The organism is Xanthomonas sp. WHRI 10204, from assembly GCF_040202875.1.
Taxonomy (GTDB): Bacteria; Pseudomonadota; Gammaproteobacteria; order Xanthomonadales; family Xanthomonadaceae; genus Xanthomonas.
The window spans coordinates 1,940,927-1,996,870 of record NZ_JBEGDW010000001.1; the positions used below are offsets into that span (position 1 = coordinate 1,940,927).

The window sequence follows — 55,944 nt, forward strand, 5'->3', positions numbered from 1 at the left end:
TTGGTGCGTCGCTCACTTGGTGTGATGTCTAGAGCGCAGCTCCAAGAGCGGCTAACAAAACCTAGCGAGCAGTCGTTAGTTGGTTATGGACGGCTCGCAGGTACCGGAATGTAAGAGTGCACATGCTGCACGGAGCAGCGGCCACGCCAGCCTGGCCGCTGCACAGTCCTTTTGTCAGTTGCTCTAAACCCCTGGACTCCACGTTTATCCACATCGCTGCAGATCATTGCGACCTGCAGCGATGCGGTGGCATTACTCAAGGAATGATGCGCAGTGCCCGCAATCGGGTGAATAGCTCGAAGAACGAGGCGCGGCTGTCGTAGAAGTCAACAAAGCCCAGTTCGCGGCTCTTGGTCATGTCGTTGACGCATTCGATCTCGCGGCCCAGGTCGGCATCGGTATGCCACCAAGAGGCCAGACGGTTGACGTCCGACTCGACCAGATTGTGCTGCGCGGCCAACTCGGCCCACAGCGCCGGCGCGGTTTCGGTCAAGCGCGCTTCCAACGGCTGCGGCGTGTCGGGGCAGGGCGCGGCATCGAGGTCGAAGAACGCGGCGATCTCGCCCCACATCCAGCGCCAGCGGAATACATCGCCATTGACGGTATTGAATGCCTGGTTGCGCGCCGCCGGGCTGAGACCTGCCCAGGCCAGCTGACGGCCGAGCAGTCCGGCGTCGGTCAGATCGGTGAGGCTGTTCCACTGCGCCTGCGAACCTGGGAACACGAACGGCTGGCCGGTGTGCTTGCACAGCGATGCGTAGACCGCCAACGTCACGCCCATGTTCATCGCATTGCTGCCATTGGCGATGCCGATCATGGTGTGCGAGCGATGCACGCTCCATCCGAAGCCATGCCGCTCCGCGTGCGCGAACAGCAGGTCTTCGAGCGTGTAGTAGAAGTTTTCGCCTGGCTGGCGCGGCTCGCTTTCGCGAAACGGCGTTTCAGCCTTGCCGCTGCCGTAGTTTTCGAACGCGCCCAGATAGTGCTTGGTACCGGTGACCAGCGCCATGTGCTGCAGTGGCGCGTCGCTCAACGCATCGCACAGGTGCCGCATCATCGCGCCATTGGCCTCGACGTTCTCGCGTTCGGTGTCGCGACGTGTCCAGGTACAAAAAAAGACGTGGGTGATCGGCAGCCCGCGTAGCGCGTTGTTGGTGCTGTCGGCGTCCAGTAGATCGGCGGCGACAGGAATGACGCCGTCATGCGGCAGCGGGCGACGCGCCAGGCCGTAAACGGTCCAACCGTCGGCTACCAGTACGTTGGCGAGGTTATAGCCGGAGATGCCGGTCACGCCGACGATCAATGCAATGCCTTTACGCATGTGGGGAACTCCTCAAAGACAGCGTCGAACATAGCGCCTCGGTCATGAAATCGGGGCGAATGCAGCGCTAGGTGACCGGCTGGTCTCATCGGACGTTGGCTGCGTCAGCTGCACCTGATCGATCTGCCCGGTTCGACGGGTTCGCCTCGACCAACGGATGCCCGGGCCTCGGGGCTTACTCGATCGATTCGATCCATATCCTGCAGCAGTGCCCGGCATTAGCGATACGCGAACGTTACCGGTGGGCATTCGTGCCGAAAAACGGCATGCCGGCAATGCGCTACAGCAGATCCGGTGTCTTCCTACGGTCTTAAGCGCACATCACCGCTGCCGTCAGTCGATGGGGTGGCCTAGCGTTGTTTCCTGGATCAGGACGATCAGGAGCATGGGCGCCACTATGGATGTGGATGTGTCGGCACATGCGGCGCCGCTGCCGCGTCTTGCATCGGCAGTGCCGGTCGCAATCGCGTTGCTGCTGGGTGTGGTCTTTTGTGCATGGTCGCCAGCGCTGCTGCCGCAGGCGCTGTATGCCGCCTGCCTGTTCGCGGGCGTGCTGGGCATCGCGCTGACCCTGTGGCTGCACCCGCAGCGACCTGTGTGGATGCTGGTGCTTGCAACGGCTGCGGTGGGCTTCGGGCTGACCGGCTGGCAAGCCGCCCAGGTAGTGCAGTCGCAACTGCTACCGCGTGACGAAGCGCGCGAGATTACCGTGCGTGGCCGCATTGTCGGGCTGCCGGTGGCCGAACAGCGGCGTACGCGCTTCCAGTTGCGTGTCGAACACCATCGAACGCAGCCGGCGGCCCTGCGCGGCAAACTCTTGCAACTGGCGTGGTACGACCCCTTCGGCGCCGATCAGATCGGGCCGCGTGCTGCCTTGCGTGCCGGGGCGGACTGGCAACTGCAGCTCAAGCTTCGCGCACCGCGCGGTCTGCGTAATCCGGGTGGGTTCGATGCGGAGCGTCAGGCGTTGGCGCAGCGCCTTGCAGCCACCGGGTATGTGCGCGACCTCGGCGCTGCGCGCGAGGTTGCCGCCCCGCGTGGCGTGGATGCCTGGCGCGACCGGATGTCGCTGCGAATTGCCGAACAGGTCTCCGGGCCTTCCGCGCCTTACCTGCGTGCACTTGCGTTGGGCGACACGCGCGGTCTGGACGACGCGGCATGGGCGACTCTGCGCGCGACCGGGCTCAGCCATCTGATCGCCATCTCGGGATTTCATGTCGGCCTGGTTGCCGCGTTCTTTGCATTGGCGGTGGCCGGCGTGTGGCGATGGCGGCCCGGTTTGAGCCTGCTGATGCCGCGCGTCCACGCCGCAGCCATCGCGGCACTGCTCGGCGCGGCTGCGTACGCAGTGTTGGCAGGGCTGGCGCTACCCACGGTCCGCACCGTGCTGATGATCGCCGTCGTCGCACTGGCGCGGGTCGCGCGGCGACGCGCCACAACCGCGCAGATTCTCGCGCTGGCCTTGCTTGCAGTGCTGGTATGGGACCCGCTGAGCGTGCTGGTGGCTGGCTTCTGGCTCAGTTTTGCCGGTGTCGCCTGGCTGGTGTGGTGCCTGCCCGCAGATGACCGGAGCATTCTGCGCGGCTTCCTGTCCGCGCAGACCGTCGCCACCGTCGGCTTGCTGCCGCTGACGGTCAATTTGTTTGGACAAGCATCGCTGGTGGGGCCGTTGGCCAATCTTGTCGCCATTCCCTGGTGGACCTTTGTGGTGGTGCCGCTGTGTCTGCTGGGAACGGCGCTCGAGGCACTGCATGCCGGTGCGGGCGTTTGGGCGTGGCACTTGGCGGGCTGGTGCTTTGAACTCACCTGGCCGGGGTTTGTCTGGCTTGGGCAGACCACGCTGGCGTTGTGGTGGGTGCCCGAATCCGATGCCATTGCGCTGATTGCAGCGTTGCTGGGCGCGTTCTGGCTATTGCTGCCGCGAGGCACGCCGGGCAAGGTCATGGCGGTGCTGCTGTGGCTACCGCTGTTATGGCCGGATCGTGCCTTGCCCGGCGCTGGCGAAGCCGATCTGCAGGTGCTGGACGTGGGGCAGGGTCTTGCAGTGTTGGTGCGCACGCAACGGCACGCGCTGCTGTTCGATACCGGCCCCGCAGTGCGCGATGGTTTCGACGCCGGTGAGCGCGTGGTGCTGCCCGCCCTGCGTGCGCTTGGGGTACGCCAACTGGACGCACTCGTGCTCAGTCATGCCGATGCCGATCATGCCGGTGGCTACGCAGCAGTGCGTGCAGGGCTGCCGGTCGCGATGACGTCTGCGCCCCCGGGGGCACCGCTGGACGTCAGTGCGCGCTGCCAAGCCGGCCAGCAGTGGGAGTGGGATGGCGTGCGCTTTCGCTTTCTGCATCCAGGTGCGGATTTTCCGTACCTGCGCAATCAGTCCAGCTGCGTGCTGCGGGTCGAGACGCAGCATGCCAGTGCGCTGTTGCCGGGCGATATCGACGAACTCATCGAGCATCGCTTGATGCGCGAGCAGGTTGCGGGGCTGCGTGCCGACGTGGTCGTGGTGCCGCACCATGGCAGCGCAGATGGCTCGCATGCCGGCTTCATTGCCGCCACGGGCGCGCGGCTGGCGCTGGTGTCCTCCGGGCATGGCAACCGTTTTGGCCATCCCCGCACGCAGGTGGTTCAGCGCTGGCAGGGCAGTGGCGCGGAATTGCTCGACACTGCCCAGTCCGGTGCGATCAGGGTATGGCTGGGCGCGGACGGCCTGCAGGTGCGCGAGCGACGGCGTTGGCAACCACGTCTGTGGGATGCTGCGGAACGGCGGCGGTCGACTGCTATCCTATTGGCCAGCGAACAGGCGGCCGCGTTGCCGGAGGAATCGAATCGTGTTGGAGCTGGTCAAGGCGGGCGGTTGGCCGATGGTGCCGTTGCTGTTGCTGGGCGTGATCGCCCTGGCGATCGTGCTGGAGCGTCTGTGGACATTGCGCCGCAACGAGGTGACGCCGCCCGGGCTGGGCGAAGAGGTCCGTAACTGGGCTGCGCGCGGCCAGCTGGATCCCACCCATATCGAGTCGCTACGGCGCAATTCGCCACTGGGTGCGCTACTGGCTGCTGCACTGGATGTCCGCGGCCGTTCGCGCGATCTGGTCCGTGAACGCATCGAAGACACCGGTCGCCACGTGGTGCATCGCATGGAGCGCTATCTGAACGCGCTTGGCACCATCGCATCGGCCGGCCCGTTACTGGGTTTGCTCGGCACGGTGGTCGGCATGATCCAGATGTTTCTGGGCATCCTCGATCACGGCGTAGGCGATGTGAACCAGCTGGCCGGTGGTATTGGCAAAGCGCTGGTGTGTACCGCCACCGGCATGATCATCGCGGTGCCTGCGCTGATGGCGCATCGTTTCTTCAAGGGGCGCATTGCCGGCTACATCATCGAGATGGAGCAAGAAGCCACGCTGTTGCTGGACACCATGGAAGGCCGGGGGGTTCCGGCGTCCGCAGCACCGGCAGCGGCGGGCAGCAAGCCTGTCATGGCAAAGGGCTGACGGATGCGCATCGGCAGCGACCGAAGCCAGGACGAGCCGCAGATCGACCTGGTGCCATTGATTGACGTCATTCTCGTCCTCATCATCTTCTTCGTGGTGACCACGACCTTCGACGCACGCTCGACGCTGCAGCTGCGGCTACCGACCGCCAGTGACCAGAACACCAGCGCGCCGCCGCGTTCGCTCAGCGTACTGGTCAATGCCGACGGGCATTACTTCATCAACGACCAGGAAGTGTTGCGCTCGGACGTGGACTCGCTGAAGCAGACCATCGCTCAGATCGCCGGCGACGACCGCGAGCAGACGGTGCTGATGCGCGCCGATGCGCGTACCCCGTATCAGGCCGTGGTCACTGCGCAGGATGCGTTGGGACAACTCGGCTTCCGGCGTATCGCCATTGCGACCGCGCCTCAGACCGGCACTGCCGGCAAAACACGCAATAACGGAACCCGCCAGTGACCACCTCCAACGACCGCCCGGCGCCAGTTTCGTCCTGGCGCACGTACCGTCGCCTGTTGGCCTTCGCCAAGCCGTACCGGCTGTTGCTGATCGCTGCGCTGATTGCCGCGTTGGTCGAAGCCGCTGGCACCACCGGCTTTCTGGCGTTGATGAAGCCGATCACCGACGAAACTTTCATTTACAAGAACGCCGACGTCAGCCGCTGGCTGCCGGTGCAGATCATTCTGCTGTTTGTGGTACGTGGCATTGCCGGCTACATCACCGACATGGCGATGGGTAAATCCGCACGCAGCATTGCGCGCGATCTGCGCATCAAGGTAATGGCCAAGTATCTGCGCCTGCCAGGCTCGCGTTTCGATTCCGAACCGGTCCCGTCGATGCTGATCCGCCTGGGCTCGGACTCGGATCAGGTTGCACAGGCTGCGGTGGATGCGGTCAAGGTGATGATCCAGCAGTCGCTGCAGGTGATCGGCGCATTGGCGCTGATGCTGTGGCACAGCTGGCAGGTCACGCTGACTATCCTGGTGCTCGCACCGGTACTGGCGTGGGTGATGGACAAGGTGGCGCGGCGGTATCGGCGCATCAGCCACAGCATCCAGGAGAGTGGCGCGCATCTGTTGCAGGCCGCCGACCAGACCTTGTCCAGCCACCAGGAGGTCAAGATTTACGGCGCCCAGCAAACCGAGATGGAGCGGTATGGCGCGCTGGCCGATCGCAATTTGCGTCTGGCGATGAAGGTCGAATCCACCCGCGGCATTTCCACTGCCACCGTGCAGATGATCGGCGCGATCGGGTTGTCGGCGCTGTTGTTCGTGGCCGGTGCCCAGGCTTTGGCCGGGCGTCTGACCGCTGGCGACTTCGTGGTGCTGATGACCTCGATGCTGACGATCATCCCGGGCCTCAAGCAGCTCACCAATGTGCAGAACATGGTGCAGCGTGGCCTGGCCTCGGCCGAGCGGCTGTTCTCGGTGCTCGACAGCCCGGACGAGCCCGATCAGGGCGCGGTGCCGCTGACGCGTGCGAAGGGCTTGATCGAGTTTCGCGATGTGACCGCGCGCTATCCGGGGCAGGTGAATCCGGCACTGGCCGAGGTCAGCTTCGTCGCGCAGCCCGGCACGGTGACGGCGATCGTCGGCCGCTCCGGGAGCGGCAAATCCAGCCTGATCAAACTGATCCCGCGTTTTTACGAGGCCGAGGCCGGGCAGATCCTGCTCGACGGGCATCCGGTGCAGGCGTACTCGTTGGCCGATCTGCGTCGCCAGATCGCGCTGGTCGGTCAGCAGGTCATGCTGTTCGACGGCAGCATCGCCGACAACGTGGCCTATGGCGAAATGCGCACGGCAGATGCCGGCCAACTGGAGCGCGCGATCCTTGGCGCCAATGCGATGGAGTTCGTGGCGCAACTGCCCGAGGGCCTGCAGTCGCATGTCGGCACCAAGGGCGGGCGGCTGTCCGGAGGGCAGCGCCAGCGCCTGGCGATCGCACGCGCGATGCTCAAGGATGCGCCGATCCTGATCCTGGACGAAGCCACTGCGGCGCTGGACAACGAGTCCGAGCGACTGGTGCAGGATGCCTTGCACAAACTGATGCCGGACCGTACCACGCTGGTGATCGCGCACCGGCTGTCCACCATCGAGCATGCCGATCAGGTGCTGGTGATGGACCAGGGCCGCATCGTCGAGCGCGGCACGCACAACGAATTGCTGGCGCAGGGCGGGCTGTATTCGCATCTGCACGGCATGCAGTTTCGCGAACGTCAGGCATGAGCAAGCGCGGCACCCGCACGCCGGGGTATTGGTACGACAATGCGCCGATACCGCTACCGGCGCGTCTATTGGCACCCATCTACGGCGCCGCCATCGCGCTGCGGCGCGGCCTGTACCGCCGCGGTTGGCGCAAGCGGCATGGCGTGCCGGTGCCGGTGATCGTGGTCGGCAATGTCACTGCCGGTGGCACCGGCAAGACCCCGCTGACCATCGCGCTGGTGTCCAAGCTGCAAGAAGCCGGCTGGACCCCCGGCGTCGCCAGCCGCGGCTATGGCCGCGATGACTCCGGCACTGCCCGGTGGGTCGATGCGGACACGGCAGTCGCACTTGGCGGCGACGAGCCTGTGTTGATCGCCTGGAAGACAGGCGCACGCGTGCGCGTGGATAGCGACCGTGTCGCCGCCGCGCGCGCACTGGTCGAGGCGGGGTGCGACATCATCGTCTGTGATGACGGGTTACAGCATTACCGGCTGGCACGCGACGTGGAAATCGAAGTGGTCGACGGACAGCGCCGTTATGGCAATGGCCGCCTGCTACCGGCCGGGCCGCTACGCGAACCGGCCGCGCGCGCACACGATTGCGACTTCCGCGTGGTCAATTTGGGCCAGGCCAGCGCCACCACAGCGCCACAGACAATGGACGACACCGGTTTCGGCGAATGGCAGATGCGCCTGAGTATCGACAGCGTGCAGCCAATGGACGGCAAACGGGCGCAACCGCTGAGCATGCTGGCCGGCCAGCGCGTGCACGCCGTGGCCGGTATCGCGCACCCGGAGCGCTTTTTTGCCATGTTGCGCGCCCGCGGTATTGGCGTCGTCCCACATGCCTTTCCCGATCATCATGTGTATCGCGCCGCAGATTTCAGTTTCGGTAGCCGCCTGCCAGTGTTGATGACCGAAAAGGATGCGGTGAAGTGCCGGCCGTTCGCCGACGAGTGGCTGTATAGCGTGCCGCTCAAGGCGGAGTTGCCGGCTGCGTTCTGGGTGAGTCTGCTGGATCGGCTGGACAAGTTGGCCAGCCGGCAGGGCGTTTGATGTTGGCGGTGTGTCGTGCGGCGCTCGCTGCGGATGCAGGAGCGGTTGCGCGTCGCCCTCGGGGTTCGCCCGATCGCCAATGCCGCTTCAGACCGGGCAGCGATTGGCTTGCTGAGACACTACGCAGGCATGCGCCGCGCGTGAAGCGGCTAACAACACGATGCGAGCAGTCGTCAGGTGGGGGCGGGCAGCGCGCTCAGAACCGCAATCTACGCGTGAGACAAACCACAACGGGCACCGGCACGCGCCGGCCTGGCGCTGAGCGCGGGAGTGGTGTTCGCCGCTCCTGTTCCAGCACGAGGGCTGCATCCTTGCGCGGCCGCACCAGCGACAGTGGCTACACGACTGCTGGCGCCATGCTGTACTGCTGCAACCGTAGCTTCCCGTCGCAGCGCGGCAGTTTTCGCCGGCGCTGCTGATGCAAGAGTGCGATACATGCTAGACCGTCCCGCCGTTCCAACACTCCTTGCTGCCGAGAGCGCAACCACATGACCAACACCCTGTCTGCCGATTTCGTCGTCGCCATTCCGGCGCGCTACGCGTCCACACGCCTGCCGGGCAAGCCGCTGCAGTTGATCGGCGATCGTCCAATGATTCAGCACGTGGCCGAGCGGGCATTGTTGGCAGGCGCACGCGAGGTTTGGGTCGCGACCGATGACGTGCGAATTTCAGACGCGATCGAGGGCGTGCCCGGTGTACACGTGGCGATGACCGGCAGCGACCATGTCTCCGGCACCGATCGCCTGGCCGAATGCGCGCGCATCGCCGGCTGGAACACCGACACCTGCGTGGTGAATCTGCAAGGCGACGAACCGTTTGCGCCGGCTGCCGGCATTCGCGCGGTCGCCGAGCTGCTGCTGCGCTCCGGCGCGGAGATGGCTACGCTGGCCGCGCAGGTGGAGAGCGCGCACGATCTGTTCGATCCGAATGTGGTCAAGCTGGTGCGCAGCGCGGGCGGGGATGCACTGTATTTCAGCCGTGCGCCGATTCCCTGGCACCGCGACAGCTTCGCCAGTCAGCGCGACCGCTTGCCCGAGGAGGGGCAATGGCTGCGTCATATCGGCATTTACGCCTATCGCGCCGGGTTTCTGCAGCAGTTCGCAGCGATGCCGCCCGGCCTGCTGGAACGCATCGAATCGCTGGAACAGCTGCGCGCGATGGAAGCCGGTCATCGCATCGCCGTTGCGCTGACGCCCGAGCAATTTCCGCCGGGCATCGATACGCCGGACGATCTGGCACGTGCGCAAGCGCGGGTGGCATCGGCATGAAGGTCTTGATCGTTTGCCTGGGCAATATCTGTCGTTCGCCGATGGGCGAGGGCGCCTTGCGCGCGCGGCTGGACGAGGCACGCGTGTCGCGCCGCATCGAGGTCGACTCGGCCGGCACCGGCGATTGGCATGCCGGCGATCCGCCCGACCCGCGCGCCATCCGTTGCGCACGCGGACACGGCGTGGACATCTCCGGTCTGCGCGCACGTCAGGTGCGCGACGAGGATTTCGACCACTTCGATTGGCTGCTGTGCGCAGACGGCAACAATCTGCGCGATCTGCAGCGTCTGGCGCCCTCAGCGCAACGCGACAAGGTCGCGCTGTGGTTGCCGTGGGCCGGCGTGGACGCGCGCGACGAGATCCCGGACCCGTACACCGGCGGCAGTAAGGATTTCGAGGACGTCTGGCAACTGGTCGATACCGCGGCGCGACAGACGGTCGCCAGACTCACCCGCGGCTAATCGCGCTTGGGCATAATTACCGCATGACTGCCCAGCTCACCCAGGAACTGCCGGAATTTCCCACCTGGCTCAATGCCAGGCCATCCACCTTGCAGGAGCATCGCGGCCGCGCGCTCGTGCTGGCGTTCGTCAACGCCAGCTCGGTGTGGTGCGCCGAGCGTCTTGCCGAGCTTGCGCAATGGCAGGCGCGTAGCCCCGGGCGGCTGCAGGTGATCGTGGTGCAGGTGCCGCGTTTCGATAGCGAACGCCTGCCGCAACGCTCGCTCAAGCAACTGCGCGGGCATGGCGTCAGCGCGCCGATCCTGCTCGACAAGGACTGGGAAACCTGGCACCGCTTCGGTATCGAATCCTGGCCCACGTTGGTGTTGCTGGATGCCTACGGCCGCGAACGCCAGCGCCTGGTGGGTGTCACCGCTGATCTGGACAAGGCGTTGGCCGCATTGTGCGAAGGCCAGCAACCGCCCTCCGACGCCGACCTGCAAGGCATTGCAGAACGCGACCCCGAACAGCGGCTGGCGCTGCGCTTTCCGACCGGCCTGGCTGCCACCGAAGACCGTCTGTATATCGCCGATACCGGGCACCACCGCGTGCTGGAATGCACGCATGGCGGCCGGGTGCTGCGGCAATTCGGCCACGGCAATGCCGATCTCATCGATGGCGGTACCGGCGAAGCGGCCTTTCGTCGGCCGCAGGGTCTGGCGCTGGAGCGCGATCAGCTGTACGTCGCCGACACCGGCAATCACGCATTGCGTCGCATCAACCTGCGCAGCGGGCAGGTGGACACCTTGTGCGGCACCGGTCGCTCAGGCGAGCCGGTGGAAGGGCCGTTGGCCTTTGCCGGTGCGTCTGCATTGAACTATCCGCAAGGGCTGGCCATTGCCGACAACCAGGTGTTGATCGCCATGGCCGGCGACAACCGCATCTGGAGTTACGACCTGGGACGCGCTGCACTGAGCGCGCGTGCCGGCACCGGGTCCCTTGAAATTCGCGACGGCAGCGGTCATCTGGCGGCCTTCGCGCAACCGGCAGGGTTGGCGGCGGTGCAACAGGTTGCCTACGTGTGCGATGGGTTGGGCTCCTCGATCCGCACCATGCAGCTGCGCGGCGATCTGGTGCAGACCTTGGTGGGCGGGCAGGGCATCTGGCAGTTCGGCGATGAAGACGGCCCCCGCGGCACCGCGCGCCTGCAATTTCCGCAAGCCATCGCACTGGGCGCCGATTCGCCGATGCTGTGGATTGCCGACACCGGTAACGGACGGCTGCGCTGCCTGCGTCTGGGCGGCGGCGAACTCACGACGGTCGAGCTGCCGCGACGTCTGCACGGCCCGGCCGGGCTGGCTGTCGCCGCCGGCGCAGTCTGGATTGCCGAAACCGATGCCCATGCCGTTTTACGTTACGACCTTGTAAGCGGCGCACTGAGTGATGTTGCGATAGAAGAATGAGCGCAAGGCCCCAAGCCGACTTCGATGGAAAAGCGTTTGCTGCGCAACTGAGCACCGCGCCCGGCGTTTACCGCATGTATGCGAGCGACGACACCTTGCTGTACGTCGGCAAGGCCGGCGCGTTGCGTAAGCGTGTGGGCAGCTATTTCAACGGCACGCCAAAGAATGCGCGGCTGACCTCGATGCTGTCGCAGGTCGCGCGGATGGACGTCACCGTGACCCGCAGCGAGGCCGAAGCGCTGCTGCTGGAAAACCAGCTGATCAAATCCTTGTCGCCGCGCTACAACGTGTCGTTGCGCGACGACAAGAGTTATCCGTACGTCCTGCTGACGCGCGAAGACTGGCCGCGTATCGCGTTGCACCGCGGCCCGCGTGCGGTGCAGGGGCGCTATTTCGGCCCCTACACCGGCGTGACCGGCGTGCGTGAAACGTTGAGCCTGATGCACAAGCTGTTCAAGCTACGCAGTTGCGAAGACAGCGTGTTTCGCAACCGCTCGCGGCCGTGCCTGCAGTACCAGATCGGCCGTTGCAGCGGCCCGTGCGTGGATCTGGTGGCCGCGCCCGATTACGCCGAATCGGTACGACGCGCGACCATGTTTCTGGAAGGCAAGAGCGATCAGCTCGGCGAAGAGATCATGCAGTCGATGCAGCAGGCCAGCGAAGCGCTCGAATTCGAGCGTGCCGCGCGTCTGCGCGACCTGCTGTCGTCGCTGCGCGGTATGCAGAACCGCCAGTACGTCGACGGCCGCGCCGCCGATCTGGATGTGTTGGCCTGCGCCACCCAGTCCAGTCAGGCCTGCGTGTTGCTGCTGAGCTTCCGCGACGGCCGCAATCTGGGCACGCGCTCGTTCTTTCCCAAGACCAACGGCGAAGACAGCGCCGACGAAATCCTGGCGGCGTTCGTGTCGCAGTACTACGCCGAACATTCGCCGCCGCGCGAGATATTGCTGGATCGCGAAATTCCCGAGGCCGAACTGATCGAGGCCGCGCTCAGCACTGCCGCCGAGCACAAGGTGGCGCTGCGATGGAACGTGCGCGGCGAGCGTGCCGGCTACCTGCTGCTGGCGACCCGCAACGCGCAGCTGACCCTGGTGACCGAACTCACCAGCCAGAGTGCGCAGCACGCGCGCAGCGAAGCCCTGCGCGAGATGCTGGGGCTGCCGGAGCAGGTCAAGCGCGTCGAGTGCTTCGATATCAGTCACACCATGGGCGAGGCCACAGTGGCGTCGTGCGTGGTGTTCGACGCCAGCGGCCCGGTGCGTGGCCAGTATCGCCGCTTCAATATTTCCGGCATCACGCCGGGCGACGATTACGCGGCGATGCGCCAGGCGATCGAACGGCGGTTTCGGCGTGCAGTGGAAGAAAACGGCGTCCTCCCCGATGTGCTGCTGATCGACGGCGGTGCCGGCCAGCTGGCGCAGGCGCAGGCCGCGTTGGCCGACCTTGGCGTGGAAAACGTCGTGCTGGTCGGCGTGGCCAAGGGCGAGGAACGCAGGGCAGGGCACGAGGCGCTGATCATGGCCGACGGCCGCGAACTGCGACCGGGTGCAGCATCGCCGGCACTGCAATTCATCCAGCAGGTCCGTGACGAAGCGCACCGCTTTGCGATCACCGGCCATCGCGGGCGCCGCCAGAAAGCGCGCATGACCAGCAAGCTCGAGGATATCCCCGGCATCGGCCCACGCCGCCGCGCGAGCCTGCTCAAGCATTTCGGTGGCCTGGTTGGTCTCAAGGCGGCCGGCGAAGCCGAGATTGCGCGGGTGGACGGGGTCAATGCCGCACTTGCTGCGCGAATCTACGCTAACCTGCACGGGCTGGCGCTTCCCGATGCGGCAGGCGAGTCGAGTCCGTAATGAAGTTGACCATCCCCACGTGGCTGACACTGCTGAGGATCCTGATGATCCCGGTGTTGGTCGTGGTGTTCTACCTGCCATACACCTGGACGAACTTCGCTTCCGCCGGTGTGTTCGCGCTTGCCGCCATCACCGACTGGCTGGATGGCTGGGTCGCGCGGCGGTATCACCAGTATTCCGCGTTCGGCGCGTTCCTCGATCCGGTCGCCGACAAGTTGATGGTCGCAGTGGCATTGTTCCTCATCGTGCAGGGACATCCGACTCCGTGGATGGCGTTCTGGGCAGCCGTCATCGTGGGCCGCGAGATCGCAGTCTCCGCATTGCGTGAGTGGATGGCCGAGATCGGCCAGCGCGCCAAGGTGCGTGTGGCGATGATCGGCAAGGTCAAGACCACGGCCCAGATGGTGGCGCTGCTTTGCCTGCTGTATTCGGTCACTCCCGGCCAGATGCCCACGCATGAAATCTGGCTAGGCAATCTGATCTTCCGCGCCGGCTATTGGACATTGGCGATCGCTGCACTGCTGACGTTGTGGTCGGGTTTTCAGTATCTGCAGGCGGCATGGCCAAGTCTGCGCGCGGACGAAAAAGCGGCAATCAGCAACAAGCCGAAAAAAATTGAAAGCAACAGTTGACAGCTATCCTGTTCGCTGTAGAATTTCGCCTCCCAAGCGGGAATAGCTCAGTTGGTAGAGCGCAACCTTGCCAAGGTTGAGGTCGCGAGTTCGAGTCTCGTTTCCCGCTCCAGATTTAGACAAGGCCCCATGTCCGAGGTCTCGTTGTTTCAAGGCAGGATGCCTTGAGTTTGATGTTTCGGCCTGGTGGTAGAGTGGTTATGCAGCGGACTGCAAATCCGCGTACGCCGGTTCAATTCCGGCCCAGGCCTCCACATCGCATGCGTATGTTTCTTATCGGCAGCATTGATGGGGCTAGCGCAACGAAGTGACAAGCTGTACAATTTAGTTTCATGCGGGAATAGCTCAGTTGGTAGAGCGCAACCTTGCCAAGGTTGAGGTCGCGAGTTCGAGTCTCGTTTCCCGCTCCAATTCTTATGCTGTGGACTTCCACTGAAGTCCACAGCTCCTTGATCCCACAGTGGTTTCTGTCTGTGGAGCATCCAGCGAAGTCTGCTGAAATCCACCCCCAGCCACGAATTTTTAGTACATAAATTAGTACTGAAAATCCGGATGCTGGGTTGTGCGGTTTTCGGCTGTGCTGCTTCCATCGACGTCGGTACACCTCTCCTAATTCTGAAGGAGAGTTCGATGGCTTTGACAGATACTGCCGTGCGGCAGGCCAGGACCACTGGCAAGGACTACACCCTCAACGACGCGCACGGCTTGCTGCTCTTCGTGAGTGCCAAGGGCAAGAAGAAGTGGCACTTCCGTTTCTCATGGCTGGGCCAGCAGTCTCGCATCGCCATCGGCCCGTACCCAGAGATCAGCCTCAAGGAGGCAAGGGGCCGCCGGGATGAACTCCGAGCGCAGCTTGCCAACGGTGTCGATCCGCGTGTCCATCTTCGCCAGGCCGAAGAAAAGGCGCAGGCTGCAGCGACGCATACCTTCCAGGCAGTGTTTCAGTCATGGCGGGACTTCAAGGCATTGAGCCTGAAGGCTGGCCGGCAAAGCACGCTGTCGCAGATCAATCGCATCTTCGATAAGGACGTGCTCCCTTGGCTCGGCGCGGTCTCCATCTTTGACATGACGCCGGCACATCTGCTGGAAGTGTTGCGCAAGATTGAGCGCCGCCATGCGCTGACCACTGCGGAGAAGGTGCGCACGTGGTTCAACCAGATGTTCCGCTACGCGATGGTGGAGAAGGGCCTACCTGCGAACCCTGCCAGCGATCTGGACATCGTGGCCGTGCCCAAGCCGCCGGTGAGCCATAACCCGTTCCTGCGCATGGAGGAACTGCCCGCGTTCCTGCGGACATTGCGTAAGTACCGTGGCTTCAAGACCACGCGCCAGGGCATTCAATTGCTGTTCCTCACCGGCGTTCGAACAGGCGAGTTGCGCGCGGCGGTGCCCGAGCAGTTCGATCTGGAACGAGGCCTGTGGACGATCCCCGCGGTGATCGTCAAGCAACTGCAGTTGAAGATGCGCAAGGAAGGCAAGACCGTGCCGCCCTATGTGGTGCCACTGTCGACCCAGGCCATTGCCATCGTCCGCGAATTGCTCGACGCGCAGGCACGGCGGCCAGCGCAGCGCTATCTGCTGCCCAATCGCGACGACCTCAAGGAGCCCATCAGCGAGAACACGCTCAATGGCGCGCTGCGTCGCATGGGCTACGAAGAGCAGCTGACCGGTCATGGCATCCGGGGCACCATCTCCACAGCACTGAATGAGCTCGGCTACCGTGTGGAGTGGATTGATTCACAACTGTCGCACGCCGACCCCAACCAGATTCGTGCCGCGTACAACCATGCGGCCTACGTGGAGCAGCGCCGTCTGATGATGCAGGACTGGGCCAACCGACTGGATCGTTGGGAGGCCGGGGAACAGGTTGAGGAAGCGGGCGCATCGCCCGTGGCCCCAGAAAGCCTGGAAGTGATCGAAGCCTATCTCAAGGCGCTTGCCTCGGGACAGTTGCGGCCCAAGGACGATGCGCTGCAGCTGCTGGGCCAGCTCTTTGCCCGGGCCGGTGACAGTGGGAATGCTGCCGTGCGGGCGAGGGCATGAGCAAGCGAACGCGGTCCAGAAAGCACCTTGAAGTCACCGCGCCATTTGGATGCTGCTCCGTGCGGGAGAGGTTCTGCCTGGGATTGACTGAGTGCCCGGTTCGCAGTGTGCTGCAATGACATGCTTGCAGATCCAGAACTTGCGCCGTGAGAGATGGACTTGGCTTTGCGCCTGCAGCCGTCATGTCGGTGGCGAAAGCGCACGCCAATGGCTCCAGGGGGCTGTTTTCATCGTCTCTTTCAAGGGGTAAGATTTATCCCTGCGCCGTTGCATGGTCGGCGTGCTGCCCATCCCCAGGGCCCATCGGGCCACAGCGAAGTGGAATCAACCTGCGTTTTTTTTCTGCCCTTGGTTCAGCTCTTTGCGAGCACTGGGGAAGGTGGATGGGCGTCTCCAGTGCAAACCGCATTGAGGACATAACCATGACCGATTCAATCCTTGTCGAGCACAAGCTCGACACTATTCATCGCCAAGCGAAACGCTTCGCGGCAAGGCTCAAGCTTCCAATCACCGTGGCCAAGGACATCTTGGCTAGGTCTTGTTACCGCTGCTCCGCGTGGACTGACTTGGTGAACCGGCTGAAGCGCCGAACGCTGGACAAAAATATCCAACTCTTGGCATCTCTGCCGAGTTCCAGCGAGGCGCGGTCGTATTTCTTTGAGCAGCGTCGCGATCTAGCAAGGTCGATGAGTCAGCACTTGCTGACCAACACCAATTTGGCGGGGATGCTCGGCCACTTGCAAGAGATTTTTGCTGTGGGCGCTGGTCCGATTTTGCTTGGAGATGTGGTGCCGACGCTCAATGCGTCGGAATGGCAGCCGGCAAACATCGGCCCCGACCCTTGGGCTGTGGTCGAGTCCGCGGTCGTCGTCAATGGAACCTGCCTACGGTTGATCGGCACGCGAACCTATCTGCCGAGGTTCTACGATTTCGTCTCCGAGAGAGGCGAGTATGCTGAACCCGTAGGAAAGCTTCGCATCGTATGGAAAGAACCAGCCGCTTGGTACCAAGCCGCCCTCGACTATCTGAATGACCCAAACGCAACCGATGTATTGCTTCCTATCATTGAGCTCACCGAAGAGATGGCTCGGCATCAGGATTGGTTTGAAACAGCGCTAGCGACGAGTAGCTATATGGAAGAATATGGTCTTGGTGACGATGATCTTGTGCCAGTGTTCGTCGAAGGGCAAAACTGCTACGTCGTGTTTGGCTATCCAGTCAATCCAAGCCCAAAGCAGGCAAACCTCACCACCATCGAACTTGCTTCGGCAGATCACAACTTTAGCCAGGTCGTCGAGCTGCATGGGAGTCCAGTCTGCCTCGAATGGATCTCGTATGACCCCAAGACCCGGATGCATCCGGGCGAGTTTGGCGAATATTTTGAAAAGCTGAAGCTATCGATTTTGGTGGGCGATGAACTGTACTCAACGCTTCGAAAAGATGGTCAGTCCGGTATTCTGTTTGTTCGTCCCGCGACCGATTTCGATATTCGGCATGAGCTGAAGATGGAGTTCAGTCATTTGGGGGATGAGATTGCATTTGTGTTGAAGACAACGAATCTGGCGCTATGCCGCGATCTTTTGGGGAAAGTGGCGTCCAGAGAGTTGATGGTTTATTCCTCGGGCGGGAAGCGGCGCTACTTTTCTCTGCTGCTGGTCTCCAAGCATGACGGACCACCCGAGTTGAGTCTTGCATTTGAGTCGGAAAGTCCCGGCATGACAGGTATGTCGAATCTTGTTCACTCATGGTTTGTCAGTGAGGAAAAAGATGGTTGGGAAATGTTGTTGGAGATTGCACCTGAATTAATCAACTTGACCGATAGAATTGGTGTTAGGGCGCTAGGTGCGGCGATAAGCTATGGATTAATCCAGCGACTTCCTGTCGACTTTATGGGTAATTTTAGTAAGCCTCCTGCTCGGTGTGACAAGATCCCGCAGGTGCCGGATGATGTTATCGAACAGCTTGAGCGGCCATTAAATAGCGATGGCGTGGTGACATTGCGATCTGCAGATTACTCGCGCGACAATTTCTAAGGTTCTGCAGCTATTAGAAATTTGGGGCAGAAATCAACCTGCTCGCAGTACTGCAGTAAGGTCAATGAACGGATGGGCCAAGGGGCCATCCGTTCAGCGCGCTTATTTCCAGTAATGCAATCACCAGCACCGAGGCGATCTCCGTGCGCCGCAGACGAGAGAATGCCTCGGTTGAGGCTTCACGCTGCCGAAGACGCCGGTGCATCCACCGCCAACCCCAGGCGGTCGCTCCATACAGAACCAACCGCCAGGCGAAAAAATAGCCGGCGTGCGATCGCATCCAATGGCTCCAGGCTTCGATGCCGCCCAGCATGCGGATGCCCACCAGGTTCGCAGCCACGGCGATGCCCATGACGAGCGCCATCCACAGCAACGCAATGCCCAGCCGGCGGTTGAGCAGCCAGGCGAAGCGGAGTCCGCGCCTTCCTGTCACGAAGCGTTCCTTTCGCACAGCGCCAGATCGGACGTGCATCCGCCACCAGGCGGCTCATCGAAGAACAATGCGTACTGCCGTCCGCCCCGTGCGGTGCGGCACCACTGCACCAACCGGCGGATGCCCGAGTATCGGCCGGGCCGATCCGCATCGGTCGGATCCTTCATGGCCGGGAAGAACGTCGCCGCGTGTCGCTTGTTCGCCGCGGCCACCACCCGCTCCCAGCGCTCGATGCGATCAATGTGTGCCGGAAAGCGCTCGGCGATCGAGCGCAGCTCCGCCTTGCCGCAATGGATGCAGGGCATGCAGCCGACACGCCCCATGCCCATGGCATACAGCGGATTAGGCGCCAGCCCATGGTCGGCGTGCTTCCTCCACACGTCCTGTACCGTCCAATCGAAGATGGGGCGCCACAGGAAGCTGCCGGACTCGTGCCGGTTCCAGCGCGGCTGCTGCGCCCGGTGCTGGCTCTCTTCAGCGCGGATGCCCAGCCACTGCAGCACCGGGCCTTGGCGCAGCATTGGAGTTACCACCTGCTCGGTGATCGGAAATTCCTTGAGCTCGGACGTGCAGAACTGTGCCATCCGCGACGGGAAGCGCCCCTTCGTGATGCACAGATCCAGGTATGGGTTGCCCGTGGGCTCGTGCAACTGCGCGGCCTCGCGCACCAGCGCATCGGGAATGCCCATGCGCGGCCAGTGCTCCAGCACATAGGTGCGGTGCTTGGCCATGCGCGCACGAAAATCCGCCTTCACCCATTCCACGCGCGGCCCGCCGGTGCGCTCATGCAGTCGCTGCACGTACTCGTACGTCAACTCGTGCTCGTTGCCCGTGTCCGCAAACACCGCCCGAAACGGGCGGCCGGACTCGATCGCCATCAGGTACACCGCAGTGGAGTCCTTGCCGCCAGAGACATTGACCAGGTGCTGCACGCGCAGGCTGGGTTCCGCGGCGGTCACGGCGTGCTCCTTGGTTTCTGGATCTCCTGCACGCGGTCACGCGTCGGATCGCCTTGATAGATGCCGCGAGAGCCGGCCGCACGGGTGCTGTGGCGCTGGATCAGCGTCATCGGCGAATTACCGGCCAGCTCGCGGCGCAGCTCCAGCTCGGTCTTGAGGTTCTGGATCTCTTGTTCCAAGGCGCCGCTCTCCTGGTCCACGGCCTTGGTCGCCAGTTCGTTCGCGGCGACGTTGGGTTCCTTGCGGCCGGTGAGCAGCGTGCGCTGCAGCAGCAGGGCCTTCTCCATCACGCTGGCCAGCGCCACTTCCGAGGCCAGGCGCTTGCCCAGCAAGTCCTGGTCGGGTTCGTCGCGCAGCGCTTCGATCACGCCGCGCGTGACCGGCAGCGATGCGCTGCCCGCCGCATCCAGGTTGGCGGCTGTGGTTGGCTTGGCGCCGCTCACCAGTTCCTGCAGCGCTTTGAGCTTGGTTTCGTACTCTTCCTGGATGAGTGGTGTCAGGCCCACGCCGGGCGTGGTCGCGGTCTTGTTGCAGGCCTGGCAGGTGCGCTGCTCGCGCTCGCCCAGCACGCGGGTGGCCCAGGCGGCCGCAGCCTGAGGCGAGGTCCACGTCTGGCAGGTCAGCCGGCCGTTGCAGTCGTTCGCGTTGATCGACGAGGTGTCGGTGACCCCGCGGCCATTGAGCAGGTTGTAGCCGGCGCGCGTGACATCGCCCACGACCTTGATGGACGCCTGGCCCGAGCCGCCCGCGCTGCCGCCGCCCACCCAGGGCACCCCGCTGTTGCCCTTGTTGGTCTCGGCGCGTTCGATGGCCGACACCGCATCGGTGCTGGACACCGCCTGCTTGAGCGCCATGCCCTCGGAGAGCTGGTCCCATCCCGTCTGCCCGCCAGCCATGTCCGCCATGCGGTTGGCGATCGCGCGACAGGTCATTTTCGAACGATCGAAGTCCAGGCGCGCCTGCAGGATGCCGTTGGTCAGCAGGTTGTACAGGCCCGGGTCGGCGCGCTGGATGATCAGCGCCGGCAGCGACGCCACCGCGCTGGTGGCGTTCTGGATCACATTGCTCATGATCGACTGGAAGCCGTTGGTGACGCCATTGAGCTGGTTCTGCAGCGTCGTGGTGATGCTCATGTCGCCGCACACCAGATTGCTGTTCCAGCCCACGCCCACGCCGATGCTCTGCATGTTGCCGACCGGTCCCATGGACACGGCCCGGCCACCGCCGATGCTGTACAGCACGTCGCTGCCGAGCACGTTGCCGCTGGCGTGGATGCCGTCGGCATCCATGCGCGTCTGCGCCCATGCTGCGCTGGCGGCCAGCGCCAGCGCAGCAAGGCCAATGGGCCCGAACCGGCGCACTGCAGAACCTTGCCAGTGGAAAAAACGGTGTTTCATCGGCGTGCCCTCAGAAGAAATCCACGCTGCCCAGGAACACCTGGCCGCGCCGCTGGCAACAGCTGTAGGGGCGCCAAAGCGCCCAGGCGTAGTCGCTTCGCTGCGCCTGCACGTGGGTGTTTCTGTTGGGAAATACCGCGCAGCCGCTGGACAGGGTCGGGGTCAGTTCCTGCCACCTTCCGGTGGCGGCGTAGCTCTCCAGCAGCGCGCCGGCCGGCCAGTAGCCCGCATGCGGGGTGGCGAGTAGCGGCTGGTAGACGTGGGGCTGGCCTTTGCGCGTGACGACATCGCCCGCCCGCTGTGCGACCACCGCACCGGCGAAATGGTCATCGCTCTGGTGCAGGAAGCCGCCGCGCGGATAGACGTTGCCCCAGAGGTCGGCCGTGGAGCGCGAGCCGATCTCGCGCATGCCGGGAGTCAGGGCCTCGGGATAGGCCATCTCCGGCACGTTGTAGCGCCAGGCGAGCGTGTCGAAAGTGCTGAGCAAATAGGGGACGAACGGCGTGCCGGCGCCTTCGCAGGTGTAGCCGGACTGGCTGGCGAACTCGCTGAACGCCGCGCCGGCGGGGTGCCCGATGACGTCCGCGTTCTTGAACTTGGCCAGGTTGTTTTCGTGGTCTTCATTGGTCGTGCCATCCCCGCCGGCCCGCGCGGTGGGATTGGGCAGGCTCATGGCCCGCACTTCCACCCAGGGGTTCTCGCCCGTGTTGCTGTAGCTCGATACGACTGCGTCGGGGATGTAGTGCTGCACTTTGATCGAGGTGCGCACGGTGCAGCCGCTCCAGGTGCAGTACAGCCAGTAGCACACGCCCACCACGCGGTAGGCCAAGCAATCCGGCGACAGTGCCGAGGCCACGATGGTGGCCGTGTTGAGCGCGAAGGAGGAGCCCGTGCTCGCGAGCAACGCTCCCACCACCACGGCCCGAAAGCGTCGGGAGCGCATCATGGCTGGCTGCTCCGGTAGGCTGCGATGCTCGCCAGTGCCCGGGAGACATTCGGTTCGCCGTAGACCACATAGCGGCCATCGACCATGACCGCCGGCAGCTTCACGATGCCAGCGTTGTAGGCATCCGCCACCCCCTGGTAGGCGTGTGCGATCTGTGCCGGCGCGGGAGCGCCTGGCGGGGCGTCCTTCAGGCGCCGGCGCATGATGGCCTCGGCCCGCGCGGGGTCGTTCGGCAAGCCTGCGCCCAGCGTTGCTACCAGGCGTGCAGGCGCATCGAGTTCGGTGACGGTGACGCCCGCGTGGATGGTGACGGGATGGGCACTGTCAGTGAAGACCCGGACTTCGGCCTCAACGGCGCGGGCCATGAGTAGTAGTACCAGCAGTGCTGCCACTCGCGGTCGCGGGTGCACAAGCTGCTGCAGCAGCGAGAAAAGAGGGTGGGGCATAGCGGCTCAAAGAAACGATCAGAGCTCCCAGTCGAACCGATCCCTCCGAGGCAAGCCATCGACAAGCCGATACGTCGCGTCACCGCTTTGTTTGCAGAAAAAAAGCGGGCGCCCGATGAGAGCGCCCGTGGATCAAAGAAGGCCGGCTTCGGCAAAAGAGTAGGGATCGCCTTTGCCAACGATGACATGGTCAAGGATGCGAACGTCTACCAGTTCTAGTGCTGCACGCAGCCGGTCGGTGATTATTCGGTCGGCTTCACTGCGGGAGGTGCATCCAGAAGGGTGGTTGTGAGCGAGGATTACGGCAGCAGCATTCAACTCGATTGCACGCTTGACGATGGTGCGTGGATAGATCACCGCTTGATCGATGGAGCCTTGGGCAAGTGCCTCGAAGGCGATGACGCGGTGCTTGGTGTCAAGGAACACGGCTGCGAAGACTTCATGAGTCTCGCTGCTCAGCTTGAGCCGAAGGAAATCGAACACTGCCTTTGGGCTGTCGATGCAGGCGCCGCGTTGGAAAAGCCGATGCTCCACCAGAGCAATGGCTTGGTGGATGAAACGTCGCTCTGGGTCGGAGAAGACAGTCGAGCTGGTGGAATGGGTTGGATCGAGGCGGGCAAATTGCGTGGACATGGATCCTCCGATGGATGAAGGAGGTTCGCGGCCCCACAGGGGACGGAATCCCCCGAGGGTTGATGATCATGGGCATCCGCCGGCACGGTAGTGCCGGCCGTTCGCGGTGGGTGGATGCGATGCGGACTGGAGCGATCAGCGTGGATGGACCACGCCGCAGCCTTGAAGATCGGGCTGCCTGGGCAAGCCGATGGAGAACCATCGACTGCCTGCGTATGCGAATGATGACTTCTCCCCGTGGCGGGTTCCATCAGAAACCCGCTACGCCTCGGCATGTATTGATTCGCTCGACGAATCGCGATGTTCAGAGCTGTTGCCGAAATCTCTTTTTTTGCGTGGATTCCATATGCTTCCGTTCATTGCGATTTTGGCGGCCGCTAAAGACGTGCCACGAATTCATCGATCCAGCTGCGTACCATTTCCGAGTAGGGTGCAGTGGGATGTGCCATCTGGCGTATCTCACCGAATATCCTGTCCTGCAGTAACTGCAGGCGCTGTGGAATGTCCTGTGTCGGTAACACCGTGAGTGCAGTTGCCAAAGGTTCTGTCTTCAACTCTTCAATGATGTTGCCCAGTTCTATGGCCAGGTTGCCCATGAACTCCAGTTGGCGCAGCACCCTGGTGCGATCCTGGACCAGACCCAGCCGGTTGAGTCCGTAAATCTGGATGGAGGTGGCACCGCGTACGCTTGGATGCCCTGGACGACCTGCCAATACGAGGCCCAGCGGTGACTTGCGATCAATATGGAAATGCAGATGGTCCCTAGGTTCGTCTTGGGTCGGATCCAAGAGGAGTGGCATTTCGGTTCCTGGAAAATCCTTCTCTGATTGGGCGTGTTTGCTTCCCGTCAACAGCGGAAAGCTGTCCTTCTTCCCGGACTGGGTCCAGGCCATGGGGGTGCTGCCGAGCCCCCCGTTGGCATACAACTGCGCCAAGCTCGTCGAGCCGGAAACGATGCGCTGCTTGCGTCTACGATTGCAATCGATGCAGCTCGGAAGCAAGTTTTCCCAGCTCATCCCCAGCCACCAGTAGCCGGGATGTTTAGGATCCTCGCTAACCGCGCCTTTGGGCCGGTAATGCTCGATGTCCACAGGGGCTGATGCCGGGTAGAAGGTTTCGCAGTAGGCGCACTTCCCGTGGAAGAGCAATGCGAGCTGTTTCTTGACCTCCTCATGCTTGTAGACGGCGAACTTGAAGGTCCCTTTTTTGGAAGATGTATTGGTCTGATGGTCTCGCGCCCGGTCTTTCTCGGTCTTTCCTTTAGTGTCTTTGGCGGTCAGGCAAGCTGGTGCACTGACTGTGCCCCTGTCCACTTTGCGCATCACTGCATTCCCTGTAGTGCCTGCACGATGCGTGCTTTGACGCGCTCTCTCAACCGAGCCCCTTGCTCCTTCGGAATGCTGGACCGTTGCTGCAAGTACTCGGCGACTGCCTCTTGCACGATGCGCTGGGCCTCGGAGGTTCCAATCGGCATGGCCGAAGCGATGTCCCTGTTGAATTCATCGACAGCCTTGCGCTGTTCGTCCGTCAAGCCGTTGGGTGCCATGGCGAGTAGATCGGCAATATGCGCGAGCTGGCTTTCCATCTGAGGATCGTCAGTGGAATGGAGTTGGAAGAGATCGGAGGTCAGCAGCTGTTCCACCCGGAGTTCGGAAATGGAAGGGAGTTGGGTCTGTGCCTCGACGCGCATAGACAGCCCCGCGCCTGTCAATCCGTGTTCCAAGGTGGCCCGTCGCAGTACGACCACTTCGCCATCATTCATGCCGCGAAGGCACAGCGGATCATGGGTGGTTGCGATGAACGTCACGTTGGGCAGTGCCCTTCGGAGCCCGCGCATGATGTTCATTTTCCATCGCGGATGCAGGTGGGCTTCGACCTCGTCGATTAGTACCACGCCTGTCGCTGACTTTAGGCTGTCGAAATCCTTATGAATCTTGGAATTCATGAGTCCGCGCATCACGTCGCATGCCATCGCCAGAACGGAACGGAATCCCGAAGAAGCCACGTTGAGGGGACTTTGGACCAGTGGTTCGCCATCGACAGTGGTGTCGGTTACGACGAAGCATTGCCTTTGTTCCTGGTCGCGGCGGATGACGTCAAAGTCCCCTTCGATCGAAAGTATGTCGCGCAGCGCTCTGACCACCATTGCGAACCGCTCCTTGCTCAGCTCCAGAAGCCATTGTTCCGGATTGGGAAGCACACTGGCATCGAAGAGATTGCGAATGAATGCGGCGGGTGAGCTTTTACGACTCTGCCGGTGCTGGTACTGCCGGAATGCGCCATACGCGAAGACGGGAACGGCATCTTGAGTTCCAGGCGCCTGATCGACCATCCTCTCGTGCTGAATGCGCAGTGTTCGAGTGGAGTCGTCCGAAAGGCGAATGGTCACCTTCGCGCAATTGATCGCTGGTGAGTCCTGAGCGCCGAGCAGGTCGGGTGAAAGAACAAAGTTGCGCGCCGTCAGCCCGAGTGCGTTGCGTGCAGCAGGTGTTGCCAGTGTCAGTGCAATGGCTTCCAGGATGGAACTCTTTCCGGCAGCGTTCTCGCCCAGAATCAGGGCTGACGGGCTGCGTGGGGTGTCTCGGTGCGAGCGAGCATCTTCCGGATCTTGAAGCTTGAAGTGGATGCCTTCGATGGCTTTGAAGTTCTCGATGCTGATTTCAGAAATCGTCGCTTTGCTGGATCGGTGCCAGCTCTCCGGGGTATCCGTTGGATTCGGCGGCTCCTCTTCGCTGAGTTCAGACCAGCAGCGGGTAAGGCGATCGTATACATCGCGAGTGCCCTTGAGCTGGCGAAACACGCGTTCAATACGGCTCATCGCCAAAACTGGGCGGGTACCCCTTCTCGCGCCGAGTGCGGCCGCCAGTCGGCGCAATAGTAAGTACCAAGTTCCTCCGAACTCCAGCTTCTGGAAATCGAAAACGTGGCTTGGCATGTCACCGTAAGGCGATGAGAGCTGTTCCCGGAGTTCTTCGAAGTATCGAGTGTGCTGAAGGCGCCTTTGTTCGACAAGTTCCGGCGAATTCAGGTGAAAGTGTTCGATTGTGAAGGTCCCTCGTCGCGTGAGGCCCCAGAGCGCACCATCCTTTCCTACCCAAAGGTGGATATGGAAATTTCGATCCGTGCAGGGATCTAGGAGCAACGGCTTCTCCCTGGGAGGGTAGTCCGTCGCGGGCCACAGCCCATAGTTGTTGCCAGCGAACTGGTCAAACAATGCTAGGCGCGGAATCTCTGCCCGCTTGCCAAGCACCGGGAAGTAGTTTGCTTCCCTGGGCCTGCACGATGAGCAGATGGCGTAGAAGTTCTGCCAAGCCAAGGCCAGCCAACTGTAGTACAGGTGAGCCTGCTCGCTGCGCTCGTAGGGGAGCGCTTCCTCGGGAGGTCTGAAGTGATATGGCGTTGTCTCGCGCTCCGCTTCGCAGAATGCACAGCGACCGTGGAAAAGTCTTGCGAGCGCGATCTTGAGGCTGGGGTGTTCAAAGTTCAATTCAGAGCGATAGATCTTCGACTGACTGCGCTTTTCCTCGGTGTCTGCCATGAATCTGGCGAGCGTCTCGCGCTGCAGTGTGGCCGCACTTCCCCTCAGTACTTCGGGTGGTGGCTCTGTCTCTCTTTCGATGTGCTGCATGTTTCCTCCTCCGTGTGCTTTTCTTTTGCGTCCATTTGGTGCGGATGGTGCCAGCGCGATTGCAATGCGATATGCGGAGATGCTCCAAGCCCGAGGCGTTACTAAATCCTTGGTGAGATCTTCAACTGGGCCAAAGGCTTTGGCGCGACATCCTGCATCGACGGTCTGTGCCCGGCACCGAGCGTGCCCAACACTTGCAGTTCGTTCAGATAGTCCTTTGCAAGTTGGCGCTCATCGGCTTCATAGGAGGCGATCGTGTCCACGACGGTGTGCCACACACCGCTCTGCAGTGCAGGGCCGATGGCTTCGCTGGCGGGCTGGAGCGTGCCAAGCAGTGTTGTCAATCGTGCTTCCTGGTGTCGCCGCCATCCTTCTGCGTGTTGGGCTCCAGATGGGTGGAAGCTGTCGATCAATCGGTCTGCGGCCATGGCGCCAGCGTTTCCGAGCGCCTCGATGGTGTCGCTGGGCATGTCCAGATTCAGCCCGCCTTCGCCGCCCCGTTGGCTGATCTGGACAATGCGTTCGCGAAACCCCGGATAGGGAAACATGATCTCGTCGCGCCAGCTTTGCATGGTGTTGACGATGCTGCTGAAGAAGCCGATCAGCCCGCTCAGTGGCGCGGTGTCGTCGGCAGGCTGCCAGTAGCGCTGCATTCCCCCACGCCGGTCTTCTGGCAGATAGACGCGGCCACTGGCGTTGTCCGCCGCCTCTGGGGTGCTGATCCGGTGGTCCGGATGCTCCGCTTTCAGATTGACTGCGAAAGTGGGGTGACCCGGCAGTAGCGAGTCGAACATGTGCAGTGGCATGTTGCTGCCGATACCACCGTCGGAGAACCAGACACGCTTGGCCAGAAGCTGGCGGCCTTCTCGTTTGCGCTGCGCATTGTCCTTGAGGCTCCAGTCGATCGCATGCAGTGGCACCGCAGACAGAAGGAGTGGGAAGCTCAGGCTCATTCGGACCGCTACCACCACCGGCAAGCCGGCATTCCTTGGCAGAGGGCGCAGCGTCGTGCCGCTGGCGCTCTGCACCTCCAGCGATTTCGCTTGGCTATCTTCTTCGTTTTCGCTGCTGTGGGAATGGGCCTGGTTCAAGGCATCCATCACCGACTTCGGAAACAGCAGACTCCATTCTTCGGGGTCGTAGTAGAACGGTGGAGTACCGTCCCGAAACGGAATGGAGTAGACCATCTGCTGGGAAATCGCAGTGGTCATGACTTCCAGATTGATGGCTCGCGGCTGGGTGGGGTCGGCATGTCCCCACAGCTGTCCGAAGGTGAGCGGGGGGGCATCAGGGGACAGGCCTGCCAGCGCATTGAGGTAGTTCGTCAGCCAGTTGGTCAAACCTTCTTGATGATTTGTCGAGGCGGCATCATCAGGCGTTCGGCCACTGCATAGACCGTAGTGATTGCCGTGCAGTCCTCGCAAGAGACTACGCGCGAAAAATCCGACAATCGCGGCGCAGACGGCGGCTTGGTACAGCAATGTCACCGCAATCGTTCCCACCGTGTATGCACCCAGGCGAAGGGCCGAGCCGTGTGCTGTTGCTAACGCCAGCGCCGTAAACACCAGAAGCGGAAGTGCTGCAGCCCAGAGTAAGGCACGCACTGTCTTTCCCCGGACAAAACTGCGGACTGACAGCGCAGTCATTCCGGTGATGAGCAGCACCAGCCCAAGGGAAGCCGCAACGCGCTTCCACTCGTCGACTATGGGGAGGAGTGCGTCAATGAACGGGTACAGCAGCAGGCTACCCAACAGGATTCCGATTACCACGGAGGTCTTGTACATGCGGATGAGACCGCCAAGAACCGCCTGCACAGCTTCACGCGGATCTTTGTTCAACATACCCACCAGCACGGCGAAATGTCGTCGAACGCTTGCAGCGGGTTGGAAGAGGGTGAAGAGCTTGGAGCGACGATCGGCTGTGATCTTCTCGCTCAGCAGTTCGGGCAGTTTCGTCAGCGTGTCGAAGGCTTGGGGATTGCCATGGTGCACGCCGTACTGGGCAGCTGCGCATGCGCTTGCAGCGATGGCACCTGCGGAAGTGCCGCCGATATTTTTGAACTGGTATTTCGATGCAAGCCGGGCAATCAGCTTTGGATAGATCACCCCGCTGGTGATGCCGCCTTTCATCACAAGGTCGCAGTACTCCACCATGACGCTCCCCCCATGTGTGTTGTGCCAGTCCGTATACCAAGGCTCGCCGAATCCGGCTTCGCTTTGCGAGGCACTACTTTTGACCAATAGTGTTGCACCCTGTAGTGCTTTGCCAGATCGAGACTAACCCTGCTGCAGGCAGCTAAGGGGAGAATGATCGGCACACTCGATCCCCCATATGGCGCAGCATTGAAAGGCTCTCTTACAGACGTCAATGGAGGATAGCTTGACCGAGCACGGTAGTGAGCGTGTTGCTTGTCACGCACCTCAAATGTCTACTTCACGGCGCGCGTCAGCAGGTCCAAGGCTGAAAGCAGCGCATCGCCTTCGATCGGCCCTGCCAACTCGACCACCTTGCTCGTACGGCGATCCTGCAACTGCAGCGAAGGGGTTCCGCTCACGCCTGCGCGCAGCGCTTCCTCGGCCTGCCGCTGCACAACCCCCTGCGGTCGCGGACTGTCCAAGCACGCCTTCAGCGCGGTCGTCATGCCAGGATATGCCGCGCCAGCCTGCAGACCCTGGCCGTCACCCTGCGTGTGTCCATAAATCCACTCCACGGCGTTCCAGAAGCCCGCCTGTCCTCCGACCTCACCCGCGCACTCGGCGAGCCGCGCCTCATTCCCGGCGGCGGGTTCGTGCATGGGAAGAGGCAGGTGGTGCCACTGCAGGTTCACATCCGGGTTCGCATCGATCCACCGCTTGAGTTGCGGAAAATACCCCTGGCAATACGGGCACTCCAGGTCCGCATACAGCGTGACCGTGAAGCGCGCATCGGCCCGCCCATGGATCCACGGCGGTCCCGGGGGCCGCGGTGGTGCTTGGGTCGCGGTGGCCGCAGGCTTCGCGCCCTGCCTGGGATCCAGCGGCCAGACCGCCAGCGCGATCGCCGCCACCACCAGCACCACGGCCAGGACCGTCGGCCATTCCAGGCGCACAAGGAGGGCGCGCAAACGGGCGAAACGCTGCATGTCCGTTCTCCGTTTCAACCCAGTGCATCGAGCGACAACGGCTCGATCCCGCGCGCCCGGTCGATCTTCTCGGCCACGTGCAACGCGGCATCCAGTTCGCTGATGCCGTGCTGCTGCATCAGCGCGAAGCGCTCGGCCTTCTCCTCCGGTTCGGTCATCGCCAGCGCCAGATAGAGGCTGGGCGGCACCGCGCGGAACAGCAGCTCCATCGACTTCGACAACACCACGCCCTCGGTGAACTTGCCGGCCTCCTTGCGTGCCGACAGCATCAGCGCCTTCTGCGCCGCGTTGAGCTCGCGAAACCGCGCGATCTTCTCGACCTCGTCCGGCGGCATGGACAGGCAGATCCACCACTCGATCATGTTGAGCATCGGTTCCGCGGCCCGCGGCAGATCGTCCAGGTTCTGCGTCGCCAGCCAGTACCAGGCGCCGAGCTTGCGCCACATCTTGGTGATCTTGACCACGTAGGGCGCCAGCAGCGGATTCTTCGTGATGATGTGCCCCTCGTCGGTCACGTTGATGATCGGCCGGCCCAGGAACTGGTCGCGCTCGGCGATGTTGTTGACGGTGTTGATCAGCGAAATGTAGGCGATCGACAGCTGCGCGTTGTAGCCCTCGCGCGCGAACGTCGCCAGATCCACGATGGTGATGTCGGCCTCGGGCCAGGGCGTGCCGGGGCGGTCGAACATTTCCCCATCCACGCCCTGGCAGAACATGTCCATCGCATCGGCCATCTCCAGCAGCCGCGTGCGCCGGCTTTCCGGCAAGGTGGTGTCCTCTCCACGCGCGCGCAGCGCATCGCGCACGTCGCGGGTCAGCACCGTGCGCCCGTCGCCGGCGCACCGCTGCGCAGCATCCAGGATGCACTGGCGGATCAGGCTGCGGTCGGCACGCGTCATGCGCGCCTCCTCCTTGTCCTCGCCGCCGGTGATCATCAGGCGGGCGGTGATCTCCAGCTCCCCCAGCACGTCGCGTTGTTCGTCGTGATCGGGGGCGGGGCCGCCGGGCTCCCGGTCCTCGTCCAGTGCATCGGCATCCAGGGTCTGGACCTGGCTCGGCGTCTCCACGAGGCGCCGCGCATCGGCGAAAGGTGCGAGGCTCACCCCGGCGCCGGGAGCGAGCTTGACCCGGTGCATGCTCAGCCCGAGCCGCTTGGCGAAGTCGCCGAACAGGCCGAAGCTGTTGCCCGCTTCCACGACGAAGAGCCGCGGCCGGTAGATCGCCATCACCTGGTTGAGCAGGTTGTTGAGCGTGGCGCTCTTGCCCGAGCCCGTAGGCCCGAACAGGAACAGATGGGCGTTCATCTGCCGATCCAGGCGGTTGAGCGGATCGAAGGTGACGGTGCCCCCACCGCGGTTGAAGAGCGTGACGCCCGGATGCCCCGTGCCCTGGCTGCGTCCCCACACGGGGGCCAGGTTCGCCGCGTGCTGCACGAACATCAGCTGCGTGTACCACTGGCGCGTGTCCTTGGCCGGATCGAACACACACGGCAGCCACCGCAGGTAGGTGTTGAGCGGCGCCACCTCGTCGTCCTCGCGCACCGGCTGCAGGCCGGCGCCGAGCATCACGTTGGCCAACTGCACCCCGCGCTCATCCAGCTGCGCCAGGTCGCGTCCGCGCAAATAGAAGGCGAGGGCGCCGCGGTAGAGCTTGTGGGCGCTGCCGATCAGCCCGCGGGCCTCCTGCACGTCGCGCCGCGTTTGCTCGGAGGCCAGCGTCTCGCCCACCGCCTTGCGTGCCAGGTGGTTGAGGTGGGATTCGAGCACGTCCTGCGGCGTGGCGACCAGCGTCATGCACATCACCGTGTCCTCCGGCATCTGGTCGAAAAGCGCATTGACCGCATCGCCGCCCTTGCGCGTCTCGCCGGTCAGGTGGCCCGTGCCCGGTGCGGTGCGCAGCCTATCCATCACCACCGCGCGGTGCGGCATGCCGTCGAACCACCAGAGCCCGTTGGCGACGTCGGAGCGCGGCGCGCCGAAGAAAAGGCGCTGCGCGAAGTCGGTGCCGCTGGCCAGTTCGATCTCGCCTTCCTCGCTTTCTTCGTCTGCCGGATAGCGCGTGAGTTCGTAGAAGCGCTCCCGGTCCTGGGCCGTGTCGCCCAGCAGCGCGGGGCAGGGGTTGAACCAGCGCAGCAGCCAGGCGTGGATGTCGGCCGCGCCCAGGCGCTGTGCGCGCACGCCCGCGTTGGACAGGCCGCCCTGCAGCCGGTCGCACACCGTCGCCAGTGCCTGCTCCGGGGACGGGCCGCGGCGCTGGGCACTGGTGCCCGGAACACGGCGGTGCACCACCATGCGCACGCGGCGTGCCTGGCCGCGCCAGGGCAGGCGCGTCACCGCCGTGTCCTCGAACAGGCCGCCCGGTTTTGCCACCGCCCGCAGGTGGTGGGCAAGAAAGCGCTGGTAGAACGCGGTGAACGCCGTGCCCCGTGCCCGCGGCTGCAGGTAGGCGTCCAGGTCGCGCAGATAGCCCTCCCAGTCGGCTTCGTCCTGGGCATAGAGCTGCACCACCCACGGGTGATCGTCCAGCTCGTCGAACGCATCCTGCAGCGCGTTCTCCAGCGCATCGCGCGCCTGCCACAGCCAGTGCATCTCACGCCCCTCGGTGCCGATCGGCGTCAGCTCGAAGAAGGCTGCCACGGAGACCCCGTCGTCCAGCAGCACGCTGCGCGATGCGGGCAGGTACTCCACCCACGGCAGCAGGTCCGCGAACGAGGGGGCCACGCCGTAGAGCGCGCGCTCGTCGGCGAGCGTGGCGCGCGGCCGGCCCGGATCGCGCGCGGGGGCGCCGGGCTCGGGTATGCCGTGTGCCGCCAATTCGGCAACGTGCCGCTCCCAGACATCCGGCCCCTCGACATCGCTTCCCGCGGGATCATTGCGGGCCTCGGCCCCGGCCCCGGCGTCCCGGTGGGTCCACGGCCAGCGCGGTCGCCGCACCATCAGTAGTCCTCCACGCGCTCGCCCGGCATGGCGTACTGGATGCGCTGGTACAAGGGGAACACGGTGCTGTAGCCGGGCACGGGCACCGGATCGGTGCCCGCCAGGTGCGGGAAGACGTACATCACCAGGTCCGGATTGGGCAGCCGGTGGAACTGCCGGTAGATCTCGTTTTGCGCGGTGCGGGTGTACGCCATGTTCTCGGCCGGCATGGCCTGCCGGTCGGCCTCGGTGAGCGGGCGGCGCAGCACCTGGCGCGCATCCAGCAGCTGCCGCGCGGCCGGGCCGTTGGCGCGCCCGCCGCCGCCCGTCTCCTGGTCCCAGACATCCCGCATGGTGCGATCGCCGTGGGAAAGCAACGCTTCCTTGTGGGTGGCGCATCCGGTGAGCAATGCCAGGACGAGGGTGAACAGCGCTCCCCCGGCTGCCGTGGGCTTAGTCCAGGTCCATCGCATGCGCGCCTCCGAGGGTGTGGTTGACCTTGCGGCCCTGCGCGTCGTAGTCGATCTGCAAGGGTTGTTCGAGGTGGATGGCGACCTGGGCGCCGGGCGGCACATAGACGGCGGCAAACGCCTGGCCGTAGAGCTTGTTCACCCACTGGGACATCTCCTGGATGCCACCGGCCAGGATGCGGCCCATGGCTTCGTTGCCGGAGATGCCCACCGTGCCCAGCGCGCCGTTGCCGTTGCTGACGACGGCCACGTTGCCGCTGTCGCTCTTGATCAGCGAGGCGGCGCCGGCGCCGGCGGCGGTGATGAGGGCCTGCGAGCCGAGATACTGCTGCGCGTTGCTGCGGCGCTCGCCGCTCACGCAGGGGATGCCATGCGGATCGCTGATCCAGCCCAGGCCGCCCAGGATGGGGCCGTGGCCATCGGCGGCGTTGCCCGTGCCCGCGTTGGCTTGGGTGCCACCCCCCTGGCCCTTGTCCTCGGGCACCGTCCGGATCGTGCCGTCGCGAAACACGAAGGTCACCGAGCGGATCTGGCCGCGCACGCACGACAGCGTCCAGTCGCCCGATGCGGTGCCGCTGACCACGGCGCCCGCCACCTCCGGCAGGTCGATGCCGTTGGCCGTCAGGTTGTCCGGGCCGACCAGCACCTTGAACGGGTAGGGATCGTTGACGGTGCCATCCACCGGCACGCGTCCGATCAGGGCCGTCATCGCGACCGAGCCCATGAGCGTCGCGTTGGTGGGCACCGTGTAGACGGCCTTTGCAGAGGCCTTGGTCGTCCCGCCGGCGTCTGCCATGGGCGCTGGCGAAGAGGGGGCCGACGCGCCGCCGGCGGGATCGGCGGCGCCGAAGCGCATCGGAAACCGGTCCGCCTTGCCAGCGGCCGTCGCCGGACCCTTGGCGCCTTCCGGCCGCGCATCATCGGGTTCGATCCAGCGCACCCCCTGCGTGCCGGCCGCCGTGCCGAATCCCTTGCCGTCGCCATCCTCCAGGCCCAGGCCGACCGGCAAGTCTGCATTGCCGTTCTTGCCGCCCATCTGGTCGAGCTTGTGCTGCAGGTCCTGCAGCAGCCCCTGGGTCTGCTGCTTGTCACCGGCCACCTGGTCGCGCTCTTGCTGCAGGCGGCTGCGCTCGCTGTCGAGCGCGGCCTGGATGCGCTGGTCGATGGCGCTCTCGCGCTGGCGCAGGCGCTCGTTCTCGGCGCGCTGGTTCTTGTTGTCGCCCAGCGAGGTCTGCAGTTCGTTGCGCAACTGCTTGACCTGCGCCACGAGCGTGGCGACGGTATCGCGCGGCGTGTCGCCATCGATGCCGAGCGCCTTCATTTCCTCCGGCGTGAGTTGGGCCGCCACCTCGCCCGATGCGGCGCGATCGGGCTTGCGCCCAGAAAACACCTGCATCCCCACGAACACCAGCAGCGCGGCCATCGGGATCATCAGCCACTTGAGCAGGCCATTACTTTGCATGGGGAGCTCCCGGGGATGGCTCTGCATCCGCCTCGCTGCCGGAAGCGCGCGGCAGGTTCTGCGCGGCGTCGATGCGGCTGATGCGCGGCAGCAGCGCATCGGCCAGTCCGCGGCCGCGCGTCACCAGGTACAGCACCGTGGTATCGGTCGGATCGCCCGCCGGTCCCAGGCCCGGGTGCTGGAACGTCGCGGCCACGAAGTCGCCCAGCAAGGTGCGCGGATCGAGGTCGATCCAGCGCGGCGAGGTGTTGGTCAGGCGGACTGCGGTGACCCACTGGTCTTCCATGCGCCAGGCGGCGAGCGGCTGCGCCCGCACGGGCAGGGACGGTGCCAGGGTATCCAGGTCCAGGCCGCGGCGCAGGGTGGCCTGCGTGATCCCGCGCACGGGCTCCACGGTGCGCAGTGGCGCGTACAGGTTCTGCGCGGCGTAGCGGGTGAGCACCACCGCGATGGGGGTTTCGCGTCGGCCGGTGGATGCGGCCTCCGGCGTCGATGGTGCCGTGGCATCTGCCGGCGGTTCGGTATCGGCGGCGCCGCTCGCGTGATCGCGCGCGCCATAGCGGGGACCCGGTGCCTCGCCCTCGACGATGCGCACCGGCTCCAGCGGCGCCTGCCCGTCCTTCGCCGGCTCGGCGGCAATGTCCAGCAGGATCAGCGCGCCGCTGTCGGCATCCTGCAGCTGCAGGCGCGTCGGCTCGATCGCTTCGCTGGCCTTGAGGTAGATCGCACCACCGGCGCTCTGCACACGCAAACGGTCGGCGATCGCGGCCGGCACGCCGACGCGCACGTTGCGGTCGATGAAGAGGACGCGCTCCTCGCCGATGCGCAGCGGCACCGCGAGCGGCAGGCGCTCCCAGCGCAGGATCTGCAGCGCGTGCGCCGCGGGTGTGCCGCCCCACAGGACGCAGGCGCCCAGCGCCAGGGGCAGGACGAAGCGCTTCATGGATGGCCTCCGGACAGCGTGGGGGAAGGGGTGGTGGGCGGGAGCATGGAAGGCGACGTGGAGGGGCCTGTGCTGGGGGCTGGCGCCGAGGCCGCAGGCGAGGGCGGCGCGATGCGCTGCGGCGCGCCGCTGTAGCAGTCCAGCGCCAGTCCGAACGGATTGCGCTCGGGATCGACGTCCAGGCGCACGACTTTCAAGGGATAGCGCACCAGGGCCCGCTTGACCTGTTCGCCGCCGTAGTACTCGTCGGCGCTGACGTCCAGGGTGACCACCCAGTCGCGTTCGGACAGCACCTTGACGCGCGTGGCGGGGTCGTCGCCGTAGCCGCGGCCGGGCAACTCATACAGGCCGCGCACGCGCTGGCGCAGCTCGCCGTTGTTGCGCCGGGTTTCGTAGTCCTGCTGCAGCAGGGCCTGGCAGGCGGGCGTGAGGTAGGCGGACAGGGCGCGCAGGTTGCGCGGGTAGTCGTCCTCGCCATTGGTGGGCCAGCGGTTGATTTGCTGGAAGACGTAGAGGGTGAACGCATACACGCTCTCGGGCGGCACGTCCCACCACTTGCGCGTGCTGCCCGAGCGAAGGTCCGGCGGCACATGGATCGTGAGGTGGCGGGGCGCGTTCCACCAGCCCAGGCCCAGCAGCAGCGCCAACGTGAACAGCGCAGCACCGCCACGCCGCAGGGTGGTGACATGGGCCTGCAGGTGCGCCACTTCGTTCTTGATGCGGCTCATGGCGTGCGGCCCCGCGGCCGGGGGCGCCGAATGCGCGACGTGCGGCGCGTGGACCAACAACCCGTGCGCGTCACCAGGTCGCGGCCACCGAACCGAGCGGCCCAATGGGGATGGCGCAGCGCCAGTTGCCACTGCATCTGCCGGTACAGCCAGGTGTCGGGGCGCCCGCGCTTTTGCCGGCGCAGGAGGCCGCCGCCGATGAACACGCCCGCGGCGATGCCCGCCACGATCATCGTCGGCACCATGGCCACGCTGCGCGTGAGCCAGGCCAGCGGCAGGCCTGCGATCAGCCCGGCCGCGGCGGACAGGCCCGCGCAGATCCAGAGCTCGTCGGCGGTCAGGCCGCGCACGACCACGGGCTGGCGGTTCAGGCGATGCGGCAGGAAAGCCACGAGGCCGTCGCGCGGTGTTTCAGGGAGAGCCATCGGCGCGCAGCCCTACAGGATCGCCGTGGCCTTGGTGAGCAGCCAGATGCCCACCACCAGCAGCATCGCGCCCACGGCCACCGTCAGGCCGAACTGGCCCCAGGTCGCGCGGCCGGTGTGGATTTCCGAATACCGCGTGTAGGCGTGGTAGCAGACGCCGATGAACATCGACGCCACCACCAGCAGGGCCACCAGCAGCACGATGTCGTAGCCGTAGTTCTGCAGGGTTTTGAGGATGCCGCTGCCGGCGCCGCGCGAGGGGTCTTCCATGGTGGGCAGGCCGGAGGCGCGTGCCGGCGGTGCCAGCGGCAGGAGCGTGGCCGCGACAGCGGTGCCCGCCATGCAGGCGGCACGGCGGCGAAGGCGGTTGGGGAGGAGGTTCATGGCAAGTCCTTGGCGGTCATCAGGAAAGCAGGAAAAAACTCAGCACCAGGTACATCGCGAGGAAGCGGGCGATCACGCCCACGAACTGCCTTTGCGAAATCCGGTGCTCGGCCCAGCCGACATAGGCCGTGCGCATGGCCCACACCCCCCACATCAGTAGGACGGCGAAGACGAAGCTCAGCACCACGGTCGAAACGGCCGAAGGGGTGAAGCCGCCGTTCGCCTGGAACGCGGCGATCTGATCGGCACTCGCGGTCATCGCGATCGCTCCTGCTGCGGTGAAGGGTTGGTGCTGTCGCGAGCTTCCTCGCGGGTGTAATGGCCCGCCAGGGACGACGGGTCGCGCGGCTGCGCGCGCTGGGGCGTGAGATAACTGGTAAAGCCCGCCTGCATGCGGCGCACGTCGTCGCGCAGGCGGGCGTAGTCGAAGTGGTATCGGGCCGGTTGCGCAGCCGCCGTGGCGTCCGATGCCAGGGCGATGCGGTCCACCTGGTCGAGCAGGCGCATGGCGCTCGCCAGTTGCTCGCGTTCGATGGCGGGATCGGCATGCGCCGATGCGACGCCGCCACAAAGGAGTGCCACGGCCAGCACGCCGCACAGGGGGAGGGGGACGGGAGCGTCGTGGCTGGCCGTGGCACGCGAGGTCATGTCGGGTCTCCTTGGGCGATGGGGAGACTCGATGCTGCGGCGGGGGCCGCTGGTATGCCGCCAACAATGGGGAAGGGCGCGACACCGCTTTGTCAGCAATTCAGGACGCTCGCGCGGTGGGCCTTGATGTTCAATAGTGATCGGGTGTGCCGGCAACCGTTTGGCGCAAATTTTTGAAAGGGACGACGAATGAATCAGCCGGTGAACCCTGTAGAAAAGCGTTTGGGCAGCTCAAAGCATGGGCAGGCGGATGCGCGGGCATGGGTTGAGGAAGGCGACGGACTGGCCGCGACCGCGCGCTCGATCCGTGCGCGGTGGCTACTTACCAGAAGGAAAATCAAAGCGGGGAAAATCGAACGCTTTCGCCACGATGAAATGGTTGCCCTTACCGGCAATCCCAGGGCATCGGTCCTTCTGATGGGCTACGCGGTAGAGATGTACTTAAAGGCCGGATTGGCCCAGTGGCTCACGCACTGTCCCGAAGCGCTTTTCCTGACCGACATCAGACAGTACAGCCACGACTACAAGCGGCTGGCCGATGACCTGGGGATCGATGCGCAGATCGCACCGCGTGATCTGCTGCAATTTTTGAGCAAGGCAGTCACATTGGAAGCGAGATACCCAGCCAGCCCTCGTGAGGGTGAAACGCCCATCGATGCCACCAATCGGCGAACCAGCGATTTATGGAGCGATGCGAGATTCAAGGCCATCTGCCTGCTCGTAAAAAAGCTACGTATCCACGTGGTTCAAATGAACTCGGATCGCCGCAACCCAAGGTATTCGACGGGATTCGGCCTGGAATCAGGCGGCTACATTGTCATGCGTGTCGGTGGCCACCTTCCGTCGCGGGTGACCGTACGACCACCCGACGGTAAAGCATGGACCAACAAGAAACTCAACGCTGTACTCGAAGCCATTCCATCCATCGCAGTTCAGCAGCGCTGGCGCCAGTGTTCTATCTACCTGCACCACGCAGAAAAAGGCAGCCAACGGGTCAAGTTCAAATCATAGCTTGCAGAACTTGCTTTGATGCTGCACGGGCAAGCGGCGCAAGACGATGCGGTGTGATGTTCGTGGTGGCATGGAGAAGTCGCATGCTGAGCTGTGCAGCGACCATGGTGCTCCCAGCGCGGTCGTTATCGATGAGGTGTTTTCCTTGTACGACTCCCTGGCCGCGTCACGGTCAGGATCTAATCCGAACGTTCAATGAGGCGCCAATCGTCCTGCGGCTTCAATGAATGGAAGTGGGTTTTGCGGCATGGCCTACCCAAGCCCGGTAGCCGCAGCGGCTGGAGCGGGAGCAATCGAGCCTGCGCCCGTTGGAGTGCATCAATAGCGATCCTTTCGTGCATTTCGGACACGTTGCACGCTGGGCACCCAGGTTGATCCAGTCGATGAAAGCGTGCTCTTCCGACAGTGCCGACAGCTCAAGGGCATACTCGCTCGGTGCCTCCCCATTTGCCAGGATCACGACCAGATGTTTGGCCCGGGTGAGGCCGACGTAGAGTAATCGGCGTTCTTCTTCGTTTTCGTTGGCGAGCTTTGGCAAGACCAAGTCCAGCAACGGCTCCGGTGCGCGTTCGTCCGGGAACCCTCGAAAGCCAGAGTCGAATCCGACCAACACCACGAAATCGGCCTCCAGGCCCTTGGACCCATGCAGGCTCATGGCCTGCACATCCAGCTTGCCGTCGTACCTGGATTTCAGTGCCTTGATCGCTTCCTCCGATTCCAGCCCCTGCGGCGCCGTTGTTTCGGCCGTCGTGCGGGTGAGGATCTGCACAGACGGAATCGTGATGCCCAGGGCTCGGCCGGTGTCGATCAGGCTTGCAAGCTGCGTCTCCAGTGCTGGCATCCGATGCTCCGCGCCTGGCTTGTGAAGAACGACACGCACGCACTGGGTCAGCCGGTCCGGCCGGGCATGCACGGGCTTGTCGAACTGGTTGGCATTCTTCAGCACCAGTTCGCGGGCCAGCGTCGCGATCCCGCTGGAACAGCGGAAAGTGCGTGACAGCATCAACTGGCGCTCATGGCGTCCGAAGTGGGCGCCGATGTTCTTGAAGATGCTGACGTCGGATCCGGAGAACCGATTGATGGTCTGCCAGTCATCGCCCACGCAGAACACGATCGACTCGTGGGGGGCCTGGTCAAGGACGGACTTCACAAGGTCTGCCCGCAGACGTGCGATGTCCTGGAACTCGTCCACCAAGAGAAACCGATATGGTGTTTTGACGCGGCCATCGCGTAGCGCAGCCACCGCCTCGCGCAGCATGTCGGCGTAATCGATCTTGCCTGCCTCCCTCAACGCTTTTTGGTAAGCATGGAAGACCGTAAAAGCCACCTTCAAGAACAGGCCTGCGCGCCACGAGTTGGGCTGCTGCTTTGCTTCGTCGAAGACCTGTGCTTCCGTGAGCCCCGAATCCTTGAACCGCAGCACGAAGTCCATGATGAGCTTCTCGCGTTCTTCTATGGGCCCGAAGCTGGCGATCGCTCGCCGGTACACGTCTTGGGAGGGCGGACCCACCAGGATGCCGGCACCCTTGAGCGACTGCTCCAGATGGGCCCACAGCGTGCCATCGCGCAACTGGGCTGAGGTAGTCTCGAAGAAAACGACAGGATTCTTGGTGCGTTGGCTGCTGGCTACTCGCTTCTTGAACATCGCTCTCTTACTGCGGGCTTGCGCTTCGTACTGGGCGCCCCCCATCCATGCAGGTGCTCGCCCATCAGCATCCAATCCGAAATGCTCGTGCATGATACGTACCTCGCGTTGCGTACCATCGTGCAGGCGGTCAGTCCGGCGATAGGTGAAATCTGGCTTGTAGGGGCGCTGCTTCTTCGATGTTTCCGAGACTCCGAGTCCAAGCAGCTTTGCGCCGTCCCAATCAGGCAGTTCATACGAGAATGGAATGCCCCGCAGAACCAGCCAGTTCACGATGCTGCGCTCTTCCAGGGAGCGCACCGGGATCGCCGGGTCCAGGGTCGGAATGGTGGGTACGTAGCTTTCCTTTCCCTCTTCTCTCTTCGCTTTGATGCGCTGCCGGCAGCATTCCTCGTAGCGCCGGGCGCATTCTTCCAGATCGCCGGTCACGCCGAAGGGGCTGGGGTCTTCGAAGGGGGCGAACAAGAGCCAGTCGGCGAGTGCCTGCTGGAAGGCGAGATCCTTGTCCTTCAACCCTGCAATGACGGTGCGCAAGAAACGTCCTTCCTCTCCTGCATCCTCCTTGAGTACGCGCGGCCGGATGCCTTCTCCATTGGCCTCAACCAGCACAGACAGACCAAAAGAATGGAAGGTTCTCGACGCCACTGTCACCTTGCGCCCAATGGCCTTAGAGAGCTTCTGGGACAGCCGCTTTTCCAGGCTTTCGGCAGCCTTCGCGTTGTAGGCCAGTGCGATGATCTCTTGGTCCTTGAACATACCGGATTTGAGCGCGAAGCCGATCTTGCCGACGATGCATGAACTCTTGCCTGAACCTGCCGCGGCAACGACCAGAGTTGCATCTTCAAACACCAGCGCGGCTTTGACCTGCTCTTCGGTCAGCGGGCTGCTTTCGACCTGGTTGAAGTAGTCGGCTTCCAACTGGGCTTGATAGCCAATGTACCGCTCGTTGTGATCCTGGCGGTACGCATCAGGGTCGATAACGGGTTTGGCTAGGCCATCGAATTCTTCTTTCAATGCCCTTGCACGAACCCTGTCGCCGGGTTCCAGCAATGGATGTCTATGCAGCGCATTGAGGTGCGGCGCCATCTTCTGGACCATCACTGAATACTTGTCGGCAATCCGCTCCGCCTGAGAATGTCGAACGTAACGGTCCGATCGATATGCTTCGTCCAGGTCGTACCGAAGAGGGACCAGCTTTTGATGCGCCGAATCCAGCATCTGCACCAGCTTCAGCTGGACACGCTGCAAGATCGACTGCCGTGTGGAAGCCCCTGAGTTGCTGCGCAAGACGAGGGTGAAATCCCGTTGTTGCTGATTTTCTTGATAAGTCAGCAAGAGGTACGAGCGGTCCAACCACCTTGGTAGGAACCACGACGGCGCCTTCTCTTGCACCGAGGTCAGTTGCCAATACCCGATGCATGTTCCGTCGAACGTCACCGTCTGAGCGGAGAGCTCTAGAGCGAGTGGCTTGCGAAAGCAGAACCACACGTCAAGCCATGACTCTTTGACGGTCACGGTTGGCATGGCGACCGTTCCGTTCATCGTTTTTGTGGTTTCCAAACGCATCCCCCCGTGGCCGTAAATTTTAAGCGACGCCTTCCGCTGGTGACGCGTGGCAGGCTCGACAACTGTGATGGCGCTCCACATTTTTGGTGGTGCTTGTTGTCTGAAGTGGGGGCCCATTCCTCTCCATTCGTCTTTCCCTGGTGTACTCATTCGTTGGCACATGCGTGCCTAGAAAAGGATGTGAGTGAGTTCATTCGCTGATTCATTCATTTGATAACAACAAGGGAATTGCTGTGAGGAATTTGATCAAGCTGGTGGTGGCAGCCGCCGTTGCGCTGTGTCCAGTCATCGCGATTGCGGGTGTGCAAGGGGGACAGACTAGTACGATGAGTCTGCAGTCGCCCAACTCCATTGACCTGATGGAAATCTGTGCCAACGTTCCCATTCCCGAAGGCTGGGTGGTGACGTCGATTCGCGCCGGCTGTGGATCCGGCAATGGCTTGTATGAAATACGCAGGGTGGATCCGGCCCGCAGCACGATGAACATGTGCGGCCTGACGGCGGTGCCACGGGGATGGGCGGTGACCTACGTCCAGGGCGGCTGCATCGCTGGTGTTCCCAACTACCAGATCCGGTACGCAGCGCCGAACAGCATCAGTTTCTCCATGTGCAACGTTCCCGCCTCCAGCGTTCCGCCGGGATGGGTCGTCACCTCCGTCGCGAAAGGGTGTGGGCTACCTGGATACGCCTATTGGGAAATTCGCGAGGCCCGCCCTGAACTGGGAACCATGGAGGTTTGCAACGTGGCGCCGGTACCGTCTGGTTGGGTGATCTTGGCGCAAAGAACCGGATGCATCGCGCCCAATGCGTTACTGACGATCAAGTACATGCCGTGATGGCCGTGGAAGTGGAAGGTCCAGGGCAGGGCCTTCCACTTCCATCCGATAGTTGGCGCCTCTGCATTGCAGTGGCACCGCGTGAAGGCTGTAGCAGTTTGTTGCAATGTGGCAGGAGCCTTGGACAACTGGGTCGTCCGCTCAAGCGTTGATGGGGAATTACGCACCCTGTTAACCCTTGTGGATCGATACATGAAAATCTTCAAGTCACTCCTCTGCGCCGCCGTGTGCGTGTCCGCTGCCTTCGCTGCCAACGCCCAGGTCCACCGCTGCACCGATGCCGCAGGCAAGACCTTCTACGCGGACGTCCCCTGCGCTGCAAACCAAACGGGCGCGCTGCTAGAACGTCCTAAAAGTGCCGACGAAATCACGCGGGAGCGCGCGCAGGCGGCAGGGGCCCTGGAGCGCAAACACCAGGATCGGGTGGCGGAACGCGATGAACAGGAGTTTCAGCGCCGCCAGCGTGCAGGGGAATCGTCGGTCGCACAGAATGGGACGTCGGTGTCCCCGGCCGACACCCCGGCCTGCCGCAGCGCACAGAAGGAACTGGAGTTCGTATCGAGCATCCGGACGCTCTCCCAGGACGAGAAACGCATGCGGACCAATGCGGCCATTGCGCAGGTCAATGCCAGTTGCGGTAGCAACACCCCGCTGATGCAGGAACCCCCGAAGATCATCACCACCCCGGTCCCGACGATCGCCAGTTGCAACGCGGGCTTTTGCTACGACACGGCAGGCGCGATCTATCGCAAATCCGGTCCGGACGTCCTCACCGGTCCCACCGGGCGAACCTGCAGCCGCGCCGGGATCGGATGGAACTGCCAATGACCTGAGCTCTGCTGGAGCGGTGGCTACCTGGTGCAGCGCATGCGCTGTCCATCATCCTGTGGCGGCGCTCGTCCTGATGCCTGCCGTTCGGCCGGGTGCAGTGGGCCAATCAATCCAGAATGGTGGCAGGTTGCGATCTGGCCTTTAAAGCCGTGGTGACACGCTTCACCGGTGAGGCGATGCCGTCCCCTACCATTGGCCAATGACCAGCTTCTCTTTGCCGTACGGTGCGCAGCTTGACCTCGATCAGATGCTCGAGCGCTCGGAACAGTTGCACGAGCACGTCTTCCAGCTTCTGGGGGAGCAGGGCTTCCATCGTGCTCCGCGCTCGCAGGTTGCGACGGGCATGTGCTTCGTGGCCTTGGAACATGCCGAGGGACTTCGCGCCCTCATGGAACTGGCGCTCGCCAGTTCGGCTGTCGCACTAATGCGGCTTGAGTTCGAAGCGCTGACGCGAGCGGCTTGGCTCCTCTACGCCGCTCCCGAGTCAGCGATTGCCAAGCTGCTGGCACCACTCAGCGTGGAGAGCGAAAAGGCCGCGAAGAACCTACCCAGCGTCAGTGAAATGATGGAGGAGCTGCGCAAGAGCATGGCGATCCCAGGCGAGGGGATTTCGGTGGGTGCCTATCAAATGCTCGCGCACTTCAAAGACATGACCTGGTCGGCCATGAACTCGTTCGTTCACGGCGGGCTGCATCCGCTGCGCCGCGTCGAGGAAGGGTTTCCATTGCCATTGGCCTTGCAGATCCTGCGCAATTCGAACGGCCTGGTCACCATGACCGGAATGCTATTGGCGGTCCTGACCGGCGATTCACTGATCGCCAGTGCGATGTCCCGAATCCAGCCCGACTTCGCCGACTGTCTGCCGGATCTAAAAAAGTGATGCCAATGTGCCTGATACCTTGGTGGACAGAGCAGTCGACACATTAGAGCGTGGCCAGGAAGAAGATGCCGCCAATCCCCGTGACACGCTTCATGACCGCTCCGCTGATCCGATGGTGGGCTGGCCGGGCAGTGATTCATAGCCATCGCCGCGGCCGCTCAGCCAGCGCAGTCTATGCTTGCCGGCCTCGGCCAAGTACGCCGCGGCGGCCAGCAGCAGCGGATGCCGCAGATTCGCATCCGTCATCGTCCGCGGGCGGCCATCCACCTCAATGTTCAGAAAATGCGCCTAATCGGCCTCGTCGTCGTAGCTGCGCGCCAGCAGCCGGTCGCGGCCGTCGCTGAAGCGGTAGAGAGTGTAGGCGTAGTAGTAGTAGCCGTCCGCCTCGTCGGGTTCGCTTTCGTCCACGTGGTGGGTAATGTCGACGTGCATCCTGGGTGGTTCCGCTAGCTCTCGGGCACGGACTGCCGGACGTCCTCGTCCTGAATCCAGGCCTTGATGGCGACCGTTACCCGCTGGCGGGTATCGACATCCGCCTTGCGACCCAGAAACGGCGACCGATTGCCCACCACCCCCGGCGCGGTCGACTGCACGCGCACGGCGAGCTGCGCGATGACATCACGCCCGAGCGCGCGGAATTGCGCAACTTCCTGGGCCGTCAGCACCATGGTCCACACGTAACCGACCGCACCATGGCTGCAGTCGACGTCGAGCAGCAGCGTGTCGCCGTCGCGCAGCAGGAACCACGCGTGCGGTTCGTGATCCACTACCTGCATGGCGTACCCTTGCACCGCCCGAGCACGCCGCCTTGCGCTCGGTCGCACCACGTTACCTGCATGACGGGACAGCGTATGCCGATTAGGTCGACGGCTGGTTCTTGCTGTACACGATCTTCTTTCTTCCTGCATCGCAAGTGCCGATGACCTTGCGTTCCTTGATGTCGGCGTTGTCGACGATCTCCAGCGTGTAGTTCTTGACGCCGAGGTGATCGAGTTTGTCGGTAAGCATGGCCTTCAATTCATCGCAATTTCTGCCGGCTGCCAGCGTTGGCGAGGAAACGAGGGCGAGCAACACGAGGGCGAGAGTGGATTTCATGATCGTACCGATGGTCGAGGAGAGGAGGGGTACTTGGGGATGGAAGGTTGGGCGCGTGCGAGGTTTAATCGCGAGGCTGTCTTGGTCGCCTGGCGGTTGCCGCCTGATCGGGACGATTCAGCGTGGAATGAGTGTAGCAAGTTGGGCATGGGGGCAAGGGCGCCAGCACCATCCTGCTTGATCGGTTGGCGCTCGGCGATGCGCCACGCGTAGGCGAGAGCGCACACGCGGGATGCTTGCATGTGTGAAGTCAGCGATCGACCCAGACGCCCGAGTCGTACATCAGCCGCATCCTAGACGTCGTTGACCCAGTTGACTAGGTCCGGATGTTTGGCCATTGCGTCCATCAGCACGGCAATCCAGTGATTTCGACCGTAGATATCTTTGCGATCATCAGCGCGTCCTTGCAAGAAGGTTCTGACCTCTGATCCACCCGCTTCAAGATGGATGCGGCAGTCTGAAAGGATCTCGGCGATTTCGTCGCTGCCGCGCTCTTCATATCGGTCAATCAGCTTGAGACGTGTGAAATGGGACTTGATCAGTAGCCAAAGCGCGTTGGGTATGCCGAGAGGTCGCTCCAGTGAGAAGGTTGCTCCCACGCCCTGCAGCACAGCGTTCTGATGCAACGTGACCAACACGAACTGCAGGTCTGGCAAGTTGTCGGAATAGGTGTGCAGATACTGGCGGCCACCTGCAGCACTCAACCAGTCCGCGTCCTTGATCGAATTGCAGGTTGCACAGCAAGGGACAAGGTTCAATGGATGCACAGCAAATTCTGGAAATTTCACTGCGGGCATGTAGTGGTCAAACGTCTTGGGCAAGGTTGTGCCACACATGGGGCAGTACTTGAGCAGGCGCTTAGATTGTGCGTTGTGGATCGCTTGTTTCAAGTCTTTCAGGGGCTGAGTTGGCGAGTCGTAGCATGCACGTAGCGGTGCACTAAGTTGGGCTGCCTGGGCATTGCTGACGAGCCCTGTCAGTGCGCCACTAGCGATGGCACGTGCATAGTCCTCGTAGCATGCCGCTATCACGGCATGGGAAGCGACCAGGGTCGTCCTGGTGGCCTTGTGTTTCTTATCGCGGATGGCAATGTAGCGAGCAAGATAGGTTGGTGCATCAGGTAGGGCGGTCAGGCTCCTCATGATTTTTCTCGTGCCTTCTTGCCATACATTGCCAGCAGGTAGGCCTGTGCGGAAAGGCTCAAGCCGCGAGGAAAGCGCGCCATTACCTCTTCTGCGGATTCCTCATCCGACAGGTCGCGAAGCGTGCGGCGGTAGACGCTCTTGACTTCATCGGTTTCGAAAACGTGCCTTGTCAGCTCGGTCACGCTTTCGCCGAAGCTCTCGAGCAACAGCGGCTCGGCGGTGGTTACGTTTCCAACGCGCTGGAAGACCAGCACTCGCTTGGCCGGAATCTCTTGTATGACGACTGGTGAATGCGTCGCCACCACGGCGTAGGAATTGAAGTCCTCCAATATGTCCGACATGATCAGGACGAGGTTGGCCACGGCATTCGGGTGGAGGTGCGTCTCGGGTTCATCGAACAACACCAATGAGTTTGGTTGAATCCAAGCGAGCAGGGCAGTAACGAAGTGGGCCAGGATTGACTGGCCGGAGCTGAGTAGAGACAAGGCATTGTCCTTGGTGGCGGCGCTTTGAATCTCCGCTTCGAGACTCGCAGTTAACTGCTCGTCGAGATCCCCAAGGACCGCTTTCATATAGCGTGTCCACTTGCTCTGTACACCACGATCCCGAATGCGCTGCAGGTTTCCCCGGTATGCCTGGATCAGTGAGGGGCGCGATAAGCCACCCTTTTCGTTGCGGATCCCGCAGTAGACGTAGCTGCTGGAATGATCTGGCTGAGGCCGTTTAAAGCGGTCAAAGGCACTGTAAGAGATGGCGATGATGCGGGTGAAAAGCGGGCGGCCTTTGGGGAATCGGTCTTCACGCGCACTCAGGGTTTCAGCGGAACTTCGGGCAATCTGCGCGAGGTCGGCGCCGAGGCTGGCTAGGAACTGTGTCTTACCCACCGCGTTGCGACCAATGATGCCAACGACTCGACCCGGCACGGGATCCAGGGAATTGAACGCAAACTTGGCCTCGACGTCGGCATCCGCTCCTTCGATCGTGCCGATGTATGTGAAATTGAGCTTCTCGGTTACCTCTTGTCCCGTCGCCCAGGCTTGACCGAATCGGCGCGCCCGGTGCGCGCCGTTCTCTCGCATCATCGCGTTGCGAAAGGCCGACGTGGGTTCGAAATCGGCGGCAAATGCCGGCAGAAATGCAATGTCGCGCAGCGCTCTAAGTACGTCGGCGGCACGTTTCCCCATCAGCTTGTGGAGACCTTTGTAGTACTCGTCGTCCTGACCAAGTGACACAAACCTCTCGTCAATGGTGCTGAATGAGGTTGGCAGCTTGGTGGTCTCTGCTACCTCGAAAGCCTCACCATCCGCGCTCGTGCGCTGCAGGACCTTGACCGATCCGAGACGGGTTTCTAGGCCCTTGGCGTCACGGTGGGTCAGATGAAACTGGACTCGATGACCGAAGTCATCCCACGCGTCCGTGCGCAGTACGAAAAGAGGCCGGGGCGCCGACGGAACGGAGGCGCCCTTAGACAGTACGACGAACGATAGCTCAGAAGCCAAACCATACCCCCTTCAGTCTTTGGAACAGCGTAATTGGTTTCGGCATCCAATCAGCTCGCCATCGGTAGTTTTTGTAGTGCGTTGTTGGGCAGTGTTCCCAAAAATCTTCTTGATGGGTGGGTTTGTAACCCAAGGAGAGCATCCAACATAGCCTCCTCCCTCCTCAAACGACATCTGCGAAAGTTAGGTGAGACCAGTTGAAGCGTGTACCAGCTTGTAGTGGCTGAGCGGTGTTTCAAAAATTTTTGCCAGCTATGGGTTAGCTGCTTACAAGCTACCGGCAGTGCTTCGGGACGGAATGTCAGCGCTCAAAGGTACTTCTTGAAGCTGCCCGCCGCGATGTCCACCGCCACCCCGAGCATCACCGCGCTGGGCAACAGGATCGCCACCGGATGCACGCTGACCGGCAAGGCCAGGTAGGTCACCCATGGCAGCACCGCCAGCGGCACCAGGCTGGCCCGCGCCCGGTGGTAGAGGAATCCCGATTCGCGCCCCGCACCGAAGCGCCGGATGTCGCGACGCACCAGCCCGTCCACCATCCCCACGAACGCGGCCAGTGCGAATAGTGGCAGGGTCAGGCAGAGCACCAGCAGCCGAATCAAGAACACCAACACCGTGTAGGCTGCCGCGATGAGGTAGCCCTCGGCGTGGGTGGATACCGTCGCCAGCACCTGCCGCAGGCTCCACGCGGGGCTGGACGCACCCGCACCCGCACGTGCTTGGCGCGACGCATCCTGCATCCACTCCAGCAGCCCGCTGCGCACGAACGCCCATTCGTAGGCGTGCTCCACCCATTGATGCGCCGTGCGCCCCGGCTCCTGCACCAGCGCGCTGCGCACGAAGTAGTCCGACAACTGGCCCAGCTCGTGGTCGAGCATGGCCTGCGCGTGGCGCCAGCCCTGGTCCGGCCAGAAAACGGCCATGCCGATGCACTCCACCGCGATGCACAGGAGTAGCGAACCGCACAGCACGCCGAAGCAGCGAAACGGCAGGGTGATGAGAGCGAGGATCAGTCCCTGCTGCCGCACCTGCTGGCGCTGTGCGGTGGCGGCGACGTCGCTCATGGCGCTCCAGCTCCAGCGTCTTCACTGCCGCTCGTCGCCGGTGTGAAGCCTGCGAGCAGGTCGTCGGGCAATGCGGCGTCCTGCGATGCCGGCGCGCCATGTCCATCCCACCACGCGCCCGCCTCGACGTAGTGTTGCCGCATGTGGCCCGCCAGTTCCTGCAGGTCGCGCGGCATTGCCTCATCGGGATCGGGCGCGGGCAGGGGCATGCGCACCTTCCAGAGGTTGCCGCCCTCCATGAGCGCGAAGGCCTGGCCCTTCGGCAACGCCACCACATGTGCAGGCTCGATCAGCGGCACGCTCGTGCTGGCGATGCGGTCCTGGGTGGTGGAGGTGAATGCCGTGCTACCCGTGGGATCAGAACTGTCGGTGGCGCCGCTCGTGACGGACGTTGCGAACACCTCCACCTTGGGCAACTGCCGGGTCAGCAGTTCGGCCGTGGCGGTCTCGCGCACCCGCAGCATGATGAGGTTGTTGAAATTGCCCACCACCTGGCCGGCCTTGGCGCGGTTGCCGATGCGTGCCTCGATGTCGGAGAGCGTTTGCGTGTAGGCGGTGACCTGGATGCCCGCACCACCACCCTTGTTGACCATCGGGATGAACTCGTCGCCCATCAACTCGTTGAACTCGTCCGCGTGCACGTTGATCGGGATCTTGGTGTTCGCAGATGTGCCCGGCAGTCCATCGTCCATGCCGAACTTGTACAGATGCCCCGCGACCGAAACGAGGTCGGAGAACATCGAATTGCCCACCGCAGCGGCGACTTCGGCATCGGACAGCGCGTCCAGGCCCACGTAGACCAGCGCACGTTTGCGGATGATCTGAAGCCAGTCGAAGATCGGCCGCGGATCGGACAGGTCCGAATAGTTCGGCGCCAGCAGTTGCGCGATCTTGCCCGTGGTGAGTTTTTCCAGCAGCGGCAGCAGGCTTGCCACGATCTTGTCGAAATACGTGCGGTCGTAGCGCACGGCGCTGCGCAGGCCGTCGAGTACCGGGTCGTAGGTCCGCACCTGGGACAGGTATTGCTCCAGCGCCACGACACGTTTTTCCCGACCGATCATGTTGCGCGGGATGTTCTTCTCGTTCAACTTCGCTTCGAGCTGGACGATGATTTCCCAGGCCTTCGGCTCGTTCCGGGCGAAGTAGTGCTGGGCATACTCGATGAACAGCGCATCGATGTTCACGACATGCCGCTGGATCAGCAGGTAGTCCGGGCGCTGCCCCAGTTCGACGAGCGCGCGGGCAATGATGTTCACGAACCGCCATGCAAATTCTCTGAAAGCGGCACTGTTGCCTTCGCCCGAGAGCTGTCCCGCGATGCGGGTCGCCACCTCGGAAATGCGCCCAAAACGCCCGATGGCGTTGTAGCGTGCCGAGATGTCAGGCCACCCCAGGTGGAACACGTAGAACTCGCCCTCGCGCCCGGCACGGCGCGCCTCCACGTACATGCGCTTGAGCAAATCCGCATCGCCCTTGGGGTCGAACACGATCACCACCTCGTGCTCGCCCGTGCTGCTGCGCCTGCGGATGTCCTGGGTGATGAACAGCTCGGCCAGCCGCGTCTTGCCGACGCGCGTGGTGCCTAGCACCAGCGTGTGGCCGACCCGCTCGCCCAGCGGTAAGGTCGCGTCGACCTCCTGCGGCTCGATGCCGTGCAGGCGGGGCATGCCGCCCACCGGCGGCAGCGGCCGGGCCGGATTGAGCGGATGGTCCCAGCCGGTGAACCGTGCCAGGTGTGGCCATGGCGGCGGTGCGAATTCCAGCCGCGCCTCGCAGCGCCGCGCGAGCTGGTAAATCCGCGTGGGTTCCACGTAGCGCCGGAACTCCGGGCGGTAGGTCTGCATCAGGCGGTGGGTGTGGCGCTGGTCCCAGCGGAAGCCCCGGCCCAGGAACAGGCGCTGCTGGCTGACTGGCACCTCCTTGCTCGCCATCACGTACCGGGGCAGGCGGCGGATGTTGCGGCGGTAGTGCAGGATGGCCCATGCCTGCCGAAGCCGCAGGGCGCCGAACGCGAGGAACGCCAGGGCGCTGGCAAGGCCGAGCAGGGGATTCAGCGCCAGCGACCATGGGGCCACCAGGCACACCAGCGCGGCGCCGGCGCAGACCGCCACGGTGTATAGCTCCACCGCGGGGCGCAGCAACACCTCCACCGCATGCGCCTGGGCCATGTCACTGCTCGATGCCCGTGGCCGTGACGAGTACGGGGTAGTGGCGCAGCCCCAGCCGCTGGGCCAGGTCGTCCCCGGAAGCGGGCGAGAGCGCCACGCCTGGCGCCAGCCGGCGCAGCGCGCCCAGCGCCTGCGGAGACGCCACGCTCACGACCAGCCCGGCGGCGTGCAGTTCTCGCAGGCGACCGAGCCGCTGCTGCAGCCATTCGCGCGATCGCGGATCGTCGCCGACGAGGAAGAACGGCGCCAGCCCCGGCGCCTGGAGCGGGCGGCGATCGACAGCCCCGGGCGTGAGCCAGCCCGAGCGCACCGGCAGCATGGCGGCTTCTCCTCGAGGACCGGTGGTTGCGCCGGGCAATGGCAGACGCTGGGGCGCATCCGCTGGCGCCCAAGAGCGCGCCGGCAGGCCCAGGTCATCGTAGTAGGGCTGTGCGGGAACCCCGCCGTGGTCCTCCACCACGATCAGCGCAGGGCGCGGCGTGGGCAGACTGGCCGGCGCCGTCGCGGCCCGGATCGCGCAGGGCAGCGTGCTGAGTGTGGCCAGCGCGAGCAGGCCGCCGGCAGCGTGGAATCGGTGGATGTTCATGGCGAGGGACCTCAATGGCCGTTCAATGCGGCGAGTGCTTGGGGGCTGCCCAGCACCCGGACCAGATGGCGGTGCACGCTGCCGCGGTAGCGCATGGCGGGCGCACCGCCGGCCGGTCGGTGGTAGCGGCCGATCGCCAGCAGCCAGTCTTCACCGGGCGTGTGCTGCTCGCGCAGGATCTCGGCCGCGATCGCGAGATTGCGGTAGGGATCGAGCAGGGCACACGGTTGCGCGACCCGCTGGCCGTGATAGCCGAGATTGACCTGGCCCAGCCCGACGTCGATCCGCTGTGCCGGCGTTCGACGCAACGCCTGGCGCAGCCCAAGGCACGCGTCGGCGCGCGTGGCATAGCGCTGCGAGGCTCCGGCCACGTTGAGCGTCCACGGCCATGGCACCTGCCGGCCTCGCAGCCGCGTTCCGCTTTCTTGCAAGGCCACCGCATACAGCACGGGCGAGGGCACGCCTGCCTGGGCCGCGGCGAGCTGATAGGCCGGCGGCGGCAGTTGCTGCGACCGCGCTTGGGTGTTACCGCACGCACCCAGCGCGAATGCCAGAGCCAGCCACCAAGGGGGGCATCGGCCCGTCATTGCCGCTGCCATTGGCCGCCGACCTCGCGCACCACCGCCGGCAGATCGCCCGGCAGGCCGAGCGACAGCCAGCGACCGCCGTCGTGGTTGAGCGTGATGGTGCGTGCGCGCACCCGTGCCGGATCGATGCCTGCCTGGGTGGCCCAGCGGCGGATGCGGTCGTCGTCACCGCGGCTGCCGACCACATAGACATCGAAGGCCGTACCGGCCGCCTGCAGTTGCAACGCCCGCTGGTTGCAGGGCGCGCAACCGTCCTTGACGAAGACCGCGATGCGTCCGGGCTCCGCGGCGCCGGGCATGCCGGCCTTGCCAGTGTCTGCCTGCATACCCTGCACGCCTTGCAGGCTCACGCGCTCCTGCCCGGGATGCAGGCGTTGCCAGGCCGCGTCGTAGGCGCGCTGGTAGCTCAGGGTCTTCTCGACCCGCCGTGCCTCTGCCTGCACCTGCAGCTCGGCATAGCGGCGGCGTTCCTGGTCGGAACGGGCCTCGATGCCCAGCGCGGTGAGCGGATCGAGACCCGGCGAGTAGGTGCCCAGCGGCCCCTGCATCAGCGCCCGGTAGCGCGACCACTCTTCGGCGCGCAGATTCCACTCGCGCGCCTGGCGTTCGTCGTCGCGCGCCTGGTCCAGCGGGCGGGACTCGCTCTGGCGGATGCGGGACTCGGCGCTGCCCGGTGCCTGGGCCAGCGCCTGGGCGTTCGCCGCCAGGGCCAAGGCCAGGCCCGCGATCACGAGGGCAGGGCGAGGATCGTCCATCTTGCGCCTACCGTGCGTGCACCGGCACGCGGCGCGTCTGGTCGCGAACCGTGAACAGCGCGGCGCCCGGCTCGATGCCGTCCAGCCGCCAGTCGCCTTCCTGATCGCCCGCCCGCAGCAGCCGGATCTGCGCGGGCGAGGAAGCACCCGGCGGGGCGATGGCGAGGAAGGGCACCCCGGCCCGCAGTTCCGTGCCGAGCACCGCGAAGGGTGGCGGCGCCGGCGTGGCATGTCGTGCTGCACCGCTTGCGGATGCACGTGTCGGTCGGGTGGCGGCCTGGCGTTCGGCCAGTTGCTTTTGCAGTGCGTCGATGCGCGCCGTCTGTGCGGTCACGTCGTCCGCGCGGGCCATGCTGGCCTGCGCCTGCTCGATGCGGGCGATGCGTTCGCCGATGGCCTGCTTCTCCGCTGAGAATGCCGATTCGGTGACTGGTGCGGGCTGGCGCCGGGCTTCATCGAGGGCCCCGCGCAGTTGCGCCACGCTGCTTGCCAGGCTCTGCATCTCCGCATCCCGATGGGCGTTGTGCGTCTCCTGTGCCAGACGAGACAGCCGCACGGTGTTGGTCACCGTGGCGACGCCCAAAAGGAGCACGGCGGCACCGACTGCCACCCAGGGCCAGCGCATGCGGGCGCGCCCGCTCGGCGGATGGGAAATCATGGGCGCTCCCTGTGGTGTCCGGTGGCGAGGTCCGCCAGCGGCGGCAACGTGCAGGTGCTGCCAGTGCCCTCGGCGGATGCTTCGGAGGCAAGGTGGAAGCACACCTGCCGGGATACGTCATCGACGTGGAGTCCCCAAGCGCTGCCAGCCATGGTCAGCAGTGCATCGCGCAACGTAAGTGGTCCCAGCTGCATATGCGCGGCGGGCAGCGGCTGGGCATACAGCTCCGATCTCGCTGCGCCGTCTGTGCACAAACGGTATCCCGAGTGCCGCAGCAGATACTGCAAGCCTTCGCCGACGGTGGTCTGGGGTGATGGCGGGAGCGTGATGTCGACGACCTGCAGGAGCAGGTCGCGTTGGGCTGACTGTGGCACCAGTTCCACCAGCGTATAGCGGCTCTGGCGAACCACTGGGATAGCGCGGGGGAGCGTCGTATCGGTCGCAGGCATCAGGGCCACTGGAGTAGCCGCTTTATCCTCCGTTGCGGTGACGGTGGCGCAACCGCCCAGCATGGCCAGGGTGAGTGCGCCAGCAACGGCCATGGCATGACTGCGGTCGAATTCGGACAGAGAGATCGCCTGCATTTGGAACATCTCGAACAACTGGGTTGTCGTGACGATCCATCTGATCGGCGCTCGCGTCAGTCATCAATCCGAAGTCCGCACCTGCGCTTTGATTGTGCTGCCTTCTCCAAGCCTGCGAGTTTCAAAAGCTGCGCGAGCAGCTCAGCGTGGGGTGGATTGGCGCAAGGCGATCACGCGAAACTGGCTCTGATTGCCATAGCGCGCGCCTTTCTTCTCTAGCTCGGCGCATAACCTATCTTCGCCGCAGGGCACGAGATTGGCGCGCGCAACACGATCCAGATAGTCGATTTCTGCCCGGCGCTGCGCCGCTTCCGCGATGACCGCCTTCGTGCTGTACGCAGCGTAGCCTGCGACGATCACACTCAGGACACCCGACAGCAGCAGTGCGATCGATGCGATCCACATGCGTCGCATGGTTGTGGTTTCCAAGGCGTGCTGCGCTTTCGCATAGCGCTGGGTGGCCTGCTGAAGCGTCTGCTCCGCGTTGCTCATCTTCTTGTTGAAGCGCTCCGCCGCCGGTTCCAGCGTCTGCGTCAATGCCTGCTGACTCAGTTGCGTCAGGCGGGGCAGCGCGGTCTCAACCACCCGAGCGACCCGCTGATCAGCGTTGTGGACGGCGGACTGCAGCAGCAGTAGCTGCTGCCGCACCAGATCTTCCAGCGCATGCTCTCGCCGCTGCAGCTGCCCGATCAGGGCCGCCATGGCCTGAATCGATTCTTTCATCGCGCGTTCCGATCCATTGTCTTCGGGCAGCGCTGGGGAGTTCTGCATGTCCATAGCGTTCTCTCGATGATTCAACTTGCTGCACGCGTGCCGGCTATCCACCACCACCGCCTCCACCTCCACCTCCACCTCCACCTCCACCTCCACCTCCACCACCGCCACCGCCGCCATCTCCGCCACCACCACCGTCACCCTGCGGACCTTGCATCGCCGGCCCGTTGGCGAACTGCGGCAGTGTCATTACCATCACCGGGCCACGGCTGGTCTGCACCTCTGTCGAGACGTCCATGTTCAGTGCCTGGCGCGTACTCGCCTGTTCCTGAGCTTCCTGCATCGCCTGGGCATCCAGAAATTCATGCCCTTGCTTGGCAAGGGCCTGGCTGTAGGGGCTGTTGGCGACCCGTTTCAAGGCCTGTTCGATCGCCAGTTCGTCCTTGCAGTCGATGGCGTACAGCAACTCGTCCACATCCGGATCGCCGGTGATGTTTTTACGCTGGGGCTGCGGCCGATCTTCCTGCTCGCCAGCGGCAAGAGGCTGTGGCGCGGTGTCTGCCGGCGGGGCGCGTGGTGGTCTCAGTCCAGAGGGGCCATCCGGATCGTACCCATCACGCAATTCCAACTCGGTAAAAGGCCGCTCACCACGGTCGACGCGCGCCTGCCGCGCGTCTGCAACGCGGTTTTCTGTTTCGAGTTCCTGTTCGAGTTGGATGCGCAGCTCACGCATGGAGCGCTCTATTTCCTCCCAGGAGTCCGGATCGGCGGGCACAGCGGCAGGACGGTCCTGCGCATCTGCCAGGGACGCCGAAAGCGGCTCGCGCGCATCGGACGCGTCCTCGGGGGCGTCGGTGGAGCGACCAGCGGTCGGCATTTCCAGCGATGTCCCTCTCGCTTGCGCGAGGTGTGCGGACACTGGCAACGCTGCCGGGGGATCTGGTGCTTCCAGTGCTTGTGGCGTGCGCTTCTGTTGATC

The 55,944-nt window shown here is 63.8% G+C and carries 48 protein-coding genes, 3 tRNA genes, 2 other RNA genes and 3 pseudogenes (1 of these 56 running past the window's edge); 19 read left to right on the top strand and 37 right to left on the bottom strand.

What is annotated here, in order from left to right; genetic code table 11:
* Positions 1–49: 49 nt before the first annotated feature.
* A non-coding RNA gene (locus ABQZ00_RS08510) (sX9 sRNA) lies at positions 50–124 on the bottom strand.
* A gap of 132 nt (positions 125–256) precedes the next feature.
* Entirely contained in the window at positions 257–1,321 is a 1,065-nt protein-coding gene (locus ABQZ00_RS08515) for an SDR family oxidoreductase (RefSeq protein ID WP_323537108.1), read from the bottom strand.
* A gap of 385 nt (positions 1,322–1,706) precedes the next feature.
* Here ABQZ00_RS08515 and ABQZ00_RS08520 point away from each other — a divergent pair, with 385 nt between their 5' ends.
* From ABQZ00_RS08520 to lpxK, 5 genes are read left to right on the top strand one after another with little or no spacing between them, the layout of a single operon-like run.
* Positions 1,707–4,295: a DNA internalization-related competence protein ComEC/Rec2 gene (locus tag ABQZ00_RS08520; protein WP_323537107.1), complete on the top strand. Its 2,589-nt coding sequence runs from the start codon at positions 1,707–1,709 to the stop codon at positions 4,293–4,295.
* Entirely contained in the window at positions 4,183–4,812 is a 630-nt protein-coding gene (locus ABQZ00_RS08525; RefSeq protein WP_323537430.1) for a MotA/TolQ/ExbB proton channel family protein, read from the top strand. The genes ABQZ00_RS08520 and ABQZ00_RS08525 overlap by 113 nt, the downstream gene beginning before the upstream one ends.
* Positions 4,813–4,815: 3 nt before the next feature.
* Positions 4,816–5,271 (top strand): ExbD/TolR family protein, encoded by a 456-nt coding sequence (locus ABQZ00_RS08530; protein ID WP_323537106.1) that lies wholly within the window; start codon positions 4,816–4,818, stop codon positions 5,269–5,271.
* On the top strand, positions 5,268–7,037 hold the full coding sequence (msbA, locus tag ABQZ00_RS08535) for a lipid A export permease/ATP-binding protein MsbA (RefSeq protein ID WP_115527847.1): 1,770 nt from the start codon (positions 5,268–5,270) through the stop codon (positions 7,035–7,037). Before ABQZ00_RS08530 ends, msbA begins: the two co-directional genes overlap by 4 nt.
* Positions 7,034–8,071, top strand: coding sequence for a tetraacyldisaccharide 4'-kinase (gene lpxK, locus ABQZ00_RS08540; RefSeq protein WP_323537105.1), 1,038 nt, complete (start codon positions 7,034–7,036; stop codon positions 8,069–8,071). Before msbA ends, lpxK begins: the two co-directional genes overlap by 4 nt.
* Positions 8,072–8,218: 147 nt before the next feature.
* Here lpxK and ABQZ00_RS08545 read toward each other — a convergent pair.
* A non-coding RNA gene (locus ABQZ00_RS08545) (sX9 sRNA) lies at positions 8,219–8,295 on the bottom strand.
* 264 nt (positions 8,296–8,559) lie between these two features.
* Between ABQZ00_RS08545 and kdsB the strand changes: the two genes are divergently transcribed.
* The 10 genes and pseudogenes from kdsB (at position 8,560) to ABQZ00_RS08595 (ending at position 17,803) form a co-directional block, all read left to right on the top strand.
* On the top strand, positions 8,560–9,339 hold the full coding sequence (gene kdsB / locus ABQZ00_RS08550; RefSeq protein WP_115553849.1) for a 3-deoxy-manno-octulosonate cytidylyltransferase: 780 nt from the start codon (positions 8,560–8,562) through the stop codon (positions 9,337–9,339).
* Positions 9,336–9,800, top strand: coding sequence for a low molecular weight protein-tyrosine-phosphatase (locus ABQZ00_RS08555; protein WP_323537104.1), 465 nt, complete (start codon positions 9,336–9,338; stop codon positions 9,798–9,800). Before kdsB ends, ABQZ00_RS08555 begins: the two co-directional genes overlap by 4 nt.
* A gap of 23 nt (positions 9,801–9,823) precedes the next feature.
* Positions 9,824–11,242 (top strand): hypothetical protein, encoded by a 1,419-nt coding sequence (locus ABQZ00_RS08560; protein WP_323537103.1) that lies wholly within the window; start codon positions 9,824–9,826, stop codon positions 11,240–11,242.
* The gene (gene uvrC / locus ABQZ00_RS08565; RefSeq protein ID WP_055854201.1) at positions 11,239–13,095 is read left to right on the top strand and encodes an excinuclease ABC subunit UvrC; all 1,857 of its coding nucleotides are present in this window, start codon (positions 11,239–11,241) and stop codon (positions 13,093–13,095) included. Before ABQZ00_RS08560 ends, uvrC begins: the two co-directional genes overlap by 4 nt.
* The gene (pgsA, locus tag ABQZ00_RS08570; RefSeq protein WP_055854204.1) at positions 13,095–13,727 is read left to right on the top strand and encodes a CDP-diacylglycerol--glycerol-3-phosphate 3-phosphatidyltransferase; all 633 of its coding nucleotides are present in this window, start codon (positions 13,095–13,097) and stop codon (positions 13,725–13,727) included. Before uvrC ends, pgsA begins: the two co-directional genes overlap by 1 nt.
* A 36-nt stretch (positions 13,728–13,763) precedes the next feature.
* Positions 13,764–13,839 (top strand) — tRNA-Gly (locus tag ABQZ00_RS08575).
* Positions 13,840–13,907: 68 nt separating this feature from the next.
* Positions 13,908–13,981: transfer RNA gene (locus ABQZ00_RS08580), tRNA-Cys, on the top strand.
* An 80-nt stretch (positions 13,982–14,061) separates the two neighbouring features.
* Positions 14,062–14,137: transfer RNA gene (locus tag ABQZ00_RS08585), tRNA-Gly, on the top strand.
* Positions 14,138–14,357: 220 nt separating this feature from the next.
* Positions 14,358–15,605: pseudogene (locus tag ABQZ00_RS08590) on the top strand (tyrosine-type recombinase/integrase); the annotation flags it as partial.
* 587 nt (positions 15,606–16,192) lie between these two features.
* A complete protein-coding gene (locus ABQZ00_RS08595; RefSeq protein ID WP_323537102.1) occupies positions 16,193–17,803 on the top strand; it encodes a hypothetical protein in 1,611 nt (536 codons plus the stop codon).
* 61 nt (positions 17,804–17,864) lie between these two features.
* Here ABQZ00_RS08595 and ABQZ00_RS08600 read toward each other — a convergent pair whose 3' ends face one another.
* The 19 genes from ABQZ00_RS08600 to ABQZ00_RS08690 form a co-directional block, all read right to left on the bottom strand.
* Complete coding sequence (locus ABQZ00_RS08600) at positions 17,865–18,236, bottom strand: hypothetical protein (RefSeq protein WP_323537101.1); 372 nt, start codon at positions 18,234–18,236, stop codon at positions 17,865–17,867.
* Positions 18,233–19,168, bottom strand: coding sequence for a phosphoadenosine phosphosulfate reductase domain-containing protein (locus ABQZ00_RS08605; protein ID WP_323537100.1), 936 nt, complete (start codon positions 19,166–19,168; stop codon positions 18,233–18,235). Before ABQZ00_RS08605 ends, ABQZ00_RS08600 begins: the two co-directional genes overlap by 4 nt.
* A 23-nt stretch (positions 19,169–19,191) precedes the next feature.
* Positions 19,192–20,592 (bottom strand): integrating conjugative element protein, encoded by a 1,401-nt coding sequence (locus ABQZ00_RS08610; RefSeq protein ID WP_503064253.1) that lies wholly within the window; start codon positions 20,590–20,592, stop codon positions 19,192–19,194.
* 10 nt (positions 20,593–20,602) lie between these two features.
* Positions 20,603–21,538, bottom strand: coding sequence for a TIGR03756 family integrating conjugative element protein (locus ABQZ00_RS08615; protein ID WP_323537099.1), 936 nt, complete (start codon positions 21,536–21,538; stop codon positions 20,603–20,605).
* Positions 21,535–21,903, bottom strand: a complete 369-nt coding sequence (locus ABQZ00_RS08620; protein ID WP_323537098.1) for a TIGR03757 family integrating conjugative element protein — start codon at positions 21,901–21,903, stop codon at positions 21,535–21,537. Before ABQZ00_RS08620 ends, ABQZ00_RS08615 begins: the two co-directional genes overlap by 4 nt.
* 213 nt (positions 21,904–22,116) lie before the next feature.
* On the bottom strand, positions 22,117–22,617 hold the full coding sequence (gene radC / locus ABQZ00_RS08625; protein ID WP_323537097.1) for a RadC family protein: 501 nt from the start codon (positions 22,615–22,617) through the stop codon (positions 22,117–22,119).
* A gap of 377 nt (positions 22,618–22,994) precedes the next feature.
* Positions 22,995–23,939 (bottom strand): HNH endonuclease family protein, encoded by a 945-nt coding sequence (locus tag ABQZ00_RS08630; RefSeq protein ID WP_323537096.1) that lies wholly within the window; start codon positions 23,937–23,939, stop codon positions 22,995–22,997.
* Positions 23,939–26,245, bottom strand: a complete 2,307-nt coding sequence (locus ABQZ00_RS08635) for an AAA family ATPase (RefSeq protein WP_323537095.1) — start codon at positions 26,243–26,245, stop codon at positions 23,939–23,941. The genes ABQZ00_RS08630 and ABQZ00_RS08635 overlap by 1 nt, the downstream gene beginning before the upstream one ends.
* 101 nt (positions 26,246–26,346) lie before the next feature.
* Positions 26,347–28,374, bottom strand: a complete 2,028-nt coding sequence (locus ABQZ00_RS08640) for a patatin-like phospholipase domain-containing protein (RefSeq protein ID WP_323537094.1) — start codon at positions 28,372–28,374, stop codon at positions 26,347–26,349.
* Between the two features lie 299 nt (positions 28,375–28,673).
* Positions 28,674–29,366, bottom strand: a complete 693-nt coding sequence (locus ABQZ00_RS08645) for a DsbA family protein (RefSeq protein WP_323537093.1) — start codon at positions 29,364–29,366, stop codon at positions 28,674–28,676.
* 14 nt (positions 29,367–29,380) lie between these two features.
* Positions 29,381–32,302, bottom strand: coding sequence for a conjugative transfer ATPase (locus ABQZ00_RS08650; RefSeq protein ID WP_323537092.1), 2,922 nt, complete (start codon positions 32,300–32,302; stop codon positions 29,381–29,383).
* Positions 32,302–32,754, bottom strand: a complete 453-nt coding sequence (locus ABQZ00_RS08655) for a TIGR03751 family conjugal transfer lipoprotein (RefSeq protein ID WP_323537091.1) — start codon at positions 32,752–32,754, stop codon at positions 32,302–32,304. The genes ABQZ00_RS08650 and ABQZ00_RS08655 overlap by 1 nt, the downstream gene beginning before the upstream one ends.
* A complete protein-coding gene (locus tag ABQZ00_RS08660) occupies positions 32,735–34,213 on the bottom strand; it encodes a TIGR03752 family integrating conjugative element protein (RefSeq protein WP_323537090.1) in 1,479 nt (492 codons plus the stop codon). Before ABQZ00_RS08660 ends, ABQZ00_RS08655 begins: the two co-directional genes overlap by 20 nt.
* Positions 34,203–35,156, bottom strand: coding sequence for a TIGR03749 family integrating conjugative element protein (locus ABQZ00_RS08665; RefSeq protein ID WP_323537089.1), 954 nt, complete (start codon positions 35,154–35,156; stop codon positions 34,203–34,205). Before ABQZ00_RS08665 ends, ABQZ00_RS08660 begins: the two co-directional genes overlap by 11 nt.
* Entirely contained in the window at positions 35,153–35,884 is a 732-nt protein-coding gene (locus tag ABQZ00_RS08670) for a PFL_4703 family integrating conjugative element protein (protein WP_323537088.1), read from the bottom strand. The genes ABQZ00_RS08665 and ABQZ00_RS08670 overlap by 4 nt, the downstream gene beginning before the upstream one ends.
* Positions 35,881–36,309 (bottom strand): TIGR03750 family conjugal transfer protein, encoded by a 429-nt coding sequence (locus ABQZ00_RS08675; RefSeq protein WP_284413454.1) that lies wholly within the window; start codon positions 36,307–36,309, stop codon positions 35,881–35,883. The genes ABQZ00_RS08670 and ABQZ00_RS08675 overlap by 4 nt, the downstream gene beginning before the upstream one ends.
* A gap of 12 nt (positions 36,310–36,321) precedes the next feature.
* Positions 36,322–36,693, bottom strand: a complete 372-nt coding sequence (locus tag ABQZ00_RS08680) for a TIGR03745 family integrating conjugative element membrane protein (protein WP_502869915.1) — start codon at positions 36,691–36,693, stop codon at positions 36,322–36,324.
* Between the two features lie 19 nt (positions 36,694–36,712).
* Positions 36,713–36,952, bottom strand: a complete 240-nt coding sequence (locus tag ABQZ00_RS08685; RefSeq protein WP_323537087.1) for a TIGR03758 family integrating conjugative element protein — start codon at positions 36,950–36,952, stop codon at positions 36,713–36,715.
* A complete protein-coding gene (locus tag ABQZ00_RS08690; RefSeq protein ID WP_323537086.1) occupies positions 36,949–37,341 on the bottom strand; it encodes an integrative conjugative element protein, RAQPRD family in 393 nt (130 codons plus the stop codon). Before ABQZ00_RS08690 ends, ABQZ00_RS08685 begins: the two co-directional genes overlap by 4 nt.
* Positions 37,342–37,530: 189 nt before the next feature.
* Between ABQZ00_RS08690 and ABQZ00_RS08695 the strand changes: the two genes are divergently transcribed.
* The gene (locus ABQZ00_RS08695; protein ID WP_323537085.1) at positions 37,531–38,352 is read left to right on the top strand and encodes a hypothetical protein; all 822 of its coding nucleotides are present in this window, start codon (positions 37,531–37,533) and stop codon (positions 38,350–38,352) included.
* 220 nt (positions 38,353–38,572) lie between these two features.
* Here the strand turns inward: ABQZ00_RS08695 and ABQZ00_RS08700 are convergent, their stop codons facing one another.
* Positions 38,573–41,644: a UvrD-helicase domain-containing protein gene (locus ABQZ00_RS08700; RefSeq protein WP_323537084.1), complete on the bottom strand. Its 3,072-nt coding sequence runs from the start codon at positions 41,642–41,644 to the stop codon at positions 38,573–38,575.
* A gap of 152 nt (positions 41,645–41,796) precedes the next feature.
* Between ABQZ00_RS08700 and ABQZ00_RS08705 the strand changes: the two genes are divergently transcribed.
* The 3 genes from ABQZ00_RS08705 to ABQZ00_RS08715 all read left to right on the top strand — a co-directional run bounded on the left by ABQZ00_RS08705 (position 41,797) and on the right by ABQZ00_RS08715 (position 44,110).
* Positions 41,797–42,399 carry a hypothetical protein gene (locus tag ABQZ00_RS08705; protein ID WP_323537083.1) on the top strand — a complete coding sequence of 201 codons (603 nt, stop codon included), beginning with the start codon at positions 41,797–41,799 and terminating at the stop codon, positions 42,397–42,399.
* Between the two features lie 192 nt (positions 42,400–42,591).
* Entirely contained in the window at positions 42,592–43,227 is a 636-nt protein-coding gene (locus ABQZ00_RS08710) for a DUF4124 domain-containing protein (RefSeq protein ID WP_323537082.1), read from the top strand.
* Positions 43,228–43,429: 202 nt separating this feature from the next.
* On the top strand, positions 43,430–44,110 hold the full coding sequence (locus ABQZ00_RS08715) for a DUF6988 family protein (RefSeq protein WP_323537081.1): 681 nt from the start codon (positions 43,430–43,432) through the stop codon (positions 44,108–44,110).
* Between the two features lie 90 nt (positions 44,111–44,200).
* Here the strand turns inward: ABQZ00_RS08715 and ABQZ00_RS08720 are convergent.
* The 14 genes and pseudogenes from ABQZ00_RS08720 to ABQZ00_RS08785 all read right to left on the bottom strand — a co-directional run.
* A pseudogene (locus ABQZ00_RS08720) lies at positions 44,201–44,542 on the bottom strand (hypothetical protein).
* Positions 44,543–44,556: 14 nt separating this feature from the next.
* Complete coding sequence (locus ABQZ00_RS08725) at positions 44,557–44,886, bottom strand: hypothetical protein (protein WP_323537080.1); 330 nt, start codon at positions 44,884–44,886, stop codon at positions 44,557–44,559.
* Between the two features lie 82 nt (positions 44,887–44,968).
* Positions 44,969–45,205: a DUF1161 domain-containing protein gene (locus tag ABQZ00_RS08730; RefSeq protein ID WP_323537079.1), complete on the bottom strand. Its 237-nt coding sequence runs from the start codon at positions 45,203–45,205 to the stop codon at positions 44,969–44,971.
* Between the two features lie 293 nt (positions 45,206–45,498).
* Positions 45,499–46,347 (bottom strand): hypothetical protein, encoded by an 849-nt coding sequence (locus ABQZ00_RS08735; protein ID WP_323537078.1) that lies wholly within the window; start codon positions 46,345–46,347, stop codon positions 45,499–45,501.
* Positions 46,344–47,849, bottom strand: a complete 1,506-nt coding sequence (locus ABQZ00_RS08740) for an AAA family ATPase (protein ID WP_323537077.1) — start codon at positions 47,847–47,849, stop codon at positions 46,344–46,346. The genes ABQZ00_RS08735 and ABQZ00_RS08740 overlap by 4 nt, the downstream gene beginning before the upstream one ends.
* Positions 47,850–48,157: 308 nt before the next feature.
* Positions 48,158–48,913: a TIGR03747 family integrating conjugative element membrane protein gene (locus ABQZ00_RS08745; RefSeq protein WP_323537076.1), complete on the bottom strand. Its 756-nt coding sequence runs from the start codon at positions 48,911–48,913 to the stop codon at positions 48,158–48,160.
* Positions 48,910–51,081, bottom strand: coding sequence for a type IV conjugative transfer system coupling protein TraD (traD, locus tag ABQZ00_RS08750; protein ID WP_323537075.1), 2,172 nt, complete (start codon positions 51,079–51,081; stop codon positions 48,910–48,912). Before traD ends, ABQZ00_RS08745 begins: the two co-directional genes overlap by 4 nt.
* 1 nt (position 51,082) lies before the next feature.
* Positions 51,083–51,667 carry an integrating conjugative element protein gene (locus ABQZ00_RS08755; RefSeq protein WP_323537074.1) on the bottom strand — a complete coding sequence of 195 codons (585 nt, stop codon included), beginning with the start codon at positions 51,665–51,667 and terminating at the stop codon, positions 51,083–51,085.
* 11 nt (positions 51,668–51,678) lie between these two features.
* Positions 51,679–52,254: a lysozyme family protein gene (locus ABQZ00_RS08760; protein WP_323537073.1), complete on the bottom strand. Its 576-nt coding sequence runs from the start codon at positions 52,252–52,254 to the stop codon at positions 51,679–51,681.
* Complete coding sequence (locus tag ABQZ00_RS08765) at positions 52,251–53,009, bottom strand: TIGR03759 family integrating conjugative element protein (protein ID WP_323537072.1); 759 nt, start codon at positions 53,007–53,009, stop codon at positions 52,251–52,253. Before ABQZ00_RS08765 ends, ABQZ00_RS08760 begins: the two co-directional genes overlap by 4 nt.
* A gap of 7 nt (positions 53,010–53,016) precedes the next feature.
* A complete protein-coding gene (locus tag ABQZ00_RS08770; protein WP_323537071.1) occupies positions 53,017–53,667 on the bottom strand; it encodes a hypothetical protein in 651 nt (216 codons plus the stop codon).
* Positions 53,664–54,260, bottom strand: a complete 597-nt coding sequence (gene pilL2 / locus ABQZ00_RS08775) for a PFGI-1 class ICE element type IV pilus protein PilL2 (protein WP_503064271.1) — start codon at positions 54,258–54,260, stop codon at positions 53,664–53,666. Before pilL2 ends, ABQZ00_RS08770 begins: the two co-directional genes overlap by 4 nt.
* Positions 54,261–54,392: 132 nt before the next feature.
* Positions 54,393–55,145, bottom strand: coding sequence for a hypothetical protein (locus ABQZ00_RS08780; protein ID WP_323537428.1), 753 nt, complete (start codon positions 55,143–55,145; stop codon positions 54,393–54,395).
* Positions 55,069–55,944 (bottom strand): annotated as a pseudogene (locus ABQZ00_RS08785) (hypothetical protein); its annotated part runs 2,280 nt beyond the window's last position; the annotation flags it as partial. The pseudogene ABQZ00_RS08785 and the gene ABQZ00_RS08780, both read right to left, overlap by 77 nt.

What these genes read in the sequence shown, in the direction of transcription:
- ABQZ00_RS08515 (WP_323537108.1), bottom strand. Translation starts at nt 1,321, where the DNA reads ATGCGTAAAGGCATTGCATTGATCGTCGGCGTGACCGGCATCTCCGGC.
- ABQZ00_RS08520 (WP_323537107.1), top strand. Translation starts at nt 1,707, where the DNA reads ATGGGCGCCACTATGGATGTGGATGTGTCGGCACATGCGGCGCCGCTG.
- ABQZ00_RS08525 (WP_323537430.1), top strand. Translation starts at nt 4,183, where the DNA reads ATGGTGCCGTTGCTGTTGCTGGGCGTGATCGCCCTGGCGATCGTGCTG.
- ABQZ00_RS08530 (WP_323537106.1), top strand. Translation starts at nt 4,816, where the DNA reads ATGCGCATCGGCAGCGACCGAAGCCAGGACGAGCCGCAGATCGACCTG.
- lpxK (WP_323537105.1), top strand. Translation starts at nt 7,034, where the DNA reads ATGAGCAAGCGCGGCACCCGCACGCCGGGGTATTGGTACGACAATGCG.
- kdsB (WP_115553849.1), top strand. Translation starts at nt 8,560, where the DNA reads ATGACCAACACCCTGTCTGCCGATTTCGTCGTCGCCATTCCGGCGCGC.
- ABQZ00_RS08555 (WP_323537104.1), top strand. Translation starts at nt 9,336, where the DNA reads ATGAAGGTCTTGATCGTTTGCCTGGGCAATATCTGTCGTTCGCCGATG.
- ABQZ00_RS08560 (WP_323537103.1), top strand. Translation starts at nt 9,824, where the DNA reads ATGACTGCCCAGCTCACCCAGGAACTGCCGGAATTTCCCACCTGGCTC.
- uvrC (WP_055854201.1), top strand. Translation starts at nt 11,239, where the DNA reads ATGAGCGCAAGGCCCCAAGCCGACTTCGATGGAAAAGCGTTTGCTGCG.
- pgsA (WP_055854204.1), top strand. Translation starts at nt 13,095, where the DNA reads ATGAAGTTGACCATCCCCACGTGGCTGACACTGCTGAGGATCCTGATG.
- ABQZ00_RS08595 (WP_323537102.1), top strand. Translation starts at nt 16,193, where the DNA reads ATGACCGATTCAATCCTTGTCGAGCACAAGCTCGACACTATTCATCGC.
- ABQZ00_RS08610 (WP_503064253.1), bottom strand. Translation starts at nt 20,592, where the DNA reads ATGAAACACCGTTTTTTCCACTGGCAAGGTTCTGCAGTGCGCCGGTTC.
- ABQZ00_RS08615 (WP_323537099.1), bottom strand. Translation starts at nt 21,538, where the DNA reads ATGATGCGCTCCCGACGCTTTCGGGCCGTGGTGGTGGGAGCGTTGCTC.
- ABQZ00_RS08620 (WP_323537098.1), bottom strand. Translation starts at nt 21,903, where the DNA reads ATGGCCCGCGCCGTTGAGGCCGAAGTCCGGGTCTTCACTGACAGTGCC.
- radC (WP_323537097.1), bottom strand. Translation starts at nt 22,617, where the DNA reads ATGTCCACGCAATTTGCCCGCCTCGATCCAACCCATTCCACCAGCTCG.
- ABQZ00_RS08630 (WP_323537096.1), bottom strand. Translation starts at nt 23,939, where the DNA reads ATGCGCAAAGTGGACAGGGGCACAGTCAGTGCACCAGCTTGCCTGACC.
- ABQZ00_RS08635 (WP_323537095.1), bottom strand. Translation starts at nt 26,245, where the DNA reads ATGCAGCACATCGAAAGAGAGACAGAGCCACCACCCGAAGTACTGAGG.
- ABQZ00_RS08640 (WP_323537094.1), bottom strand. Translation starts at nt 28,374, where the DNA reads ATGAAAGGCGGCATCACCAGCGGGGTGATCTATCCAAAGCTGATTGCC.
- ABQZ00_RS08645 (WP_323537093.1), bottom strand. Translation starts at nt 29,366, where the DNA reads ATGCAGCGTTTCGCCCGTTTGCGCGCCCTCCTTGTGCGCCTGGAATGG.
- ABQZ00_RS08650 (WP_323537092.1), bottom strand. Translation starts at nt 32,302, where the DNA reads ATGGTGCGGCGACCGCGCTGGCCGTGGACCCACCGGGACGCCGGGGCC.
- ABQZ00_RS08655 (WP_323537091.1), bottom strand. Translation starts at nt 32,754, where the DNA reads ATGCGATGGACCTGGACTAAGCCCACGGCAGCCGGGGGAGCGCTGTTC.
- ABQZ00_RS08660 (WP_323537090.1), bottom strand. Translation starts at nt 34,213, where the DNA reads ATGCAAAGTAATGGCCTGCTCAAGTGGCTGATGATCCCGATGGCCGCG.
- ABQZ00_RS08665 (WP_323537089.1), bottom strand. Translation starts at nt 35,156, where the DNA reads ATGAAGCGCTTCGTCCTGCCCCTGGCGCTGGGCGCCTGCGTCCTGTGG.
- ABQZ00_RS08670 (WP_323537088.1), bottom strand. Translation starts at nt 35,884, where the DNA reads ATGAGCCGCATCAAGAACGAAGTGGCGCACCTGCAGGCCCATGTCACC.
- ABQZ00_RS08675 (WP_284413454.1), bottom strand. Translation starts at nt 36,309, where the DNA reads ATGGCTCTCCCTGAAACACCGCGCGACGGCCTCGTGGCTTTCCTGCCG.
- ABQZ00_RS08680 (WP_502869915.1), bottom strand. Translation starts at nt 36,693, where the DNA reads ATGAACCTCCTCCCCAACCGCCTTCGCCGCCGTGCCGCCTGCATGGCG.
- ABQZ00_RS08685 (WP_323537087.1), bottom strand. Translation starts at nt 36,952, where the DNA reads ATGACCGCGAGTGCCGATCAGATCGCCGCGTTCCAGGCGAACGGCGGC.
- ABQZ00_RS08690 (WP_323537086.1), bottom strand. Translation starts at nt 37,341, where the DNA reads ATGACCTCGCGTGCCACGGCCAGCCACGACGCTCCCGTCCCCCTCCCC.
- ABQZ00_RS08695 (WP_323537085.1), top strand. Translation starts at nt 37,531, where the DNA reads ATGAATCAGCCGGTGAACCCTGTAGAAAAGCGTTTGGGCAGCTCAAAG.
- ABQZ00_RS08700 (WP_323537084.1), bottom strand. Translation starts at nt 41,644, where the DNA reads ATGTGGAGCGCCATCACAGTTGTCGAGCCTGCCACGCGTCACCAGCGG.
- ABQZ00_RS08710 (WP_323537082.1), top strand. Translation starts at nt 42,592, where the DNA reads ATGAAAATCTTCAAGTCACTCCTCTGCGCCGCCGTGTGCGTGTCCGCT.
- ABQZ00_RS08715 (WP_323537081.1), top strand. Translation starts at nt 43,430, where the DNA reads ATGACCAGCTTCTCTTTGCCGTACGGTGCGCAGCTTGACCTCGATCAG.
- ABQZ00_RS08725 (WP_323537080.1), bottom strand. Translation starts at nt 44,886, where the DNA reads ATGCAGGTAGTGGATCACGAACCGCACGCGTGGTTCCTGCTGCGCGAC.
- ABQZ00_RS08730 (WP_323537079.1), bottom strand. Translation starts at nt 45,205, where the DNA reads ATGAAATCCACTCTCGCCCTCGTGTTGCTCGCCCTCGTTTCCTCGCCA.
- ABQZ00_RS08735 (WP_323537078.1), bottom strand. Translation starts at nt 46,347, where the DNA reads ATGAGGAGCCTGACCGCCCTACCTGATGCACCAACCTATCTTGCTCGC.
- ABQZ00_RS08745 (WP_323537076.1), bottom strand. Translation starts at nt 48,913, where the DNA reads ATGAGCGACGTCGCCGCCACCGCACAGCGCCAGCAGGTGCGGCAGCAG.
- traD (WP_323537075.1), bottom strand. Translation starts at nt 51,081, where the DNA reads ATGGCCCAGGCGCATGCGGTGGAGGTGTTGCTGCGCCCCGCGGTGGAG.
- ABQZ00_RS08755 (WP_323537074.1), bottom strand. Translation starts at nt 51,667, where the DNA reads ATGAACATCCACCGATTCCACGCTGCCGGCGGCCTGCTCGCGCTGGCC.
- ABQZ00_RS08760 (WP_323537073.1), bottom strand. Translation starts at nt 52,254, where the DNA reads ATGACGGGCCGATGCCCCCCTTGGTGGCTGGCTCTGGCATTCGCGCTG.
- ABQZ00_RS08765 (WP_323537072.1), bottom strand. Translation starts at nt 53,009, where the DNA reads ATGGACGATCCTCGCCCTGCCCTCGTGATCGCGGGCCTGGCCTTGGCC.
- ABQZ00_RS08770 (WP_323537071.1), bottom strand. Translation starts at nt 53,667, where the DNA reads ATGATTTCCCATCCGCCGAGCGGGCGCGCCCGCATGCGCTGGCCCTGG.
- pilL2 (WP_503064271.1), bottom strand. Translation starts at nt 54,260, where the DNA reads ATGTTCCAAATGCAGGCGATCTCTCTGTCCGAATTCGACCGCAGTCAT.
- ABQZ00_RS08780 (WP_323537428.1), bottom strand. Translation starts at nt 55,145, where the DNA reads ATGGCGGCGGTGGCGGTGGTGGAGGTGGAGGTGGAGGTGGAGGTGGAG.